The 56,555-nt window shown below is 51.2% G+C and carries 54 protein-coding genes, 7 tRNA genes and 1 riboswitch (2 of these 62 cut by a window edge); of the genes, 37 read left to right on the plus strand and 24 right to left on the minus strand.

The features are described 5' to 3' along the window. Positions 1-531, minus strand: partial view of a methylamine utilization protein gene (locus tag ACO0LM_RS10950; RefSeq protein WP_423036992.1) — the 5' portion only. It extends 162 nt beyond the left edge of the window; the window shows 531 of its 693 coding nt (coding positions 1-531); its start codon is at positions 529-531; its stop codon lies off the left edge, out of view. Between the two features lie 171 nt (positions 532-702). Here ACO0LM_RS10950 and apbC point away from each other — a divergent pair, with 171 nt between their 5' ends. Then, on the plus strand, positions 703-1,791 hold the full coding sequence (apbC, locus tag ACO0LM_RS10955; RefSeq protein WP_423036994.1) for an iron-sulfur cluster carrier protein ApbC: 1,089 nt from the start codon (positions 703-705) through the stop codon (positions 1,789-1,791). A gap of 13 nt (positions 1,792-1,804) precedes the next feature. Continuing rightward, positions 1,805-2,902 (plus strand): bifunctional diaminohydroxyphosphoribosylaminopyrimidine deaminase/5-amino-6-(5-phosphoribosylamino)uracil reductase RibD, encoded by a 1,098-nt coding sequence (gene ribD / locus ACO0LM_RS10960; protein ID WP_423036996.1) that lies wholly within the window; start codon positions 1,805-1,807, stop codon positions 2,900-2,902. 96 nt (positions 2,903-2,998) lie between these two features. Here ribD and ACO0LM_RS10965 read toward each other — a convergent pair. The 3 genes from ACO0LM_RS10965 to ACO0LM_RS10975 all read right to left on the minus strand — a co-directional run bounded on the left by ACO0LM_RS10965 (position 2,999) and on the right by ACO0LM_RS10975 (position 4,211). After that, positions 2,999-3,075, minus strand: a tRNA-Pro gene (locus ACO0LM_RS10965). Between the two features lie 102 nt (positions 3,076-3,177). Then, positions 3,178-3,254 (minus strand) — tRNA-Pro (locus ACO0LM_RS10970). A 72-nt stretch (positions 3,255-3,326) separates the two neighbouring features. Then, positions 3,327-4,211, minus strand: a complete 885-nt coding sequence (locus tag ACO0LM_RS10975) for a pseudouridine synthase (protein WP_423036998.1) — start codon at positions 4,209-4,211, stop codon at positions 3,327-3,329. A 216-nt stretch (positions 4,212-4,427) separates the two neighbouring features. Between ACO0LM_RS10975 and gltX the strand changes: the two genes are divergently transcribed. The 5 genes from gltX (at position 4,428) to ACO0LM_RS11000 (ending at position 6,766) form a co-directional block, all read left to right on the plus strand. Further along, on the plus strand, positions 4,428-5,822 hold the full coding sequence (gltX, locus tag ACO0LM_RS10980) for a glutamate--tRNA ligase (protein WP_423037000.1): 1,395 nt from the start codon (positions 4,428-4,430) through the stop codon (positions 5,820-5,822). A gap of 64 nt (positions 5,823-5,886) precedes the next feature. Continuing rightward, positions 5,887-5,962: transfer RNA gene (locus ACO0LM_RS10985), tRNA-Ala, on the plus strand. Between the two features lie 31 nt (positions 5,963-5,993). After that, positions 5,994-6,069, plus strand: a tRNA-Glu gene (locus tag ACO0LM_RS10990). A gap of 57 nt (positions 6,070-6,126) precedes the next feature. After that, positions 6,127-6,202 (plus strand) — tRNA-Glu (locus ACO0LM_RS10995). A gap of 144 nt (positions 6,203-6,346) precedes the next feature. After that, positions 6,347-6,766 carry a DUF1801 domain-containing protein gene (locus ACO0LM_RS11000; RefSeq protein ID WP_423037002.1) on the plus strand — a complete coding sequence of 140 codons (420 nt, stop codon included), beginning with the start codon at positions 6,347-6,349 and terminating at the stop codon, positions 6,764-6,766. 70 nt (positions 6,767-6,836) lie between these two features. Here ACO0LM_RS11000 and ACO0LM_RS11005 read toward each other — a convergent pair whose 3' ends face one another. Continuing rightward, a complete protein-coding gene (locus tag ACO0LM_RS11005) occupies positions 6,837-7,889 on the minus strand; it encodes a sulfate ABC transporter substrate-binding protein (RefSeq protein WP_423037004.1) in 1,053 nt (350 codons plus the stop codon). 260 nt (positions 7,890-8,149) lie between these two features. On the opposite strand from ACO0LM_RS11005, the gene ACO0LM_RS11010 reads away from it, so the two are divergent. Beyond that, a complete protein-coding gene (locus ACO0LM_RS11010; RefSeq protein WP_423037006.1) occupies positions 8,150-9,709 on the plus strand; it encodes a thioredoxin family protein in 1,560 nt (519 codons plus the stop codon). Positions 9,710-9,816: 107 nt separating this feature from the next. On the opposite strand, the gene ACO0LM_RS11015 is transcribed toward ACO0LM_RS11010, so the two are convergent. Next, the gene (locus tag ACO0LM_RS11015; RefSeq protein ID WP_423037008.1) at positions 9,817-11,394 is read right to left on the minus strand and encodes an ABC transporter substrate-binding protein; all 1,578 of its coding nucleotides are present in this window, start codon (positions 11,392-11,394) and stop codon (positions 9,817-9,819) included. Between the two features lie 352 nt (positions 11,395-11,746). Between ACO0LM_RS11015 and ACO0LM_RS11020 the strand changes: the two genes are divergently transcribed. Further along, positions 11,747-13,327 carry a DUF1800 domain-containing protein gene (locus tag ACO0LM_RS11020; protein ID WP_423037010.1) on the plus strand — a complete coding sequence of 527 codons (1,581 nt, stop codon included), beginning with the start codon at positions 11,747-11,749 and terminating at the stop codon, positions 13,325-13,327. 65 nt (positions 13,328-13,392) lie between these two features. After that, entirely contained in the window at positions 13,393-14,646 is a 1,254-nt protein-coding gene (locus ACO0LM_RS11025) for a DUF1501 domain-containing protein (protein WP_423037012.1), read from the plus strand. A 157-nt stretch (positions 14,647-14,803) separates the two neighbouring features. On the opposite strand, the gene ACO0LM_RS11030 is transcribed toward ACO0LM_RS11025, so the two are convergent. Further along, positions 14,804-15,244: a hypothetical protein gene (locus ACO0LM_RS11030; RefSeq protein ID WP_423037014.1), complete on the minus strand. Its 441-nt coding sequence runs from the start codon at positions 15,242-15,244 to the stop codon at positions 14,804-14,806. A 122-nt stretch (positions 15,245-15,366) separates the two neighbouring features. Between ACO0LM_RS11030 and ACO0LM_RS11035 the strand changes: the two genes are divergently transcribed. The 3 genes from ACO0LM_RS11035 to ACO0LM_RS11045 are packed head-to-tail and all read left to right on the plus strand — an operon-like array spanning position 15,367 to position 17,930. Continuing rightward, positions 15,367-16,428, plus strand: a complete 1,062-nt coding sequence (locus tag ACO0LM_RS11035; protein WP_423037016.1) for a methionine ABC transporter ATP-binding protein — start codon at positions 15,367-15,369, stop codon at positions 16,426-16,428. Further along, positions 16,428-17,087, plus strand: a complete 660-nt coding sequence (locus ACO0LM_RS11040) for a methionine ABC transporter permease (protein ID WP_423037018.1) — start codon at positions 16,428-16,430, stop codon at positions 17,085-17,087. The genes ACO0LM_RS11035 and ACO0LM_RS11040 overlap by 1 nt, the downstream gene beginning before the upstream one ends. A gap of 30 nt (positions 17,088-17,117) precedes the next feature. Next, positions 17,118-17,930: a MetQ/NlpA family ABC transporter substrate-binding protein gene (locus ACO0LM_RS11045; protein ID WP_422986136.1), complete on the plus strand. Its 813-nt coding sequence runs from the start codon at positions 17,118-17,120 to the stop codon at positions 17,928-17,930. Positions 17,931-18,026: 96 nt separating this feature from the next. On the opposite strand, the gene ACO0LM_RS11050 is transcribed toward ACO0LM_RS11045, so the two are convergent. The 3 genes from ACO0LM_RS11050 to gloB form a co-directional block, all read right to left on the minus strand. Next, entirely contained in the window at positions 18,027-18,602 is a 576-nt protein-coding gene (locus ACO0LM_RS11050) for an elongation factor P (RefSeq protein WP_422986138.1), read from the minus strand. Positions 18,603-18,716: 114 nt separating this feature from the next. Next, positions 18,717-19,937, minus strand: a complete 1,221-nt coding sequence (gene earP, locus ACO0LM_RS11055; RefSeq protein ID WP_423037020.1) for an elongation factor P maturation arginine rhamnosyltransferase EarP — start codon at positions 19,935-19,937, stop codon at positions 18,717-18,719. 17 nt (positions 19,938-19,954) lie between these two features. Then, a complete protein-coding gene (gloB, locus tag ACO0LM_RS11060) occupies positions 19,955-20,737 on the minus strand; it encodes a hydroxyacylglutathione hydrolase (RefSeq protein ID WP_423037022.1) in 783 nt (260 codons plus the stop codon). An 8-nt stretch (positions 20,738-20,745) separates the two neighbouring features. On the opposite strand from gloB, the gene ACO0LM_RS11065 reads away from it, so the two are divergent. The 4 genes from ACO0LM_RS11065 (at position 20,746) to ACO0LM_RS11080 (ending at position 23,898) form a co-directional block, all read left to right on the plus strand. After that, the gene (locus ACO0LM_RS11065) at positions 20,746-21,519 is read left to right on the plus strand and encodes a class I SAM-dependent methyltransferase (RefSeq protein WP_423037024.1); all 774 of its coding nucleotides are present in this window, start codon (positions 20,746-20,748) and stop codon (positions 21,517-21,519) included. Beyond that, positions 21,512-21,946, plus strand: a complete 435-nt coding sequence (rnhA, locus tag ACO0LM_RS11070; protein ID WP_423037026.1) for a ribonuclease HI — start codon at positions 21,512-21,514, stop codon at positions 21,944-21,946. The genes ACO0LM_RS11065 and rnhA overlap by 8 nt, the downstream gene beginning before the upstream one ends. 77 nt (positions 21,947-22,023) lie before the next feature. Continuing rightward, on the plus strand, positions 22,024-22,854 hold the full coding sequence (locus ACO0LM_RS11075; protein ID WP_423037193.1) for an AraC family ligand binding domain-containing protein: 831 nt from the start codon (positions 22,024-22,026) through the stop codon (positions 22,852-22,854). A gap of 102 nt (positions 22,855-22,956) precedes the next feature. Further along, positions 22,957-23,898, plus strand: coding sequence for a DMT family transporter (locus ACO0LM_RS11080; RefSeq protein WP_423037028.1), 942 nt, complete (start codon positions 22,957-22,959; stop codon positions 23,896-23,898). A 223-nt stretch (positions 23,899-24,121) separates the two neighbouring features. Here the strand turns inward: ACO0LM_RS11080 and ACO0LM_RS11085 are convergent, their stop codons facing one another. Further along, the gene (locus ACO0LM_RS11085) at positions 24,122-24,922 is read right to left on the minus strand and encodes a MipA/OmpV family protein (protein WP_423037030.1); all 801 of its coding nucleotides are present in this window, start codon (positions 24,920-24,922) and stop codon (positions 24,122-24,124) included. A 577-nt stretch (positions 24,923-25,499) separates the two neighbouring features. On the opposite strand from ACO0LM_RS11085, the gene ACO0LM_RS11090 reads away from it, so the two are divergent. From ACO0LM_RS11090 to ACO0LM_RS11155, 14 genes are all read left to right on the plus strand, one after another. Next, entirely contained in the window at positions 25,500-26,534 is a 1,035-nt protein-coding gene (locus ACO0LM_RS11090) for a ferritin-like domain-containing protein (protein WP_423037032.1), read from the plus strand. A 17-nt stretch (positions 26,535-26,551) separates the two neighbouring features. Continuing rightward, positions 26,552-28,234 carry a PQQ-binding-like beta-propeller repeat protein gene (locus tag ACO0LM_RS11095; protein ID WP_423037034.1) on the plus strand — a complete coding sequence of 561 codons (1,683 nt, stop codon included), beginning with the start codon at positions 26,552-26,554 and terminating at the stop codon, positions 28,232-28,234. A 4-nt stretch (positions 28,235-28,238) separates the two neighbouring features. Next, positions 28,239-28,781 carry a manganese efflux pump MntP family protein gene (locus ACO0LM_RS11100; RefSeq protein ID WP_423037036.1) on the plus strand — a complete coding sequence of 181 codons (543 nt, stop codon included), beginning with the start codon at positions 28,239-28,241 and terminating at the stop codon, positions 28,779-28,781. A gap of 5 nt (positions 28,782-28,786) precedes the next feature. Next, a complete protein-coding gene (locus ACO0LM_RS11105; protein WP_423037038.1) occupies positions 28,787-30,049 on the plus strand; it encodes a PQQ-dependent sugar dehydrogenase in 1,263 nt (420 codons plus the stop codon). Further along, positions 30,046-30,270 carry a hypothetical protein gene (locus ACO0LM_RS11110; protein WP_423037040.1) on the plus strand — a complete coding sequence of 75 codons (225 nt, stop codon included), beginning with the start codon at positions 30,046-30,048 and terminating at the stop codon, positions 30,268-30,270. Before ACO0LM_RS11105 ends, ACO0LM_RS11110 begins: the two co-directional genes overlap by 4 nt. Positions 30,271-30,303: 33 nt before the next feature. After that, positions 30,304-30,801: a lipocalin-like domain-containing protein gene (locus tag ACO0LM_RS11115; protein ID WP_423037042.1), complete on the plus strand. Its 498-nt coding sequence runs from the start codon at positions 30,304-30,306 to the stop codon at positions 30,799-30,801. Positions 30,802-31,237: 436 nt separating this feature from the next. Beyond that, positions 31,238-32,104, plus strand: coding sequence for a TonB C-terminal domain-containing protein (locus tag ACO0LM_RS11120; RefSeq protein ID WP_423037044.1), 867 nt, complete (start codon positions 31,238-31,240; stop codon positions 32,102-32,104). Positions 32,105-32,110: 6 nt separating this feature from the next. Then, positions 32,111-33,397: a Tol-Pal system beta propeller repeat protein TolB gene (gene tolB / locus ACO0LM_RS11125; protein WP_423037046.1), complete on the plus strand. Its 1,287-nt coding sequence runs from the start codon at positions 32,111-32,113 to the stop codon at positions 33,395-33,397. Between the two features lie 43 nt (positions 33,398-33,440). Then, positions 33,441-33,971, plus strand: a complete 531-nt coding sequence (gene pal / locus ACO0LM_RS11130; protein WP_423037048.1) for a peptidoglycan-associated lipoprotein Pal — start codon at positions 33,441-33,443, stop codon at positions 33,969-33,971. Positions 33,972-34,074: 103 nt separating this feature from the next. Continuing rightward, the gene (gene ybgF, locus ACO0LM_RS11135; RefSeq protein ID WP_423037050.1) at positions 34,075-34,836 is read left to right on the plus strand and encodes a tol-pal system protein YbgF; all 762 of its coding nucleotides are present in this window, start codon (positions 34,075-34,077) and stop codon (positions 34,834-34,836) included. A 68-nt stretch (positions 34,837-34,904) separates the two neighbouring features. After that, positions 34,905-34,980, plus strand: a tRNA-Lys gene (locus ACO0LM_RS11140). Positions 34,981-35,035: 55 nt separating this feature from the next. Further along, positions 35,036-35,111: transfer RNA gene (locus ACO0LM_RS11145), tRNA-Lys, on the plus strand. Between the two features lie 255 nt (positions 35,112-35,366). Further along, positions 35,367-36,239 carry a class I SAM-dependent methyltransferase gene (locus ACO0LM_RS11150; RefSeq protein ID WP_423037052.1) on the plus strand — a complete coding sequence of 291 codons (873 nt, stop codon included), beginning with the start codon at positions 35,367-35,369 and terminating at the stop codon, positions 36,237-36,239. A gap of 104 nt (positions 36,240-36,343) precedes the next feature. After that, positions 36,344-37,801, plus strand: a complete 1,458-nt coding sequence (locus ACO0LM_RS11155) for a Ppx/GppA family phosphatase (protein ID WP_423037054.1) — start codon at positions 36,344-36,346, stop codon at positions 37,799-37,801. Between the two features lie 97 nt (positions 37,802-37,898). Here ACO0LM_RS11155 and ACO0LM_RS11160 read toward each other — a convergent pair whose 3' ends face one another. Continuing rightward, positions 37,899-38,408: a hypothetical protein gene (locus ACO0LM_RS11160; RefSeq protein WP_423037056.1), complete on the minus strand. Its 510-nt coding sequence runs from the start codon at positions 38,406-38,408 to the stop codon at positions 37,899-37,901. 165 nt (positions 38,409-38,573) lie between these two features. Beyond that, positions 38,574-40,694, minus strand: a complete 2,121-nt coding sequence (locus tag ACO0LM_RS11165) for a TonB-dependent siderophore receptor (RefSeq protein WP_423037058.1) — start codon at positions 40,692-40,694, stop codon at positions 38,574-38,576. A 67-nt stretch (positions 40,695-40,761) separates the two neighbouring features. After that, positions 40,762-40,861, minus strand: a riboswitch (TPP riboswitch). 327 nt (positions 40,862-41,188) lie between these two features. On the opposite strand from ACO0LM_RS11165, the gene ACO0LM_RS11170 reads away from it, so the two are divergent. Next, on the plus strand, positions 41,189-41,713 hold the full coding sequence (locus ACO0LM_RS11170) for a hypothetical protein (RefSeq protein WP_423037060.1): 525 nt from the start codon (positions 41,189-41,191) through the stop codon (positions 41,711-41,713). Between the two features lie 33 nt (positions 41,714-41,746). Here the strand turns inward: ACO0LM_RS11170 and rarD are convergent, their stop codons facing one another. The 11 genes from rarD to ACO0LM_RS11225 all read right to left on the minus strand — a co-directional run bounded on the left by rarD (position 41,747) and on the right by ACO0LM_RS11225 (position 49,499). After that, positions 41,747-42,655 (minus strand): EamA family transporter RarD, encoded by a 909-nt coding sequence (gene rarD / locus ACO0LM_RS11175; protein WP_423037062.1) that lies wholly within the window; start codon positions 42,653-42,655, stop codon positions 41,747-41,749. Between the two features lie 197 nt (positions 42,656-42,852). Beyond that, complete coding sequence (locus ACO0LM_RS11180) at positions 42,853-43,782, minus strand: cobalamin-binding protein (RefSeq protein ID WP_423037064.1); 930 nt, start codon at positions 43,780-43,782, stop codon at positions 42,853-42,855. Then, complete coding sequence (panC, locus tag ACO0LM_RS11185) at positions 43,782-44,621, minus strand: pantoate--beta-alanine ligase (protein ID WP_423037066.1); 840 nt, start codon at positions 44,619-44,621, stop codon at positions 43,782-43,784. Before panC ends, ACO0LM_RS11180 begins: the two co-directional genes overlap by 1 nt. Positions 44,622-44,709: 88 nt before the next feature. Next, positions 44,710-45,567 carry a segregation and condensation protein A gene (locus ACO0LM_RS11190; RefSeq protein WP_423037068.1) on the minus strand — a complete coding sequence of 286 codons (858 nt, stop codon included), beginning with the start codon at positions 45,565-45,567 and terminating at the stop codon, positions 44,710-44,712. Positions 45,568-45,611: 44 nt separating this feature from the next. Next, positions 45,612-45,821, minus strand: coding sequence for a DUF3460 family protein (locus ACO0LM_RS11195; RefSeq protein WP_422986206.1), 210 nt, complete (start codon positions 45,819-45,821; stop codon positions 45,612-45,614). Between the two features lie 141 nt (positions 45,822-45,962). Continuing rightward, positions 45,963-46,544: a TIGR00730 family Rossman fold protein gene (locus ACO0LM_RS11200; RefSeq protein ID WP_423037195.1), complete on the minus strand. Its 582-nt coding sequence runs from the start codon at positions 46,542-46,544 to the stop codon at positions 45,963-45,965. Positions 46,545-46,552: 8 nt separating this feature from the next. Then, positions 46,553-47,224 carry a TetR/AcrR family transcriptional regulator gene (locus ACO0LM_RS11205; RefSeq protein WP_423037070.1) on the minus strand — a complete coding sequence of 224 codons (672 nt, stop codon included), beginning with the start codon at positions 47,222-47,224 and terminating at the stop codon, positions 46,553-46,555. 62 nt (positions 47,225-47,286) lie between these two features. Further along, positions 47,287-47,805 (minus strand): RDD family protein, encoded by a 519-nt coding sequence (locus ACO0LM_RS11210; RefSeq protein ID WP_423037072.1) that lies wholly within the window; start codon positions 47,803-47,805, stop codon positions 47,287-47,289. A 4-nt stretch (positions 47,806-47,809) separates the two neighbouring features. Then, positions 47,810-48,427: a DUF3106 domain-containing protein gene (locus ACO0LM_RS11215; RefSeq protein WP_423037074.1), complete on the minus strand. Its 618-nt coding sequence runs from the start codon at positions 48,425-48,427 to the stop codon at positions 47,810-47,812. An 86-nt stretch (positions 48,428-48,513) separates the two neighbouring features. Next, on the minus strand, positions 48,514-48,930 hold the full coding sequence (locus ACO0LM_RS11220; RefSeq protein ID WP_423037076.1) for a DUF3619 family protein: 417 nt from the start codon (positions 48,928-48,930) through the stop codon (positions 48,514-48,516). Continuing rightward, the gene (locus ACO0LM_RS11225; RefSeq protein WP_422986216.1) at positions 48,927-49,499 is read right to left on the minus strand and encodes an RNA polymerase sigma factor; all 573 of its coding nucleotides are present in this window, start codon (positions 49,497-49,499) and stop codon (positions 48,927-48,929) included. Before ACO0LM_RS11225 ends, ACO0LM_RS11220 begins: the two co-directional genes overlap by 4 nt. A gap of 564 nt (positions 49,500-50,063) precedes the next feature. Between ACO0LM_RS11225 and ACO0LM_RS11230 the strand changes: the two genes are divergently transcribed. The 5 genes from ACO0LM_RS11230 to ACO0LM_RS11250 all read left to right on the plus strand — a co-directional run. Further along, positions 50,064-51,779: an acetolactate synthase 3 catalytic subunit gene (locus tag ACO0LM_RS11230; protein WP_423037078.1), complete on the plus strand. Its 1,716-nt coding sequence runs from the start codon at positions 50,064-50,066 to the stop codon at positions 51,777-51,779. Further along, complete coding sequence (ilvN, locus tag ACO0LM_RS11235; protein ID WP_162059361.1) at positions 51,779-52,270, plus strand: acetolactate synthase small subunit; 492 nt, start codon at positions 51,779-51,781, stop codon at positions 52,268-52,270. Before ACO0LM_RS11230 ends, ilvN begins: the two co-directional genes overlap by 1 nt. 64 nt (positions 52,271-52,334) lie before the next feature. Beyond that, positions 52,335-53,351, plus strand: a complete 1,017-nt coding sequence (gene ilvC / locus ACO0LM_RS11240; RefSeq protein ID WP_423037080.1) for a ketol-acid reductoisomerase — start codon at positions 52,335-52,337, stop codon at positions 53,349-53,351. A 437-nt stretch (positions 53,352-53,788) separates the two neighbouring features. Next, positions 53,789-54,652 (plus strand): CDP-diacylglycerol--serine O-phosphatidyltransferase, encoded by an 864-nt coding sequence (gene pssA / locus ACO0LM_RS11245; RefSeq protein WP_423037082.1) that lies wholly within the window; start codon positions 53,789-53,791, stop codon positions 54,650-54,652. 402 nt (positions 54,653-55,054) lie between these two features. Next, a protein-coding gene (locus ACO0LM_RS11250) for a 2-isopropylmalate synthase (protein ID WP_423037084.1) crosses the window boundary here: on the plus strand, positions 55,055-56,555 show its 5' portion. Its footprint extends 38 nt past the window's final position; only the first 1,501 of its 1,539 coding nucleotides appear in the window; its start codon is at positions 55,055-55,057; the stop codon falls past the right edge of the window.

A 56,555-nucleotide genomic window follows, 5' to 3' on the forward strand; every position in this document is an offset into this window, starting at 1 on the left:
GACTTCATATTTGCCCGCCGGCAAATTGTTGATGACAGCACTACCTGACGCATCCGTCTTGGCGAAATACGGTGTATCGACGACATAGATAAAACCTCGCATCCAGTCGTGGAAATGACAAACCAGCGCCACTTCTCCGGCTTTGTCGAAAAGAATCGGGGCGGGTTCTTCTTTTTTGCTATTTACGCGCAACTCGAAGGTTTTTGCCGGTGAAAATGATTTCAGGTGATGCTCGTGAGTATCCTTGTTGGGGAAACGTATCAGGCTACCGTTGCGTACTACTGTCAGGTAAGGGCTGAATGCATAGTTTTCTTGCGCCACGATGCTGGTGTCGCCAGCCTTTTTGGCAGGCATGGGGGTGTCCAGTGGTGTCGCAAACAGGACCGCATTGGCGACCGATTGTGCATTCTTGTCGGTCAGGTGTCCTACCAGCAGGCCAGCATGGGCAGTCAGGGAATAACTGAGCAATCCCAGGGCAGATAACAACAGGCAGAACTTGTTGCGGGAAGGGTGTACGGTCTGTGCTTGCATCAATGTCTCCTGATTTTCTTGTGAAAAAACAAAACAATAGCGAAACCATTATGCTTGAACTTGGCTCTGCGGGGAAGCTTGCGCCGGTTCAATATGCCCACTTACAACAAGGCTATAGTCGGCTAGCAAGGCAATTTGCGCTAGACTTGCGGGATATCTATGGAGAATTGCATGAGTATTACAGTTGAAGATCTGAAAGCCGCATTGGCAAAAGTGATAGACCCGAACACGAATAAAGACCTGATTGCGAGCAAATCTGCAAAAAATATCAAGATTGAAGGCTCCGATGTCAGCCTCGATGTCGAACTGGGCTACCCAGCCAAAAGCCAGTTTGAATTGATACGTGCTGCCGTTGTTGCAGCCGTTACCGCATTGCCTGGCGTGGGCAAGGTCACAGTCAATGTGACTTCAAAAATCGTCGCCCATTCCGTGCAGCGCGGTATCAAGCTGATGCCCAATGTGAAGAATATTATTGCCATTGCCTCTGGCAAGGGGGGGGTAGGTAAATCAACAACCGCTGTCAACCTGGCACTGGCCCTGGCTGCTGAAGGTGCTGCTGTGGGTATTCTGGATGCGGATATTTATGGCCCTTCGCAGCCGATGATGATGGGCATTTCTGGCCGCCCTGAAACGATCGATGGCAAAACCATGGAGCCGCTGGAAAATCATGGCTTGCAGGTATCGTCCATCGGTTTCATGATAGACCCGGACGAACCCATGGTCTGGCGTGGCCCCATCGTCACCCAGGCCCTGCAACAATTGCTGGAACAAACCAATTGGCGTGACCTGGATTATCTGATCGTCGATATGCCGCCAGGCACAGGTGATGTGCAATTAACCCTGTCGCAAAAAGTGCCGGTGACCGGCGCTGTCATTGTCACCACGCCGCAAGACATCGCCTTGCTGGATGCGCGCAAGGGTTTGAAGATGTTTGAAAAAGTTGGCATCCCTATTTTGGGTATCGTCGAAAACATGAGCATCCATATCTGCTCGAATTGTGGTCATGCCGAACATATCTTTGGTGAAGGTGGTGGTCAGAAAATGTGCGCTGACTTTGGCGTCGATTTTCTTGGTGGACTGCCTTTGACCATGGTCATACGTCAGCAGGCCGATTCCGGCAGGCCGACGGTGGTGGCTGATCCTGACGGACAAATTGCTGGCATCTATAAAGACATCGCCCGCAAGCTGGCCATCAAGGTTGCTGAAAAAGCCAAAGACATGACCAGCAAGTTCCCCAGCATCACCATCCAGAATACCTGAGGTAGCAGTGGGTATGGATCAGCAGACTGATTATGCTTACATGCAGCAGGCGCTGGCGCTGGCTGGCCGTGCCACCATAGAAACTTCACCCAACCCCAAGGTGGGTTGTGTGATCGTGCGCGATGGCCAGGTGTTGGGGCAGGGCTGGACCCAGCCCGTCGGGCAGGCGCATGCAGAAGTGCAGGCCTTGCGTGATGCCGCCGCAAACGGCCACGATGTGCGTGGCGCCACCGCCTACGTAACGCTGGAGCCATGCAGCCATTTTGGCCGCACGCCACCTTGTGCAAACGGCTTGCGCGATGCTGGTATCGCACGCGTGGTGGCGGCCATGCAGGATGCCAATCCGCAAGTGGCGGGGCGCGGTTTAAGTGTCTTGCGTGAAGCCGGGGTAGCAGTGGAATGCGACCTGTTTTCTGACATCGCCCTGCAGGCGCGCGAATTGAACATAGGCTTTTTTCAGCGCATGGAAAGCGGGCGACCCTGGGTCAGGGTGAAAGTTGCCGGCAGCCTGGATGGCATCACCGCCCTGGCGAATGGCCAAAGCCAATGGATCACCGGGCCAGCAGCAAGGCAGGACGGCCATCACTGGCGGGCGCGGGCAGATGCAATCCTGACTGGCATAGGCACCGTACTGGCGGATGATCCCCTACTGAATGTGCGTGGCATGGAGATGCCACGCCAGCCACAGAAAATCATCGTCGATTCGCACTTACGCATCTCGCCGCAAGCCAGGGTATTGCAAGGTGGTGCGCTGGTGGTATGCGCTGTGGTCCATGCAGAAAAGCAGGCCCAACTGGAACAGGTGGGGGTAGAGGTAATCTGCCTGCCAGATTCGAACCAGCAAGTCGATTTGCCTGCCCTGATGCAAGAACTGGGAAGCAGGCAAATCAATGAACTGCATGTTGAGGCGGGCGCAAAATTGAATGGTGCCTTGATGCAGCAAAGCTGTGTCAATGAATTATTGCTGTATCTGGCCCCCAAGCTTTTGGGTCATGGAGCAGGCTTGTTTGCCTTGCCGGAATTGACGCATGTTGACCAGGCAAAAATGCTGCGATTTCATGCAGTAAGCCAGGTAGGGGATGATCTGCGGGTGCTGGCCAGGTTCAAGTAAATCTGAATAAGCAAACCTGAATAAGCAAAACTGAAACCTGAATAAGCAAACGGAAAAGAAAAAAGGATCGTTGAATAATCAACGATCCTTTTTAACTGGTCGGAGTACAAGGATTCGAACCTTGGACCCCCTGCTCCCAAAGCAGGTGCGCTACCGGGCTGCGCTACACTCCGAAAAACTGGTCTGTCATTTTTTATTTCAGGCGATTCACTTAATACAGCCAAAATCTGAATCTACTGAAATAAAAGGGATCGTCTGTGACGATCCCTAGAATCTGGTCGGAGTACAAGGATTCGAACCTTGGACCCCCTGCTCCCAAAGCAGGTGCGCTACCGGGCTGCGCTACACTCCGAAGACCGCAATATTACCGCTTTGGAGACTTGCTGTCAACTCGTTTGCCAGTGCGGCCCTCTATGGTAGGCATTCATAATGATTTTTTACTTTCAAAATAGCGTTGCTCGCCAGTAAGCGGGTCATCAAAACAGATGGACTTGGCCAGTAATTGCAAAGGCGCAGAAAAATCATCAGCCTTGCAGGGCAGGGCGACGGGATAGAAGACATCGTTCAGTATGGGCGCGCCCAGGCTGCTCATATGCAGGCGCAATTGATGTTTTCTACCGGTCACAGGTTGCAATTGGTAAAGGCTATGTTCGCCGCGCCTTTCCCTGATGGCGATCAGGGTTTCAGAATTGGGCATGCCTTCTGCTTCATGCATGACGAAAAACTTTTCGGCTTCTTCCATCCGGCTGCAATGACGCATCGGGAACGACAATTCAGGTAAATGGGCAGCAATGGCATGGTAAGTCTTGGCCATGCTTTTGCTTTGGAACAAAGATTGATACTGGCCACGTGTTGCCGGGTTATGTGAAAACAGCATCACGCCTGCGGTTTCCCGGTCCAGCCTGTGTATGGGGCTCAGATCCTTCAGTCCGGTGCTTTTCTTCAACCTGACCAGCAGGGTTTCCTGCAAAAAACGCCCGGATGGAATCACAGGCAAGAAATGCGGCTTGTCCACCACCAGCAAATGCGCATCCTGAAACAGGATGTCTTCATAAAAAGGGATGTGGGTTTCATGTTCCAGCTCGCGGTAATAAAAAATACACATGCCGCGTTTGACGCTACTGTCTGCATGCAAGACAGTGCCGTGCTGATCGACGATTTCGTGTTTTGCCAGACGCGCTTCCCAGGTGCTGGCAGCAATATCAGGAAAGTAATCTTGTAAAAAACGGAAGACATTGTCCCAATGGCCTTCAGGTATCCAGATATAGCTGGGGGCGATGCCATCGCGTACGGGAAGTGGGGCTTGCATGGGGGATGAGGTACTCTTAAGCTGACAACTGACTGATTTTCAGCGTCATACTACCACGCAGCAAGCCTGTCATTGCCACCGCGAGACTCGTCACGCCAGGGTAAATGTTGAAAGCTATCCGTCCACGATGTTAAAACGGTAAAATGCTGGTTTTAACCATTAAAGCGTCTTGCTTGCCTGTCTTCAATTGGCGGTGGGATGCATGCTTGTGATCTCATGACTGTACGCACCCGTTTTGCTCCCAGCCCTACCGGCTATCTTCATGTTGGCGGTGCCCGCACTGCCTTGTTCAGTTGGGCTTTTGCCCGTCACTTTGGCGGCACTTTTGTGCTGCGTATTGAAGATACCGATCTTGAACGTTCCACCCCGGAAGCCGTGCAGGCGATTCTGGATGGCATGAACTGGCTGGGCCTGCAGCATGATGAAGGCCCGTTCTACCAGATGAAGCGCATGGATCGCTATGGCGAAGTGCTGGCCGACATGCTGGTGAAGGGTACTGCTTATCACTGCTATTCCTCGCCAGAAGAAGTAGAAGCCATGCGTGAACGTCAGCGTGCCGCCGGCGACAAGCCGCGCTATGACGGTACCTGGCGTCCAGAAGCTGGCAAAACCCTGCCAGCGATACCAACTGACCGCAAACCCGTTATCCGCTTTAAAAACCCGCTGGATGGTGAAGTCAGTTGGACGGATGTCGTCAAAGGACAAATCACCATCGCCAATCGTGAACTGGATGATCTGGTCATTGCCCGTCCAGATGGCACGCCTACGTATAACTTCTGCGTCGCTGTGGATGACTGGGATATGCAAATCACCCACGTTATCCGTGGTGACGACCATGTCAATAACACACCGCGCCAGATCAATATCTTGCATGCGCTAGGTGCGACCCTGCCACATTACGGCCATGTACCGATGATTTTGGGGACCGATGGGCAAAAGCTGTCGAAGCGCCGTGATGCGGTCAGCGTCATGGATTATCTTGATAAAGGTTATCTGCCAGAAGCCATGCTGAACTACCTGGCCCGTCTGGGCTGGAGCCATGGCGACGATGAAATCTTTTCCATGGAACAGATGTGCAGCTGGTTTGATTTACATCATTTGTCCGGTTCTGCCGCCCAGTTCAACCCTGAAAAACTTGCCTGGGTAAATAACCATTACATCAAGGCTGCCGACAATCAGCGCCTGGCCAATTTGATCAAGCCACAAATGCTGAAAGACGGGGCGCAATTTGATGGCGCACCGGCACTGGACGCTGTCATCGCGCTATTGAAAGAGCGTGCCAATACCACACTGGAGCTGGGCCAGGCTGCCATGCTGTTTTATCGCCAGCCAGCCGCTGATCCGGCGCTGCTGACCCAGCATGTGACGGACGCGGTATTGCCAGCCTTGCGTCAGTATGCCGAACTGTGCAAAACCGTGGAATGGAATAAGGCCGCCCTGTCAGCCGCCATGAAGCAAACCCTGGCTGACTTTTCGCTGAAGATGCCACAACTGGCCATGCCGTTGCGTCTGTTGCTGACGGGCCAATTGCAAACCCCATCCATCGATGCCGTGATAGAGCTGTTTGGCCGTGAAGTTGTTTTGCAGCGTTTAAGCCTTATTGCAGTTTAGTAAGGGGTAGGGCTTTACATCTTATGCAGCTTCCCCTATAATCTCGTTTCTGTTCTGCAGCGTCGGGGGTATAGCTCAGCTGGGAGAGCGCTTGCATGGCATGCAAGAGGTCAGCGGTTCGATCCCGCTTACCTCCACCAAAAGATGCTCAGCAGCAGAACATAACTTGTTGTCCCCATCGTCTAGAGGCCTAGGACATCACCCTTTCACGGTGAGTACAGGGGTTCGAATCCCCTTGGGGACGCCAATCAACTTCACTGAGTTCATTGTGGACAACAGGTTAAGGTCAGTACGGACAGAATATGTCCCCATCGTCTAGAGGCCTAGGACATCACCCTTTCACGGTGAGTACAGGGGTTCGAATCCCCTTGGGGACGCCAGTAAGCTCTTTTGAAGAGAATAAAAAGCCTTGAGAAATCAAGGCTTTTTTGTTTTTGCGGTGTGCTTTTCTCTTCAGCTTATTTCGATAATATATGTCGACAATAAGCATTCAGCACGGTGTGCCAGCGAGGAGGAGGGTAGAAATGAATAAAATTAAAAACCCCCAGGTCGCAAAAGTATTCAACAACTACCCACCGCACATACGGCAAAAGCTGATGTGCCTGCGTCAATTGGTTTTGGATGCCGCATCGGAATGTAAAGTGGCTGACACGCTGGAAGAAACCCTGAAATGGGGTGAGCCGAGTTATCTCGCGAAGACTGGCAGCACTGTCAGAATGGATTGGAAGAGTTCGGCACCGGACCAATACGCCATGTATTTTCATTGCCAGACGAGGCTGGTTGATACATTCAAAGAGCTTTACAGCGATAAGCTAAAGTTCGAAGGTAATAGAGCCATTATTTTTCATCAGGACGATGAAATTCCGGTTGATGAAGTGAAACACTGTATTCTTTTGTCTCTGACTTATCACGACAGAAAACATCTCCCCATGCTGGGTGTATGAGCAAAACATAGATAGATATTTTGCCTGGATTGATTTCTGTCGTGTCGTCTGTTGTGGGTTTAATGCAAACCTATTTTTTCACATAAATTCTGTCAAACTCACCGCCATCATCAAAGTGTTTTTTCTGCGCCTGTTTCCAGCCACCGAATACCTCATCCACGGTAAACAGGCTCACCGGCTTGAAAGAAGCAGCATATTTTTTCGCTGCGATTTCAGAGCGTGGGCGCAGGTAATGTTTTGCGATCAGGTCCTGGCCCGCTTCGGTGTACAGGAATTGCAGATAGCCAGTGGCGATTTTGCGGGTGCCCAGTTTGTCAGCCACCTTGTCGACTACAGCGACCGGCGATTCTGCCAGGATGGAAATCTTGGGGTACACCACTTCAAAGTTATCACCAAATTCCTGCCGTGCCAGTTGCACTTCATTTTCAAACGTCACCAATACATCACCGATTTCACGCTGGGTAAAAGTAGTGGTGGCACCACGCCCACCGCCATCAAGCACCGGCACATTCTTGAATACATTTTCCACCAGTTGTCGGGCTTGTGCTTCGGTGCCGCCATTTTTAATTACGGATCCCCATGCTGCCAGATAGCTGTAGCGGCCATTGCCGGATGTCTTGGGGTTGGGGATGATGACTTTCAGGCCGGGTTTGCCAAGATCATCCCAGTTGGCGATGTGCTTGGGGTTGCCCTTGCGTGTCAGGAACACCATGGTGGAGTAAAAAGGCGCAGCATTATTTGGGAATAGTTTGGCCCAGTCTTGCGAAAGCAAGCCCTTGTCTGCCAGGATATCAATATCATTTGCCTGATTCATGGTAACGACTGAAGCTTCCAGTCCGTCGATGACAGAGCGTGCCTGTTTGCTGGAACCGCCGTGTGACTGATTGACGCTGACGGTTTCGCCGGTTTTCTTTTTCCAGTCGGCGACAAAGACCGGATTGACATCCTTGAACAATTCCCTGGTGACGTCATACGAGGCGTTCAGGATGCTATTGGCTGCCTGTGCCGAGGTATAGGCGGCAAACAGGCCGATGCCGGCAATCAGCAGCACAACGCTGATGCTTTTGCGGCGCAGGCGCTGGCGTTTTTCGATGAGTTGCTGGATACGTTTAATTCTTGTCATGGATTACTCCGGTATTTTTTCAGAAATTTGCCTGTAATTGGGTGGACGTATCTTGCGCAAAAATGCCGTCCTTGGGAACGATGATATTCCTGTTTGCTTGCTTGAAAAAAGCATATCAGACTGCTTGGCCAGCCTTGGGCAAACATAAAACGCATAAGCATTCACATAATCAGTCTGGCAGAGCGGCATGTTGATGGTGCAAAGCGGCGCTTAATTTTGTTACACTGCTTGCTTGATATATTTATTTTTGGCCTAATCCTATGAAGATGATCCCCTCCCTGATGGTGGCTTTGCTGGCTACAAGCCTGGCAAACCTGCCGGTATTGGCTGCAGACTCCAAGGCAGCCACATCCGCGCATGCTGCACAAAATGGCATTGATTGGCGTAAAGACAATAATGTCGACGCGGCTTTTGCCCAGGCCAAGGCCAGTAACAAACCCTTGTTCCTGTACTGGGGCGCAATCTGGTGCCCGCCTTGCAACCAGGTCAAGGCAACCATCTTCAATCGCCAGGAATTCATCGACAAATCCCGTCATTTCATCCCCGTGTATCTGGATGGTGATACGCCGGGTGCGCAAAAATTTGCGGCGCAATTCAAGGTGCGTGGTTACCCAACCATGATTTTGTTCAAACCGGATGGAACAGAAATCACCCGCCTGCCGGGTGAAGTCGATTCTGAACGGTATCTGCAGGTATTGACGCTGGCCTTGAACACCAGCCTGTCAGTGCAAGACACCCTGAAGCTGGCGCTGGCTGGTGGCAAGAGCTTGAAAAATGAAGACTGGAGCTTGCTGGCGGATTATTCATGGGACGACCCTGAACAAAAACTGGTGGCCGGCAAAGACCTGGCCGCGACTTTGCTGAAATTGTCTGAACTGAGCCCGGCCGGTCTGCATGCGACACGTTTGCATCTGCGTGGCATTTATGCAGCAGCTACCACCAAGCCCGATCAGGCTGTGCCTGCGATAGACAAGGCGAAGGCCAGCGAGAAAATCCTGAAAGCCATTTCAGATGTAAACACAGCGCGTGACAATATGGATTTGTTGTCGAATGGGGCAGCGGAAATAACTGAATTTCTGACTGCGGCCAAATCAGATTCCCGTAACAAGCTGGTACATGCCTGGAATGCTGCACTGGTCAAACTGGCCGATGATGCGACGATTTCCAAGACCGACAGGTTGGGTGCCGTGGGTGCCCAGGTAGCCCTGGCCAGTCTGGACAGTGCCAAGCCAGAAGCAGCTTTGCAAAAAGATGTGCAAAAACGCGTAGGCGCAATAGAGCAGGCGACTACCGATGCGTATGAGCGCCAGTCTGTCGTCAATGCTGCTGCCCACGCACTGGGTGATGCCGGTTTGCTGGATGACGCTGATACCTTGCTGAAGGCTGAACTCAAGCGTTCACACTCACCTTATTATTTCATGTCCACCCTGGGTTCGAATGCCAAAAAACGCGGCGACAAGGTGGCCGCAACAAATTGGTATGAACAGGCGTATAACGCTGCCAAAGGTCCGGCTACCCGTCTCCAATGGGGTTCCAACTACGTCAGTAATCTGGTTGATCTGGTACCGAATGATGATGCCCGGATAGCAAAGGCAGTGCAAAGCGTTTTTGGCGAAGCGGCGAAAGTGGACAATGCCTTTTATGAGCGCAATCGCGCCTACCTGGAAAAGATGGGTAAAAAACTCATAGACTGGAACAAAGAGGGCAAGCATCAACTCGCTTACCAAAAAGCCCGCACGCAACTCGATGGCATTTGCAGCAAGCTGCCAGCGACAGATCCGCAAAAGGCGGTATGTCAGGGAGTGCTTGTCAAATCCTGATCAGACAGGGATTAAGTGCTGATCCAGTTCAGATAAGCGGAGTTAAAAAAATCCCGCGTCAGCAATGGCGCGGGATTTCTTATTGAAGGTCTGATTTTCAAGTGCTATCAGTCCGGCTTGAACTGGTGAGCAAAGGTAAATTCATCCGTCCTGGCCTTGTAGTGCAAGCCTTTGCGCAATGCCCAACTGGCATATTGATGATGCAGGGGAATGACGGCATAGTCTTGCAAGGCTGTGGCCATTGCCTTCCTGGCAAAGGCTTCGCGCTTGTCGGCTTCGACCGATGCCAGCGATGATTCTATTGCTTCATCCAGCGCACGATTACTGTATTTGCCCCAGTTCCAGCTACCCCAGCCGTTTTCGGCATTGACGGTACCCAATACGGTGCGCAGCGCAAAATCACCCGCCAGCGAACCCCAGCCCAGCAGGGCCATGCTGTAATCACCCTTTGCCGCTTTCGGGAAATACACTGCCAGCGCTTGTGTCTCTACCTTGGCCTGTATCCCCACCTTGCTCAGGAATTGCGCTACCGTCTGCACGATCTGCTCATCATTGATATAGCGATTATTCGGCCCATGCAGGGTGATGGCAAAGCCATTTGGATAGCCAGCTTCAGCCAGCAATTTTTTTGCGCCTTCCGGGTCGTAGGCTTCCACCTTCAAACTGTCGTTATAGCCAAACACACCAGGCGCGACCAGGTTGGAAGCCGGTACAGCTAAGCCCTCAAGTATGCGGTCAGTCAATGCGCTGCGATTGATGGCCTTGGCTATGGCCTTGCGCACGCGTATATCTTTCAGTGGGTTGCTTGCCAGGGGTTTGCCAGCCTTGTCGGTGATGTAAGGCGAAACCCTGGCCTGGTGATCAAGTTGCCAGAACACGGTGCGCCAGGAAATCTTTTGTTCCAGCTTGAATTTCGGATTGCTTTTCAGCTTGCTCAAATCTGCTGGAGGTATGCTTTCTATGGCATCGACGTCGCCAGACAACAGGGCTGCCATGCGTGGTGCCCCTGCGCTGATGATGCGGAAAGTGACTTTATCCCAGGCCGATTTTTCACCCCAGTAAGCGTCGTTTTTTGTCAGTGTGATGGCATCGCCGCGCTTGAAACTGGCGAATTTGTAGGGGCCGGTACCGATGGCTGCTTTGCCGCTATTGAAATCCTCAGTGCTGGCTTGCAGTGCGGCTTTTTTTGAAACGATGAAGACAGAGCTCATTTCCAGCGGCAGCGGACCATAGGGCCTTGCTGTCTTCAGGCGCAGGGTATAGGGATCAACAATTTGCTTGCCGACTATCTGCTTGGTGAAGCTGGTATAGGGACCGGGACTATTCTTTATCTGCGCTGGTCTGTCGAGAGAAAACACGACATCTTCCGCCGTCATCTCGCTGCCGTCATGAAACTTCACGCCGTAGCGCAATTTGAATTCCCAGGTGGTAGGGTTGATCGCTTTCCAGGACAAGGCCAGACCAGGCGCGATACGACCGTCGGAATCGACACTGAGCAAGGCATCAAACAAATGCGATGCCATGGCATTATTGGGCCCGCTGTTGAAATAATGCGGGTCCAGCGAATTGACATCCGCCGCCAAACCGATTTTGAGATTGGCAGCATGACTGAAGCTTGGTAAAGCAACACCTATGGAAACGGCAAGCAGGGCAGGGAAAAACATTTTTTTTGAGATGGAAAACATGGACAACCTTCAAGCTTTAATACTGCAAGCTTACCATTGCCTGCACATTTCATCCGAGCCGGGAATGCATTTGTATATATGAAACCTGTTCTGGCTGTTTTAACAAGGCCAGCTTACAAATAGAAGCATCTTCTACAAGAGCGACACGCTACAAATTAGCGCGTGAGGCGTGGAGTGACTTGTCTGTAACAATCCACAGTTTTGCCTGATTTGATTTACATATCGTTACTTGTGAAAGTGCTTCCCATGCCTCTATATTGAGGACATCAGCCGAACAGATAAGCAAAGACATTTTTCTTCTGAGCAAATGCTTCCACGGTCTCCACGGTATCAATAACGGGTATAAAAATATATGAAAAACCTGGCAAAAATTTCTGGCGTTCTGCTAGTGGCAATTACTGCAAATATCTGTTCTCTGCAAGCTTCTGCAGCCACTCTGTCGCCGGATGCAGAAGTGGTGCATGTATTGAACCGCCTTGCTTTTGGCCCTCGCCCGGGTGATATAGAGCGGGTAAAGAAAATGGGAATAGACAGTTATATCGAGCAACAATTGAATCCGCAATCCCTGCCTTTGCCAGACGGCTTGCAGGCAAAATTGAAATCCCTTGATGTCATTGGACAGAGTGCGGGTTCAGTCTTGTTTGATTATCAAAAAGCCCTGAAAGACACCAAGGACGAGTCTGACGCTGCGCAAAAGAAACGCCGTGAACTGGTTGGCCACATCGTTGAGCAAACCGCACAAGCCAGATTGTATCGCGCCATAGAAAGTTCACACCAGCTCGAAGAGGTGATGCTGGATTTCTGGTTCAATCATTTCAATGTCTTCAATGGCAAGGGCCTGGACCGTGCACTGGTTGCCAGTTACGAGCGTGATGCCATTCGGCCCTATGTGTTTGGTAATTTCCGTGATTTGTTGGGGGCAACGGCCAAGCATCCTGCGATGTTGTTTTATCTTGATAACTGGCTGTCCACCTCGGCCGATTTTCATGCAAATGGCCGTCAGGCCAAGGCGGCAGGGCAGAAGGGCAAGTCGAATGGTTTGAATGAAAACTATGCCCGTGAAATCATGGAACTGCATACCCTGGGGGTTGACGGCGGTTATACCCAGAAAGACGTGACTGAACTGGCGCGCATGCTGACAGGCTGGACATTTGATCCGCGTGCCATGGTCAGGAATAATCAGAACTTTTATTTCGATGCTGACAGGCACGATAATGGCAGCAAGCAATGGCTGGGAAAAACCATTGCACCACGTGGTCAGGCGGAAGCAGAATTTGCGCTGGACGTCCTGGCCATGCATCCGGCCACCGCCCACCATCTGAGTTTCAAGCTGGCCCAGTATTTTGTGGCAGACAAACCTGCGCCGGGACTGGTGGATATGCTGGCCAAACGTTATCTGGATACCCGTGGTGATATCCGTGCGGTGCTGCAAACGCTGTTTGCGAGTGCCGAGTTTCGCGATCCGCACAATATGGGAATGAAATATAAAACCCCGTACCAATATGTCATATCTGCTATCCGTGCCAGTGATGTACCAGTGCAAAATGTCCGGCCTGCACTGGGTGTGCTGGCGCAACTGGGTATGCCCTTGTATGGTAGCCAGACGCCAGATGGTTATAAAAACACCCAGGATGCCTGGATGAACCCGGATGCCATTACACGTCGCATCAACTTTGCTACAGCCCTGGCGACAGGACGCCTGCCGTTTGATAAAGAAATCGAGGACGGCGACAAGATGGGTAAAAAGCAATTGGCAAAACAGGCAGACGAAAAGCCAGACAGGCCCGCAGTAATGCCCGCCGTGAGCGCAGCTGCCTTGATCCAGACTATGGGAGCAGGCTTGTCTGGCCGCACCATAGAAATAGTGAATGGCAATCAGGAGGCTTTACGCGCAGCCCTGATCCTGGGTAGCCCGGATTTTATGCAGCATTGAAAAGCGGGTAGCAAGCAGACGGCTGTTATTGAACGATGTGCACTATCCTGAATGAAGAGAACAAAATGAAACGTAGAAATTTTCTATATTCCATGGCAGCCGGTGCAGGCTTGCTGATTCCTGTTGGCAATGGTGTATGGGCAGCCAGCGCCCATAGTGGCGCAACAGAAGCTGCTACAAAAAACAAGCTGATCGTTATCATGTTGCGTGGTGCGGTGGATGGCTTGAATGTGGTGGCCCCTTACGGCGACGCAAATTATGCGCGGCTACGACCAACGATAGCACTTGCCCGGCCAGGGCAAAGCGATGGTGCGATTGATCTGGACGGTTATTTTGGCCTGCATCCTGCACTGGCTGATATGCAGGAACTATGGCAACAAAAGAAACTGGCCTTCGTGCATGCCAGTGGTTCACCAGATTTCACCCGTTCACATTTTGATGCCCAGGATTATCTGGAATCCGGTACGCCAGGCCGTAAAGGCACGTCAGATGGCTGGATGAACCGCTTGCTGGCATCGTTACCTGGTAACACGACGCCCACCCGCGCTATCAGCGTGGGTGCGGTAATGCCGCGTATTCTGTCAGGCAGTATCGCTGCCAGCAATATCGCCAGCGGTGCGGCTGGCACCAAGGCCAATGTGCTCGACCGCCCCAAGGTTGGTGCTGCCTTTGAGCAGATGTACAAGGAAAACGATAAATACGCGAAAGCGTTTAGCGATGCCCAGGAAGCCCATCAGGAAATGATGGGTGCATCCATGGCAAATGAGCAGCAGGCTGCCGATGGTGGCGCACCTTTGCCAAATGGTTTTCCTGACGACAGTACCCGTATCGCCACACTGATGCGCAATGATCCCAAAATCCAGATGGTCTTTATGGCGCTCGGCGGTTGGGATACCCATGCCAACCAGGGCGCAGGTAAAGGTCAGTTGGCGAATCGTTTGTCGCCATTGGGGCTGGGCCTGGCCAATCTTGCCAAACGTCTGGGACCGATGTTTGAAGACACCACGATAGTTGTCATGTCTGAATTTGGCCGCACTGCCAAACAGAATGGCAATGGCGGTACCGATCATGGGCATGGCAATGTCATGTGGGTCATGGGTGGCAAAGTCGCTGGCGGTAAAGTTTATGGCGACTGGCGCGGTCTGGGTAGTGACCAGTTATATGAAGGCCGTGATGTGCCGGTAACGACTGATTTCCGCTCTGTCCTGATACAGGTATGCGAGCGCCACATGGGCTTGTCGGATAATCAATTGATCAAGGTATTTCCTGAACAGGCTTATACCAGGAACAGCTTCAATTTATTCCAGAATATGGCCTGATGGCGAGGCCTGACAGCGAGGCCTGAAAGCGATAGATTTGCAGGCCTTGTTCTTGTTCTCGCTGACGCCAATAAAAACCACTCTGAGATTTGTTCAGAGTGGCTTTTTTGTATGCCTTGGTATGTCCGGGTATGTCGAGGTATATCTGGATCAGGGTTCAGGCCGTCGTATTGATTGTCGTACCAGTTACCTGTCCGCTGGTATTAACGACGGGCTTAGGCTGTTCTGGCGGCTTTGATTCGGCTTGCTTCGCATTATTTTGTTTGGCGACTGCCTGCGCCTGTTGTTCAGCTTGTGCGTCCGTAATTCTTTTTTGATCTGCAATCGCATCGGCGGTGCCGGAATCGCGATCAGCCGCAGCACCTATGGTTTCGCTATTTTGTTTTGCGCGTGCATCGGCAGCTTGTTGAATAAGCTGCTGGTTTTGCGCTGAACTGGAAGAAGTGACTGAAGTGACCATAATATTAACTCGCTTTGCTCGTAGGGAGCGTCTGATGAATCTCTTTCCAACATAGTAGTCATGCCTGGAATATACAAGCGATTTAAACACAAAATCACTTTTCTTGCCCGGGGTAAACTTGATGCATGGCAAGTTCATGATTTTTCCTTCTGTCTTTATGCGTCAGGCTTGTATATACAAGTTTGTTTATATGATTGGAAAAGCGCATTTCCTTTCGATACAGTGTCCTCTATCGACTATATCTTTCGGTTGGGAATTCAGTGTTACGTATCGAGCAATTAGGCAAATATTACAAGGCAAATGGCCACGCAGTCAGGGCTCTTCATAATATCAATCTTGACATTCAAAAAGGACAAATTTTCGGCATCATAGGACGTTCAGGCGCAGGTAAAAGCAGCTTGTTGCGTACCCTCAATCTTCTGGAGCGACCAAGCAGCGGCAAAGTATGGATAGAGGGTGAGGATATCACCGCATTTGATCGTCAGCGCCTGCATGGTTTGCGTCAGCGTATAGGCATGGTGTTCCAGCATTTCAATTTACTGCATGCAAAAACTGTCACGGAAAATAGTGCTTTCCCGCTCAAGCTCACGGGGGAATATACCAGTGACACCATACAGACAAGAGTAGAAGAATTACTGGATCTGGTGGGCTTGAAAGATCAGGGTAGCAAATATCCTGCGCAATTATCTGGCGGTCAAAAGCAGCGGGTGGGCATCGCCCGTGCACTGGCCAATTATCCGCAGCTTTTATTGTGCGATGAAGCGACCTCGGCACTGGACCCGGAAACCACGCAAGCCATCTTGCGCCTGCTGCTGGATATCAATCAAAAGCTGGGCCTGACCATCGTCCTGATCACGCATGAAATGCAGGTGATACGCACGATCTGCGATGCGGTGGCTGTGATTGATGCCGGTGAGATTGTCGAAACTGGTAACGTCGTCGATGTATTCCTGCATCCACAGCATGCGGTGACGCAAAGTCTGGTGGCAGAAAACCAGGCGCTGGATTTGTCTGTGCTGGAGCGTAGTGACCAAAATGGTGATCAAAATGGTGATCAAGATCGGGATCGTCATTTACTACGCCTGAGTTATGTCGGATCAAGCACGCATGAACCCATCATTACCCGTATCGCCGTACAAACCGGGATTGATATCGCCATCTTGCAGGGTGTGATAGGACGTATCAAGAATACGCCATATGGGCAACTGCTGGTTGAATTGCGCAGCACCCAAGAACAATCAGACAGGGTTGAACAGTTGCTGGTGAATGCGGGCGTCAGGGTGGCAAGGATCAGTATCAGCGCTGCGGCAGAGGTGCCTTGATGGATTTCTCTCAAATCGACTGGGCCGATATGGCATTGGCGACGCTGGATACGCTGACCATGACCGGTGTCTCTTTGTTGTTTACGGTGTTGCTGGGTTTGCCTCTGGGTGTACTGTTATTTTTGACAGGTAAAAAACAATTACTGGAGCAGGGATTTTTCTACGCGGTGTTATCTGTCGTGGTGAATGTCCTGCGTTCCATTCCTTTCATTATCTTGCTGATCGTTTTGATTCCTTTCACTCTGTTATTGATGGGGACATCACTGGGTGTGCCGGGCACGATACCACCCTTGGTCATTGGCACGACACCATTCTTTGCACGCCTGGTGGAAAACGTTTTGCGTGAAGTGGATAAGGGAATCATAGAAGCCTGTCAGGCCATGGGAGCCAGGACCTGGCAAATCATCTGGCATGCCTTGTTGCCCGAAGCCTTGCCGGGTTTGCTGGCTGCTGTCACGGTGACGACGATTGCCCTGGTGTCGTATGCGGCCATGTCAGGGGTTATTGGTGGCGGTGGCCTGGGTGACCTGGCACTGCGTTATGGCTATCAACGTTTTCAAACCGAAGTCATGGTGGTCACGGTATTTATTTTGATTGTGCTGGTGCAGTTGCTGCAATTTGTTGGCGACAAACTGGTGTTGAAGTTCACCCGGAAGTAAGTAGTTTTTTATTTTTTTAATGGAGTCTATATGTCTTTAAACTTGAAACGTCGTCTTAGCTTCGCTCTGGCAGGTGGCCTGACAACTGCTGTCTTGCTGGCACCTGCATCCGTATTCGCGCTGGAAACTTTGAACATTGCTGCCAGTCCGGTGCCGCATGCCGAGATACTGGAATTCATTAAACCGCAACTCGCTAAAGAAGGCGTGGATTTGAAAGTAAAAGTCTTCACCGACTATATACAGCCAGCAGTGCAGGTCAATGAAAAACATCTGGATGGTAATTTCTTTTTGCATCAGCCTTATCTGAATGAATTCAAGAAAAGCCACAAGAACGATATCGAAGTCCCTATCGCCAAAGTGCATGTCGAACCATTCGCCGCGTATTCCAGCAAATACAAGAAACTCGCCGATTTACCTGACGGTGCCACGGTCGCCATCCCGAACGATCCATCAAATTCTGGCCGTGCCTTGTTATTGTTGGCCAAGCAGGGGTTGTTGAAGTTGAAAGATCCAAAAAACATCTCGGCCACCCAAAAGGATATTATTGAAAATCCTAAAAAGCTGAAATTCAAGGAACTGGAAGCAGCCACACTGCCACGCGTGCTGGGGCAGGTGGACCTGGCTTTGATCAATACCAATTATGCGATAGAAGCCAAACTGAATCCTGTGAAAGACTCGCTGTTCATAGAAGATGCCAATTCACCTTATGCCAATTTATTGGTGGCACGTGAAGACAATAAAAATAGCCCGGCATTCAAAAAACTGGTTGCCGCGTTGAACTCGCCCGAAGTCAAAAAATTTATAGAAGAAAAATATAAGGGCGCAGTCGTTCCTGCATTCTGATACAGGGTTTGAGCTTGCCAGCGCGGTGCAGGCTAAATGTAGAGTGAAAAAAAACGCTGCTTGAGAAAGCAGCGTTTTTTTATGCGTCTTTACGTATTAGTTACGTACGACTTTTTTGTATTCGTTAGTGCGGGTATCGATTTCGATCATGTCGTCCTGGCTGACGAACAGAGGTACTTGAACGATGTGGCAATTTTCTTCAATTGCATTTTCGATCTTGGCTTCTTTCAGTACGTTACCGGAAGTATTGCCTTTGACTGCTGGCTCAGAGTAAATGATCTGGCGAACGATGGTGGTCGGCAATTCAACAGAGATTGCTTTACCGTCATAGAATACGGCTTCGCATTCCATGCCATCTTTCAGGTAATTCAGGGATTCACCCATGTTTTCGGCTTCGATTTCATACTGGTTGTATTCTTGATCCATGAATACGAACAGTGGGTCAGCGAAGTAAGAATAAGTAACTGGTTTTTTGTCCAATACAACTACATCAAACTTGTCGTCGCCACGGAAGACGTTTTCTTGTGGGCTGTTAGTCAACAGGCTTTTCATTTTCCACTTGTAAGTGAAACCTGTGCGGCTGGAGCCGTTGACGTCAGAACGCAACACGATCATAGGTTTGCTATCAACCATAATAATGTTGCCAACACGAATTTCTTTTGCAAATTTCATAGCGAGTATACGTAAAAAGTAGGTTGCATAAAAATCATCTGTCGCCTACTGGTAAAAAGCACCGCAAGCCCACGTTTGATTGAGATTTAAAACAGGTTAAAAATTAACCCAACATTATACTGCATCTTTTTGCCTTGCCTGCAGAACTGAGTATACAAACTTCAGCAAATTTGACGCCAAATCACCATTTTCGCGCATTTTTTGCTGCCATTCAGTAGATAAATCTGTAATGTGGGGCATATCCGCCTGCAAGGCGGGCCATAGTTGTGACCAGTCCACCGTTTCCACGCTGGCCTCATTCCATGCCCGCGCAAAAGCTGCCAGGCTGGCAGTGCTTGAGGTACAGGTTTTCAGGAAGGCATTCAATTTGACATGATGCAAGTTCTTGTCTTGCGGATAGATGTGCCAGATAAAGGCCTTGTTTGCCCACTGCGCCCGGACAAAAGAATCTTCACCGCGTACAAAATTGAGGTCGCAAGCCCATAATAGCCTGTCGTAATCTGCCTGCGGAATAAAAGGCAATACCCGGACGGTCAGCGCGCCATGCGTGGCACTGCTGCCAACTGTGGCTGGCTGCCCCAGAAATGCCGCAACGGACGCAGCGGCAACACCTTCCGGCACCAGGCAGGTGATGGCCTGGCCATTGTTTTGCCATTCTTTAAATAATGCCGCCACCGGTGCCTGCGGGTAACAAAACAGGGAGACTTTGGTGGCTGCCATTTCGGCTGGCGTGAGCCCCAGGCCTGACAGAAATTTTTCCATCGCAGCTGAGTCTGCCTGAAAGGCAGGTCTTTCCTGATCCAGCCTTGATTCGCGCAACAGGCCACCGGTTTTGTTATTGAAGCCCGGAAAGAAAAAGTGCTTGGTCAAGGACAGCGAAGGATGGGGTGATGGCAAGGTATGGCAACCTTCTACCCATGCTTCCGCAGTCAGGCCTTCCAGGTTCAGCCATACTGGTCTGGGCGTGCATTCTGCCATGGCGCGGATATATCCTGGTGGTATATCGCAGGCAAAAAATTCAATGACAATGTCTGCCACGTCGGCGGCGCTGAACACGCCATCCTGATTGCGCCAATGGCGGACATGGACATGGGCAATCTCTTGCTGTTCCTGATCAATGACAACGTCCGGGCATATCCGGCGAAAGCTGGGTAAATCATCGACCCACAATGTGACGGCAATACCGTGTTCGCTTTCCAGCTGTTGTGCCAGACGCCAGCAAATGCCGATGTCCCCAAAGTTGTCCACGACTTTGCAAAAAAGGGCTAGTGTGGTGGCGGTTTTGGGGGGCTGGCTGATGGTGTGATTGTGGGCCTGTTGTTCTTCTAATTGCATTTTCTTTTGTTATTCGTTCAGAAATGATTCTTCCATTCGCGCAAGGCGGCAAAGTGACTGATGTCATCCCCGCCTGTGCTGATTTTTCCGCTTTCCAGCAAGCGGGCGACGATGCTGCTTTCCCGGCATCGCAAAAAGGGATTGGTTTGCTTTTCCAGCGCAATATTGCTGGGTACGGTAGGAATACCCTGGTCGCGCTTGTTTTTTTCTTTCTGTATGCGTTCCAGCAAGGCTTGATTGCCTGGCTCCACCTCTTTGGCGAAGCGCAAATTCGACATCGTGTATTCATGCGCGCAATACACGGCGGTGTCATCCGGCAGGGCCGCAAGCTGATCCAGCGACTTCAGCATTTGTGCCGGTGAGCCTTCAAACAGGCGGCCGCAGCCGCCAGCAAACAGGGTGTCGCCACAGAACAGCCAATGCTGCAAGGGTGCATAATAAGCGATATGGCCCAGAGTATGGCCAGGTACATCGAGCACGCGCAATTCCAGATCCAGTTGCGGCACGGTCAGTATTTCATCTTGCAGCAGCTTTTGGGTGACCAGGGCGATTTTATCCTTGCTGGGACCAAATACCGGTACCGGGTAGTGTTCCAGCAGGCTTGCTACACCGCCAATATGATCAGCATGGTGATGAGTGAGTAAAATAGCGGACAATGTCAGGCCGTGCTCTTGCAAAGCCTGCAATATCGGTTTGGCATCACCCGGATCAACGACCGCAGCATGCTGGCCATTGTGGATGATCCACAGATAATTGTCGTCAAAGGCAGGGACAGTCAATATACTCAGGGAATTCTTCATAAACGCGCATGGAAGCTTTGGAAAAAAACATTATAGACCTGGGTGCCTGGTTGGAGTTGCCAGCCGGCTTGTATATCCGTGAGTGGGAGCAAAATCTGCTCGACACGCTGACGGTGGATATCTTTGGCTATAATGCGCTGCAAATCGGTTTGCCGCAAATCGATGCGCTGGCAGCCAGCCGCATGCCGCACCGCTGGCTGACCGATTCGCGTTTCCCTGATCCGGATGCACTCAAGCAAAACCGGCCCACGGTCGTGGTGCATGATTTTGCCGAATTGCCTTTTGAATCGCAAAGCATTGATCTGGTGGTGCTGCCGCACGTGCTGGAATTTTCCGCTGAACCGCATCAGATCCTGCGTGAAGTGGAAAGAGTGCTGATACCTGAGGGCCGGGTCATCATCAGTGGCTTCAATCGCACCAGCCTGTGGGGTGCAAGACAGGCCAGCGGGCGTCTGAGCAAGAATTATTTCTTGCCCACAGAAGGTGAATTCATCAGTCATCCACGGCTTAAGGATTGGTTGAAATTATTGGATATGGAAATCGGCAGCAGCGACTTTGGTTGCTATGCGCCCCCCTTCAAATCGGAAAAATGGTTGCAGCGCAGCCGCTTCATGGAAAAAGCAGGGCAGCGCTGGTGGCCTTACCTGGGGGCCGTGTACATGTTGCAGGCGGTGAAACGCATTAAGGGCATGCACCTGATCGGCCCCGCCTGGAAACAGAAACGCATAGCCGCCGGGCACGCGCTGCCGGTCGCCAACAAATCAAAAAATGGACATGGATAAAATAGATATTTATACGGATGGCGCTTGCAAGGGGAACCCTGGTGTAGGTGGCTGGGGTGCCTTGCTGATTGCCGGTGACAAGAAAAAAGAATTATTCGGTGGCGAGAAAGAAACCACGAATAACCGCATGGAATTGATGGCCGTGATACAAGCCCTGGGTGCCTTAAAGCGGCCTTGTCAGATCACCCTGCATACCGACAGCCAATATGTGCTGAAAGGCATTACTGAATGGATTACCGGTTGGAAAGCCAAAGGCTGGAAAACGGCTTCCAAAGCACCCGTCAAGAATGTTGACCTGTGGCAGCAACTGGATGAAGCCCGCAACATCCACGAAATAGACTGGCGCTGGGTGCGTGGCCATACTGGCCACCCCGGCAATGAGCGCGCCGACCAGCTTGCCAATCGTGGTGTTGAAACTGTCTTGTAGCCGCCATCATGCAGCCGCCAGTAATCAACGCCGATAAGCAGCATGAGCGACCTGATCATCAGGCTGGCAATGTGGGCATGGTGTTTCCTGGTGTGCCGCAAGTGTTTGAGCATGTATCTGACCGGGCCGAATTCAAGCGTGTTGCGCACCGTCCGGGCTTGGAGTTATACCGCGCCCACATCGTTGCCCATGCGTTTGAACCACATACGCATGAAGCCTTTGGCCTGGGGGCGATAGAATCCGGTGTTGAACGATTCCGTTATGCTGGCAGCGATCATCTGGCCCCCAAGGACACCGTGGTGATGATGAACCCGGATGAATTGCATACCGGCAGGGCAGAGACGGCAACCGGCTGGCGTTATCGCATGCTGTACATAGACCCGCAAGCGATAGCGGAAATAACCGGTGAACATGGCTGGTGGTTTCGCGACGCCGTGGCCCATGACGCATTGAGTGCCCGCAAGCTTAGTCATCTGCTTGAACAGTTGTGGCAGGCAGAGGATGAACTGAGTTTTGACAGCCTGATGTTTGAACTGTTGACCGGTTTTCGTCAACATGCCTGCGTAGACAAACCCCATGCCGCAGAAGCCAGAAAACGCTTTGCCGATGTGCTGGATTTTATGCGCGCCAACCTGGCAGAGGTGCTTAGCCTGGACAAGCTGGCGCTGGTGGCGGGCTTGAGTCCTTTCCATTTTTTGCGTAGTTTCAAAACGCAATATCACGCAACCCCCCAGCAAATGCTGATGGCCTTGCGCCTGTTTGAAGCCAAATGCCTGCTTGGCAAAGGGCTGCCGCCAGCCCAGGTGGCGGCAGCGACCGGTTTGACAGACCAATCCCACCTGAACAAGGCATTTGTGCGTCGCTACGGTGTCACACCGGCACGTTATCAGCAGCAGGTACGTAGCTGATATCTGCTACCTGATTCCTCAGAACTACTTTTTAACCGCAATCTGGTACAAGACAGGATGCGGGCAGGCTTATAAGCTGGCTTTATTTATGAAGGGCCAGAAATGTGGGCAGGTATTCTTTATGCGTTGGCAGCGGGCTTGATGTGGGGGCTGGTATTTATTGGCCCTCTGTTATTGCCTGAATATCCGGCGGCCTTGCAATCGGTGGGGCGCTATCTGGCTTTTGGCCTGATTACCCTGCCTTTGGCCTGGCTGGACCGGCGGCAATTGCGTTTGCTGACCAGGGCAGACTGGCTGGAAGCACTGAAGCTGGCAGCCGTTGGCAACCTCTTGTATTACCTGTGCCTTGCCAGCGCCATTCAGCGTGCAGGCGCGCCTTTGCCTACCATGTTGATAGGTACTTTGCCGGTAGTGATAGCTATCACCGCCAACTACCGCAATGCCGAGCGTGATGGTCGCATTGCATGGCGTCGCATGCTGCCATCTTTATTGATGATAGGGATAGGCGTTGCCTGCGTTAACCAGACAGAAGTCGCCGCCATGAAAACGGCAAACCGTGCCGATATGTTGACGTATCTGAGCGGTGCCGGCCTGGCCATTATCGCCGTGGCTTGCTGGACCTGGTATCCCTTGCGCAATGCGGACTGGCTGCGCCATCATCCAGATCGTCATCCACGTGTGTGGGCCAGCGCGCAGGGCGTGGCAATCTTGCCACTGGCTGTGCTGGGTTATTTGCTATTGTGGGGAGGAATGGGTGCAACGCAGGTGGATTTTCCCATGCCGTTTGGCCCCAGACCGCAGTATTTCATAGCTCTGATGCTGATCATAGGATTGTTTGCATCCTGGATAGGCACCTTGTGCTGGAACAAGGCCAGCCAGTTATTGCCCACCAATCTGGCCGGACAACTGATCGTCTTTGAGACCCTGGCAGCCCTGACGTATACCTTTATCTTGAAGCGACAATTTCCTGAACCGGTAACCTTGCTGGGCATCGCCTTGTTAATTGCCGGCGTCATGACAGCTTTGCGTAACAAGCCGGAATAGGGGGTAAGTGCTGTAGCGGCATAAAAAAACGGAACTGCGAGGGAGGGCACAGTTCCGCTATCAAACACACCAAAGGCTGTTGCAAAATCAAGCTGGCGTTGTTGCGTCGTCCCAGTGTTAACTTGGTACTAAAGTACTGTCTGCGACGACGAGGCCTAGCCGGGGGCGCCTAGCCATCTTGGTTTTGCAACAACCTCTGGAGTGAACCAGAATGTTTAGGAAATCAGAACGCGTAATTCACTGTTGTGATTACCAGTGGATTGGTTTTCTTTTTGGTCAGAGGGCTGTCACCCGCATCGCCTATTACCTGCGAGACGCCGGCAGCTGTGCGGACTGACCAGTTTTTGTCAATCACGTGCGTCCATGCGACGGTGCTGACGGCCTGTGAGAAGCCAGCTTTGGCGGTGAATGCCTTGTAGCCAGAATTGGTACTTTGCGTAGGTGTCACGCCAAAATAAGTCTGGTTGTATTTAGCGTCGCCATAGTTGAGCGATGCGCCAATTTCCACTTTGTCGGTATTGGTCTGCAGCAGCGGTGCCGACAAACCGAAGCGATACATATTACCGTTTTCACGATTCGACAAGGCCAGGTTGGCATCAACGGTGGCATTGATCAGGCCAGCAATATTGGTACCTGCATGCAGGTTGGCAGTGGCGGAACCTTTGATGTCGCCCATGCCTTTCAGGTCATCCGAGCTGAACAGGGATGTTGAAGTACGAGAATCTTCACGGCCTGCACGATAACCGACTGCTGCGCTGAAGTTGAAATCATCGACTTTCTTGGCAAAGCCTACGCCACGCGTGGTGCTCGCAAAAAAGCCATTCTTGTTTTTGTATTCGCCGAAAATTGCCGGGCCGAAACGGTTCTTTTTCGCGCCTACATATTCTGGTCCATAAAATACGCCAGCACCAACGACGGCTTCAGATTCCGCTTCAGGCGCAGTCTTGTCTTCTGCATGGGCAGAAAATGACATGGCCATAAAAGTTGAGAGAGCAATGGCACTGAGTTTGAAAATGGTGTTCATGGTGTTCCTTTAATCGATAAACGCAAAAATGCTTGTATTCCTGGCGGCATGTTTGCCGCTGAAAGCTCTCCGGCGGAGAGTTCGAAGCGAATTCTCGCAAAGAATGAATACCAACGCCATTTGAAAATGACAGGCTTCGCCTGTCTGCACGTAAGGTACTGAATTTCAATACTTCGTGTTGAAATTTCTGTGATATGTAATAAAATAGGGGACTTTTTTTAGGCTGTGCTCATGTAGTATGTCCGCTGCCAGATAAAAAATACGATTACATAAATGAAACGAAATTGTTAAATTTTCACTTATTTATATGTTAATGCCTTGCATATTTTGCAATCGTGAACGATGATAATAAAGCCATGAAATTCTGCTTGTATTTAGTTGTATTTACAATATCAAGTTGGCTTTGCCACATCATCGCAGTACCAATCGGGAGATGTCGATGTATCACCCACATGCCAGACACCAACCGCCGCCAGCGCCAGCTATCGGCAGTCAGCCCATGACAAGCTCACCAGGCTTGCGATTCATATCCCGGAAGTGAAATAACCGCAAGTTCTGATCCCTGTAAGGAGAATTCATGATTCGCCTCAAACATGCACTGATTGAAAGTCATGACAATAGCTTTGAAGGCAGGCTGAAAGCACTCAAGCATTCATTGCAAACTGCCATCGAGCTGGAGCATTCGACCATTCCGCCGTATCTGTATGCCTTGTATTCGATCAAGACTGATCAGAACCTGGAAATCGCCTATCTCATCAAATCCATAGTGAAGCAGGAAATGCTGCATATGGCGCTGGACTGCAACGTCTTGAATGCGATAGGTGGCCATCCAAAAATCGACCATCCGCGCTTTATCCCGCACTACCCTGGTCATTTGCCGGGTAGCGTGGAAGATAGCTTGATCGTGCCGCTGGCGGCGTTGTCCAAGCAATTGGTGCATGACGTTTTTATGGTGATCGAAGAGCCGGCAAAAACGGTAGATGGCGTTGATCCACCACCCGATGGCATGACGATAGGCCAGTTCTATCAACACATACAGGATGAAATCACGGCACTCGGCAAGCTCGGCAATATTTTTACCGGCAACCCCGAAAAACAGCTGGTCACCGGTTTCCCGGAATTACAGTACAAGGGTGTCACCGATGAAGCCAGTGCCCTGGCAGCCATAGACATGATCGTTGAGCAGGGTGAAGGCAGTGATACCAGCCCTATCGATCCCGAACATGAGCTGGCCCACTATTACAAATATGCCGAGATTTATTATGGCAGGAAACTTATTCCCAACCCTGATCCACAAGCCGGCAAACCGGCCTGGGTATTTGAAGGCCACCGCATAGAATTTGATGCTGGTGGCATCTACCCCGTCATCAGCAATCCGCAAAGACTGAACTATGCACACCGGCCGCGCATTGCCGACCTGAACCTGACTTTCAATAGCACCTATTCGGACATGCTGCGCAAATTGCATGCGGTATTCAATGGTCAGCCAGACCGGTTGGCACTGGCCCTGTTGTCCATGCAAGCTCTGCGTGAACAGGCGCAATTGCTGATGACGCAAGAGGTGGTGCCTGGCCAGACTGCCGGTCCGACCTTTGACTATATTCCCGCCTGATTTTTTGGAGAACATCAATGACGCAAACTAACTGGTGGATGTTTCATGGTGACACTGCCCATACCGGCGAGGTACAGGGTAGCGACATCAACCGTGACAGCCTGAAGCGTTTTACGCTGCTGCACGATGTGCCGATTCCTGGCCCGGTATTGTCGGTACCTGCCATCGTGGACGGTTATCTGTATGTCGGCCTGGCCAACAACCATGATTTGCCGGGTGCAAATGGCGGCAAGTTTATGAAGATTGAACTGGCCAGCGGCAAGACAGTGGCACACTATGAATGGCCGATAGACCCGACAGAAGGCGATACCCATGGCTTCATGGGCATGGGCTGTACCCCGGCGATATGGAAAAACAATGTCTATTTCAGCGCCTTCAACGGAAAATTCTACTGCCTGAATGCGACTGACCTCAGCCTCAACTGGGTGGTGGATTTGCGGCATGCTGATCCTGATTATAATCAGCCCACATCCAACCTCGGCGATGTCACTGTCGGTGTGCCGGCTGCGGGCTGGTCGTCTCCTGTGGTCGCTTCGCTGGACGGCAATAACGGGATGGTGTTTGTCGGTATGGGCGAGGGTGAAAACCCCGGCTGCTTCGGCTTTGTGTATGCGCTGGATGCGCTGAGCGGTCAGGTGCAATGGATATACTGCACCTGCCAGTATGAAGAAGGCGTCCCCAATTTGCCAAACGTGCTGCCGCCCGAATCGGTATCCGGCAGCTTGCCGGAAATGTATTCCATGGGGCCGAATAATCCTGCCATACGCGGGGCCTCGGTGTGGTCATCCATTGCCTATGATGAACGGCTGGATCGTCTGTATTGCGCTACCGGTAATCCGGTGCCGGATAGTGCCTTGCCCAGCAAGGGGTTTTCCAACGGCATTTTGTCGCTGGATGCGGCGACCGGTACTTTCCGTGGTTTTTTCCAGCCGCCACCTGAAAGCAGTTATCGTTCTTCCGACGTTGACGTTGACTTTGGTGGTTCACCCACACTGATGACCGTCAATGGCCAACGCGTGGTCACCGCCGGTTGCAAGAACGGCGGCTTCTTCAGGCTCGATGCCGCCACGCTGGAATTGCTGAACTGGCGTCAACTGCTGCCTTACTACAATGATGGCAGCCAGATCCCCACTGTCGATCCGCATGTGTCACCGAATGATCCGCGGCTTGACCCTTACGTATCGAATCAGGCGTCGGATGACGAGGACCAGGAAAACTATTCCGGCACCTATAGCACGGCCGCCGTGCACACGAAACTGGGACGTCTGTACATGGGCGTCGGCGGCAATAATTATCACAATGTTGAAGCTGGCATTGATTACCGCACCACGCCTTTCATGCGCGCGCTGGATTGGGAAACTCTGGAAGATGCCTGGGCCATGGATGACAGCGACCCCAGGCTGTATATCGAATCACAGCCACCCATGTACCGAACCCCCGGTGAATCCGGCCTGAGTTCGCCGGTGGTGGTAAATGACCTGGTGTTCTTTTCCACCTCCAAAGTAGCGGTGTATGCCTTTGATGCCTATACCGGAAAAGTGCTGTGGCAAGACCAGTTGGGTGACCAGACCGGCGGCATGAATGGCGGTTATGGCTATTGTCTGGGGCCAGCCGTTGCTGGCAACTACATGGTGGCAGGCGCACTGGTATTTGGCAAACAGGGCGGTGTGCTGCGTATCTACGGTTTGAAAGACAAGTGAGGCTATGATGCTTGAAGTCATTTTATTTGGTGTTGCCGCTGGCCTGGACAATTTGCAGGTATGTTCTTCCATCGGTCTGATGCCCATGCAGCGCCGACGCCTGCATCTGCTGGCCCTGGGGTTTTGTATCTGTGAACTGGGTGGTGCGGTACTTGGTCTGTTCTTGGGACAGGCTTTCCTTGCGCAGGTCGGGCCGCTGGCAAATGGCCTGGCACCGCTGGTGATGCTGGCTTGTGGACTGGCGATTTTGTGGCTGGCTTTTCGCAACCAGCTTAAGGTCTTGCCGGATCTTGTCAATCACAAGGCTGTCTTGTTCGCGTTGCCGATATCGCTGTGTTTCGACAATGTGATTGCAGGTGCAGGTATCAGTTTTTCCAGTACGCCGGTACTTGCTTCTGCCATGGTGATCGGGGTGATCAGTGCTGCCATGGCTTGTTCAGGATTGTATCTGGCCAACTGGTTGCGCCGCTTTATGCCAAGGCGCATAGAAATGATAGCTGGTGCTTACCTGTGTTTTCTTGCCGTGCGCATCATGGTCGCTGACTGATGACCATGCGCGCATTTGTTACCGAACTTAATTTTCCTACTAGTCTGGCGCTGGCACCGGATGGCCAGGTGTATGTGGCTGAATCGGGTTTGCCGTTTGATCATGCACCCAAAGGCGGGCGCGTATTGCGTGTCAATGAAGATGGCAGCGTTGCCGAGTTGCTAAAGGATTTGCGACAACCGGTGAATGGCCTGGTCTGGCATGACAACAGCCTCATCATCTCTGAAGGCGGTTTCCCCGGCCGCATCAGCCGCCTGGATCTGGCAACTGGCCAGCGCCATACCCTGCTTGATGATTTGCCCGGTTTTGGCAACTACCATACCAATATGGTGGCCATAGGACCCGATCATAAAATCTATTTCGGCCAGGGGGCCATGACCAATAGCGGTGTCATAGGTACAGATTCGAATGATCTTGCCTGGTTACGCGAAATCAAGCATGCGGCGGATATTCCCGGCTACGATATCCGCCTGAATGGACAGGTGGCAACCATCACCGATCCGGAAGGGAAGCAGGTGTCCACCAGCGCCTTTGCCCGCTATGGCCATGTGCATGCAGCAGATACCCGCATGGCTGCGCAATTGCCCTGTACTGCCAGCGTCATGCGTTGCAATCTGGATGGCAGTGACCTGGAACTGGTGGCATGGGGTATACGCAATGCCTATGGCTTGCTGTTCTTGCCGGATGGCCGTTTGATCGCGACCGAGCAGGGTACTGATGTGCGCGGTGTGCGTCCGGTGTGGAATTGCCCTGATTTCCTGTTCGAGATCAAACCGGGGGCCTGGTATGGCTGGCCAGATTACCAGGGAGGGAAACCCATCAGTTCTCCGGCTTATCGCAGCCCCGACGGCAAGGCGCAGGAATTTGTGCTGACCAATCATGCAGAACTGCCACCACCAGAATCGCCGCTGCTGGCATTTGATGTGAATGCCTGTGCCGTCAAGATGGCACTGATACCGGGCAAGCTGTCGCATGCCGGTGATTTGCTGGTGGCGCAGTTTGGGGATGAACGTCCGATGACCGGGCCACCCGGCCCAAGAGTAGGGCGTAATCTGGTACGGGTGAATACCCGTGACTGGAGCCTGCATACCATGCCGCAACTACCGTGGTACCGACCCATCGATGTGGCGTTTTCTGCCGATGCGGCCTTTGTCTATGTGGTGGACTTTGGCGACTTTGAATTTACTGCAAAAAAAGACATTATTGCGCGCGCCGGTAGCGGTGGCGTCTGGAAAATACCTGTTGATTTTATGGAGCTGAGATCATGAGCATGGTTTCTTTTGAAAAAGATATTGCCCCGCTGTTCAATCAATTTCGCGCCTCCATGATGTGGCGGCTTGACCTGACGGATTATGAACAGGTCAAGGCCAATGCCGCCATGGTCTTGACGCAGATTCAAGGTGGCATGCCACCACCACCGTACCCACCCCTGACCACCGCACAGGTGGCCATGTTTCAGGCATGGATCAACCAGGGTTTTCCGAAATAGCTTATTCCCCATACGGGAAGAAAGAGAGACATCATGAGTCTGAATGCACAATCCATTATCGGTACCTGGGAAATGGTAGAAGCCTGGGATATAGGCGATGATCCGAATGACCCGACCAAGAAAACCTACCCCTGGGGCCATCCATCTGCTGGCTACTGGGTATATGACAAAAGCGGACATTTCAGCCTGATGATTTCACAAAATCCGCCACTGGCGATTCCGGCGGACCCCTTCAGCGGCGCGCCACAGCCAGCATGGCTGACGCCAGCCAAGCCGTGGGACGTGCCGCATTCATTGCTGATCGACAGTTTTGCCACAGCCAGCCCTTACGCCTACTTTGGTACCTATACGGTGGAGATGGATAATAACCATCCGCATCTGGGTGGCACCATAGTCATGAATGTGTTTTCTGATGTCATGCGGGCTTACACCGCTACCGTGCAAAAGCGCACTTTCCTGTTCGATGGCCATGATTACCTGAATGTGGGCACGCCTGGCCAGTATCTGCGCCGTTTGAAACGGCTGACCTGAAGCTGTCCTGCCCCGCCTATCCGGGCGCGCATGGCTGCACCCGATCAGATTTTCTATTTCCCTTAGAACGTGTTTACGATCTGTAGCAAGCGTCAGCGGGGGAGAAGAGCAGTGCAAAAAGCGGAATGTGCTAGAGTACATTCCGCTTTTTGCACTGCGTTTTATGTTGCCCTGACCTGCTCACGCACGCTCGCTACAGATCGTAACAGGTTCTAGTGAGGTGTCTGCGTTGCTTGAGATGCCGCAAAATGAGCCTAAATGATGGTCAAATTCTACATGGAATAATTTTTTGTTACGAATGAACTTGTCAAGTCTTGAGGGGAATCTCACTTTGCAGTTTATAATTTCAGCTGTTACAACAATTTGATTGGCACTTTGTTACTGATATGGCAAACAATTCCCGGAACCAAGTCAGGCAAATGAAGTCTCATCGTCTATGAATCAGGTTTCCCAGCAAGCGTATCCAGGTTATCACCGGCATCAGTCAGGTCAATTACGGTCCATCGTATTGGCGGCACTCGTGCATATTCTTTTGATTGGCTTTCTGTGGATAGGCATACGCTGGCAAAACAAGGAAAGTACAGCGGTTGTGGCCGAAGTGTGGGATCTGACCACCCGTGAAGCGGCGCCAAAACCCGTTATTCAGCCGGACCCACCACCGGTTGTCGAAAAACCCATAGAGCCGGTTCCTGTGAAAGAAGAAGTCAGGCAGGAAGACCCGGAAATCGCAATCGCCCAGGAAAAAAAGCGCAAGTTGCTGGAAAAGAAAAAAGAAGAAGAACTGCAACGCGAACTGGCTGAGAAAAAACGCAAGGAAGAGCAACAGGAAAAACTAACCGAGCAAAAGCGCAAGACCGAGAAACTGGCGCTGGAAGATGCGGATAAAAAGAAACAGCAGGCCAAGGATAAACTTGCCAGCGATAAATTGTTTAAAGAACAAATGCAGCGCATGACGAATCAGGCGGCCAATACGGGCAGCGGCGGTTCAGGTGTTGTTGCCAAATCGACAGGGAATAATCGCGGCGACCCCAGTTATATTGCAAAAATTGCTGCCAAGGTTCGTTCCAACACCAATTTCAGTGCAATTGACAGCACAGCCGGTAATCCTACAGTCGAATATCGTATTGACCTATTGCCAGATGGTTCACTCCGTGGTGCAATACGCAAACTTAAATCATCGGGGATACCCAGCTTTGATGAAGCGGTGGCAAAAGGCATAGAAAAGTCTGCACCTTTCCCCCGCGACAAGTCAGGCGAAGTGCCCCCCAGCCTGGAGCTGGTTTATCGTATGAAGGAAGAATAAATACCAATGATGTCCATGTTGAAGAAAATTGCGGTGTCCGCTGTACTGGCCGCAGTAGGCAGTTTGAGCGTTCTGGCACCTGTACATGCACAAATACGGGTTGAGGTGTCTGGCGTCGGTTCCAACCAGATCCCCATTGCCATTACCGGTTTTACCGATGAAGCGCTGACACCCCAGCAGGTGACCAGTATCATCAGGGATGATCTTACCCGCAGTGGTTATTTCCGGCTGATTGATACCAATATCGTGCTGAATGAAAATTCCGTCATTAATTTTGGTGACTGGAAATCCAAAGGGGCCGATGCGCTGGTCGTGGGTAGCGTCCAAAGCCTGAGTGACGGGCGTTTTGATGTCCGCTATAAATTGTTTGATACCCTGAAATCGGCCGCCCTTGCTGGCTTTTCGGTATCCGCGCCACCGGGTAATATCCGCCTGACAGCCCACCGTATTGCAGACGATATTTATGAAAAACTGACGGGTGTGCGTGGTGTATTTTCAACCCGCATCGCCTATGTCACCAAGGCAGGCTCTGAATACCGTCTGGAAATCGCCGATGCCGATGGTGAAAGCATCAAGGTAGCCCTGCGCTCTGCCGAACCCATCATTTCACCCTCATGGTCACCTGATGGCACCAAGGTCGCCTATGTTTCTTTTGAATCACGCAAGCCCGTCATCTGGGTACAAAACCTGATTACTGGTGAGCGCTCCATCATTGCCAACTTCAAGGGCAGCAATTCTGCACCTTCCTGGTCGGCTGATGGCAGCAAGCTGGCTGTAGCGCTGTCGCGTGATGGCCAGACCCAAATTTTTACCGTCAGTGCGAATGGCAGTAATCTGCAAAAGCTGACCAGCAGTTCCGGCATTGATACCGAGCCGCAATTTTCTGCTGACGGGCAGTCGATTTACTTCCTGAGTGACCGTAGTGGCGGCCCGCAGATTTATCGCATCAGCACTGCAGGTGGCGAAGCAAAAAGGGTGACTTTTAGCGGCACTTACAATATCACACCAAGAATATCCCCGGATGGCAAGACTTTGGCTTATATTTCACGTCGTGATGGCAAATTCCAGTTATATGTCATGGATTTGGCCAGTGGTCAGGAGCAACGATTGTCCGACACCACCAAAGACGAGTCACCGAGTTTTTCACCCAATGGCCGTTATATCATGTATGCCACAGAGTCTGGCCGTCGAGGCTCGCTCGCTGTGGTATCGGTAGATGGCAAGGTGAAGCAAAAATTGACGGTTCAGGCCGGAGATATTCGGGAGCCCACCTGGGGTCCTTTCATGAAATAAGCCGTATTTATTTCGGTATTCATTTATTTAATCAGGAGAGAAAATGCGTTTCACATCCCAATCCAAGACTCTGGCCATGCTGATTTCCAGCATTGTTCTGATGACAGCCTGCGCTTCCAAAGTGCCGCTGGAAGAAAAAGCAAAAGTGGAAGATAAACCAGTTACCACTACCCAGAATAACCAGGCTGACCCGAATGCCGTCAAGACAGTGACAACGACAGTTGATCCGTTGACACAAGGTGCACTGGCAAAACGTAGCGTGTATTTTGACTATGACAGCTATACCGTCAAAGATGAATTCAAACCTGTTATCGAAGCGCATGCCAAGTTTTTGGTTTCCAATAAAAATCGTGGCATCCTGATTCAAGGTAATACCGATGAACGCGGCGGTCGTGAATACAATCTGGCACTCGGTCAAAAACGTGCTGAAGCAGTACGTAAAGCCCTGAGTCTGCTGGGTGTACCAGAAGCGCAAATCGAAGCCGTTTCTTTGGGCAAGGAAAAGCCAAAAGCAACTGGCAGCGACGAAGCTTCCTGGGCTGAAAACCGTCGTTCAGACATTCTCTACAAGTAATCTTCGTGCCTGAAGACCTGACAGCGTCCGGTCTTCATTTGCGTTCAACGCCGGATAGCTGCCTTAGCTGTTCCGGCGTGTTTCCATTTTTTTGCAGATCGCCATGAAACTCAATTCCATACGCACTTCTTTCATTGCAGCGGCTTTCGCCATTGCACTGGCACCTTCTGTCGCGTCAGCCGGCATTTTTGACGACGACGAAGCGCGCAAGGCCATACTGGATCTGCGCAACAAGGTCGATGCCGTCAGCAACAAGCTGGATTCCAAACTGGAAACCAAGGCAGACAAAAGCACAGCGCTTGAACTGGCGAATGAAAATGAACAGTTGCGGGCAGAAATTGCCAAACTGCGCGGACAAATTGAAGTGCTGAGCAACGACCTCGCCAATACCCAGCGTCGCCAGCAGGATTTTTATGTCGACCTGGACAACCGCGTGCGCAAGCTTGAACCCAAGCGCATGACCGTGGACGGCAAGGAAGCCACAGTGGATGTCAACGAGCAGCGCGCCTTTGATGCTGCCATGACCCTGTTCAAGGCGGCAGACTATAAAAATGCAGCAAACGCATTTTCCAGTTTCCTGGTGAATTATCCGCAATCGGCGTATGCCGGTTCTGCCCAGTACTGGTTGGGTAATTCGTATTACACGCAACGTGATTTCCGCAATACCATTGCAGCCATGCAGCAACTGGTGAAGACCTATCCCGATCATCCAAAAGCACCGGAAGCCATGCTCAATATCGCATCTTGCCATATGGAGCTGAAAGAAAAAGCCGCCGCCAAGAAAGTGCTGGAAAGCCTGATTGCCCAGTATCCTGAGACCGAAGCCGCACAAGCTGCCAAGAATCGTTTGTCTGCCATGAAGTAGTCGTAACGGGCGATAATCTGCCAGCAGCGTTGACAGGGTACTGGGAACATACTATAATCTCGGTCTTCGGGTCGTTAGCTCAGCTGGTAGAGCAGCGGACTTTTAATCCGTTGGTCGCAGGTTCGAATCCCGCACGGCCTACCACGAATACCAAAGACTTAGGTCACATTACTAAGTCTTTATCTTTTTTAGCAGTTTTGGGTCGTTAGCTCAGCTGGTAGAGCAGCGGACTTTTAATCCGTTGGTCGCAGGTTCGAATCCCGCACGGCCTACCAAAACAAAGGACTCAGGTGTCATACCTGAGTCCTTTTTTGTTTTCCTGCGCAGATATCTGTAATACTGAAGCAATGGCTGCGGTGTGAAGAGTGCTGCCCATCCATTAAAAATGTTGTTACATCACCGTCAGCTCCATTCTCCATGTGCCATGATCGACAGATGGCGCAGGCTGTCGGGTTTTCTTGTGCGGGCTGTGGAATTATCATGCCCCCTATGTGGGATGTATAAGAAGTATAAGATGCGAGTAGATCATCATGAAAAAGACAGGTAGTAAAGTGGCAGAAATGCAAGAGAAACAAGAGAAGCATGAAATACGTCCTGGTCAGTCTCTGGAATTGCTGAAAGAGCTGCATATACTGACGCGTGACGGCAAGATGAATCAGGATAGCCGTCGCAAGCTCAAGCAGGTGTACCACCTGTATCAGTTCATTGAACCTTTGCTGCTGAAACTGCAGCAGGACCATGCAGACATCAGTCTGGTGGACCATGGTGCGGGCAAGTCTTACCTGGGTTTTATTTTGTATGACCTGTTTTTTAAATCGGCGCAGGCGCAAAGCAAGGCCAGGATTTATGGCATAGAAACCAGGGATGAACTGGTGCAGCGTTCGACCGAGTTGGCGCAACGGCTGGATTTTCCTGGCATGTCTTTTCTGAATCTGTCGGTTGCCGATTCGATTAGCTCGGATGCCTTGCCTGAAAAAATTGATATTGTCACTGCCTTGCATGCCTGTGATACTGCAACCGATGATGCCATCCAGTTTGCGCTGAAGAAGAAGGCACAGTTCATGGTGCTGGTGCCTTGTTGCCAGGCTGAAGTGGCGGCCGAACTGCGCAAGGCCAAGGGCGAGGCGGTGCGGAATAACCCGCTGTCGGAAATGTGGCGTCACCCTATCCATACGCGTGAATTTGGCAGCCAGATCACCAATGTGCTGCGTTGCCTGCAACTGGAAGCGCACGGTTACCAGGTCCGGGTCACGGAACTGGTAGGATGGGAACATTCCATGAAAAACGAATTAATCGTGGCTGAATATAAAAACCTGCCGGCAAAGCGACCAGCAGAGCGTCTGGCTGAAGTCTTGAAAACCACGGGCCTGGAAGCCATGGAAAGACGTTTCTTTGTGCACTAGTGGACATGTTGCAAGTTGGTCACCGTCAGGTCATAAAAAATGATTAATATCATTTATGTTTAATTCAGTTCAATCATCATTATCATCAATAAAGGATAGAAAACATGCTGGCCGCCGTTGACCTGGGTTCCAACAGTTTTCGCATGCACATCGCCCGACATGAAGGCGATGTCATTAAGGTCGTTAAAAGTGCGCGCGACCCCATACGTCTTGCCGCTGGTCTGGATAAGAATGGCAACCTGACGCCAGAGGCGATACAAAAAGCTATTTCCTGCCTGGCACGCTTTCGTGAAATCCTGGATACCTATCCGATAGAAAACCTGCGCGTCGTCGCTACCAATACTATACGCATCGCAAAAAATGCCGCGCAATTATTGCCGCTGGCAGAAGCAGCGATAGGCTGCCCCATTGAAGTGATTTCGGGCGAAGAAGAAGGCCGCCTGATCTACATGGGTGTCTCGAATGCTGTGGCGATTCCTGGTGAACGCCGGCTGGTGCTCGACATCGGTGGTGGTTCTACCGAGGTGATACTGGGGCATGGTCATGAGATCATCAAGGTTGAATCCTTCAGCATTGGTACGGTCAGACATAGTGCCAGTTTCTTCCCGGATGGACGCCTGACAGATGCGGCTTTTGAAGCGGCGATCTTGTCTGCCCGTTCGATGTTTGAAGATGCCGCGCCACCTTACCAGCCGCAGCATTGGCGCAAAGCCTATGGGTCTTCCGGTACCATGCGGGCAATTTCAGATGCCATCAGCAAAGGCGGCCTGGGTGACGGCACACTGACTTTGAAAAACCTCAATCTGCTCAAGCAATATTGCGTACAGACCGGGCAGATAGCGCAGCTGGAATTAAGCGGCATCAAACCTGAACGAGTCGCTATGGTGGTAGGTGGCCTGGCCATCCTGATAGGCTTGATGATGGAATTCAATATCGCTATCTTGCTGCCGGTAGAAGCCGGTTTGCGCATGGGGGTGATGTGGGATTTATACCTGCGTGCCACCAAGCGTGACCGTCGTGAGCTGTCGGTGCAAACAGTGGCCAAGTTATTCCACAGTGATGTGTCGCGTGCCAACCGGGTGGCGGATATGGCGAAGTCGCTCTACCAGCAATTGAAACCTTCGTCGGAAACCTATGCGCGCCTGTTGCAATGGAGTGCGATACTGCATGAAGTCGGCATGGTGATATCGCATACCGGCTATCACAAGCATGGCGCTTACATGATAGAAAATGCCGATATGGCAGGTTTTACCACGCGAGAACAAAGGGTGATGAGCAAGCTGATCCTGAGCCAGAAAGGCAATCTGCGCAAGATCGGTGATGGCCTGGCAGATGTGGATTTTGCCAAGGCAGTATTGGCCCTGCGACTGTCGGTCATGCTCATGCATTCACGTGCAGAGATTGATTTTGAAGATGTGCGTCTGAAAATGAAGGGCAGGGTTGAACTGGAAATGAAACGCGACTGGGTCAGTGTCCACCCAACAGTGGCTTACTGGTTGCAAAAAGAAATTGAAGCCTGGCGTGAGATCGGGATAGATTTCCTGGTCAGGGCGAATGTGTAAATTTTTCGTCAGCCATATTGGCAATTCCTTGTCCTGCGATTTTGTCCGGGCAAGGATGCCATTGTGTCAAAGCCATATCAAATGCTGTCACATGCTATCAAATGCAGTCAGCCACCATCAGTGACCTGAATACGCGTCCCAATAATTTGCCGGATTGATCATAGGCTTCAAATAATACCGTGCCGCCAAACTTGTTTGGTTTCCCACCCAGCAGGTCATAAAAGTGGATTTTGCTGACTGCTTCTAACGGGAATGAAATGATAGGCCGGTTTCCCAAATACGGGTTGTGTTGCAATTTGTAGATATGGATAAGCGAGACTTCCGCCTCATTGAGTTTGCCATGGGCTGCTGAATTCGGATCGGTGTCATAGTCAAGATCGCTGGATACAGCATACACTTTCATCCTGATGTCTTGATTGACTGCCTTACCATCAATTTTCCCTGCCAGTGTGCCATCGGCCAATTTGTCGATTTGTATTTCAAACTGACGTTGGCCATTGCCAAAGTCGGGAAAACTGGCGTGGCATTTTAAAACTTCTTCCGCACTCGCAAGATTGACCAGCAGGGCGCTTGCGATAGCGAAAATATACTTGAACGTGTTTATCATACCTACTCCACATTGGAAATGTCAGGCTCAGGATGACATAGTCTGCGTGCGATGCCACGCATTGCTTGCAAAGTATTGAATGTCAGTACCAAGGGTAATGCCAAGGGCAATAAAAAAGCGATGCCAGATCAATCTGGCATCGCTTTTTGCATCGGGTAAGCTGTATCAGAAATCGAATTGCGCTGACACTTTGTAAGTACGTGGCGCACCAGGGAATAAATAACCACCCAGTGACTGGGTCACATCGCGCCAGTAAAACTTGTTCAGCGCATTGTCGATATTAAAGCGCAGGGTCGTTGCCGTATTGCCGATTTGTGTCGCATAGCGCGCCCCCAGATTGACGACATGGTAACCCGGCACGGTCACACTATTATCCGGGCTGAATACCTTGCTGCTGGCATATTGCCAGCTTGCATTCACATTCAAACCCTTGACTTCAGCTACGGCATAGTCGGCATAAACAGTAGATTTGAAGCGCGGCACATTCATGACGCGTTTGTCGTCCAGGCTGATGATGCCGGTGTTTTGTTGTTTGGCATCAAGGGCAGTCAGGCTGGCTCCCAGATTCAGTTGTGACGTCAGCTTGCCTTGTGCCGAGAGTTCCAGGCCTGTATGCAGGGCTTCACCATTGCTGACATAGGTATTGCTGCTATTCGTATATTCCAGCGGCTTCTTGATGCGGAAGATGGCTGCAGACAGGCTCAGGTCGCGCTGTACATCTGCCTTCACACCGAATTCAACTTGCGTGGATTTGCCCGGGTTCAGCATTTTGTTTTCATTGCTGGTACCGAAAGGGGCGATACCGCCATGCTCCAGGCCTTGAGCAAAACTGCCGTAGATAGAAACCTGTTGCACAGGTTTGAATACCAGCGCTGCGGTAGACAGAAGCTTGTTCTGGTCATAGCCAGGATTATCCAACTGAGTGCGTGAAATATTCAAGCGACGCAGACCCAGATGCAGTTTCAGATTGTCTTGCAGGCTGATGATGTCTTGTACAAAGGCAGACCATTCCTTGTCAGTACGACGCAATAAAACCGGGCCGGTTTTATTGGTGGATGGTGCTACTGCCACAGGACGGAACAAATTGCTGCTGCCCACATAGTCATACACGTAGTCACCAAAATAATCTTTACGTTGTGAATTGCTGAGGCCGACAGCCAGCTCATGCTGCATACCACCAAGACTGAATTTACCATTCAGTTGTGCTTGTGTACCCCACTGTGATTTGGATTCATTCACGCTCTGGTAGTCATACACGTCATAGTCACCATTTGCGCAATAGCCGGGGTAGAGATTCGCTGCACCACAGCCATACGGGAAGGCCGTGTAATCATCACGTTTGAATTCATGCTTGTTGGCAGACAGGCTGGCTTGCCAGTCCTGGTTGATCTGGTATTCAAAACGCAAGCCCAGATTGCTGTTGCGGGTATCCACCGGTTTGGCCCAGGGCTGCACATTCAGCATCAGGTCCGCTGGCACGCCGCGTGGCAAATCTGTGCCATTGAATAATTGAAAACCGGGAACCGACAACTGCGATTTATGCTGATAGTCAGCATCGATCTGCAGCAGTGCCTGAGGTGTGATATGCCAGTCAAATGCGGCGGATACAAACTGGCGTTCGCCATCCGCACCTTTGACATACGAACGCAAACGTTCACCGGCGGCATTGATGCGGAAACCAAACTGGCGGTCGCTGGTATTGTCGCTGATATCTGCTGCGCCATACAGCGTGCCACGTTCACTGATTTCCAGATTGACGGAACGCAACGGTGCACTGGTCGGGCGTTTGGTCACATAGTTGATGATGCCGCCCGGCGTCGCAAAGCCAGCCTGGAAACCGGCAATGCCTTTGAGTATTTCTATGCGTTCCTTGTTTTCCAGCGGGATGGAGGCATCGCCTGGAATGGCAAAACCATCCTTGCGGTAGCTGGATGAATTGTCGAGGGCAAAACCGCGTATCGAGAATTGTTCGGCATAACCAATGGCATTGTAGGCGTCATTCACGCTGGCATCGAATTTCATCGCATCGGTGGTCTGGCGCACGCGCAAATCCTGCATCTGGCTGCTGGTCATCACATTCACAGAGAATGGGGTATCGACCAAAGCCGTTTCGATAAAGCCGGATGCCTTGCTGCGTTCTGCTTTGCCTTCGGATGTCTTGTTGCCCGTTACCACGACTTCAGGCAGGGATTTTTCTGTAGTCTGGGCCTGTGCCTGGGGTAATAATGTAAATGCCTGTGCAATGGAAAATGCCAGCAGGGCAGGACGAAATGATGGTTCAGACATGGTGTGCTCTTTATTTGCGCTTTAATGCGTTGTGGATGACAGCGCGGGAGCAAACAAAGAAACGGAAGGACGGGACTTTGCGCTTCCCTTCGCTGGCATTATCCAGATCAGGTAGAAGGGACTCTCTCACCCGGAAACATTGGCTTCCAGGACCCCTAGCGAAGCCCGTACTTTAACATGAAAGCGGGAACAGGACTTGTAACGCGACTTGAACAGTGGTTTGGTGTCTAGTGTAGTGCTGCAACACTACACTAGCGGATTCTCAATGTTATCAAGGAAAATTTCTTTAGGACTTACGCAAAACCGCCCCAGTTGCGTTGCAGTTCCTCTCCTAGGAGCCGCGTACATTCGTACTGTCTTCGTCGCCGCACCTTGCTGGGACAATTTTGTGTAAGTCCTATCCTTAATAGTTGTTGAAACAACTGCATGTATAATTGGCAAATGATATTTGTTCGGGTCGCCATTTATTCACGCTTAACCACATCCATTTCAATATGCCTATGTCCAATTTCCAGCGTTTGTTTTTAAGTTTTTGCTTGCTCAATGCTGCTTCAGCCATCGCGCAAGAAGCCACGCCTGCGCCAGAATACACACTGAAACGCGAGGACCCCTCGACTGGCTCGCGTATCAGGCAAGATGCCGTGACGGGTATCAGGGTACCTGTCAATAAATCGTATGCTGAGTTGACGAGCGAGCAAAAAGCCAAGGTGCGTTCATTGTATGAACACCTGGATGAAACGGATGAACCACCGTATCCATTAAAAGGCACCAAAGAAATTCTCAGGGCGATTTCAAATGCCCAGGATGTACTTCATCTGCAAGGGGATTTGTCGGTCTTTGTTGAAGTCAATGCTGATGGAACCCCGAATGCCGTTGGCGTCATAAAATCACCGGATGAACGGATGACAAACCTGGTGGCGACGGCATTGATACATGAACGATATAAGCCAGGCTTGTGCAAGGGAACACCATGCAAAATGCAATTTCCCTTGCGTATCAAATTAGGCGTAACACAATGAGCACGAGTCTTCGTGCCGTGAGGCTCTTTGATCTCATTGGCGACCTTGGGCAGCTTGCTTACCTGTACTTTCAACTGACCTGAAATTGCGCCAAAGACCCTCGCAAGAATAGACGATGAGTGCAGCCCAGATGGCTACAAAGCCGAGCATTCTGCCAGAGTCAAAAGGCTCGTGATACAGCCATACGCCGAGCAGCAACTGCACCAGTGGCGACATGTATTGCAACAAGCCCAGTGTGGTCATGGGTATGCGCCTTGCGCCGGCGGCAAACAGCAGCAGTGGGATGGCGGTGATGGGGCCGCTGACCAGTATCAGCATTTTGATGTTGATGTCACCGCCGATGAAGGTATTCTGGCCCTGCATGCCCATCCAGACCAGATAGCCAAGGGCAAATGGAAAGAGCAGGGCAGTTTCCAGCGACAGACCTTCCAGCGCACCCAGGGGCGAGGTTTTGCGCAACAGACCATAGGTTCCAAAGGAAATGGCCAGGATCAGGCCTATCCATGGCAAGTGACCGGCTTGCCAGGTCAGCCACACCACTCCACAAGCTGCCAGCGCAACCGACAGCCATTGCACAGGGCGCAGGCGTTCACGCAGCCAGACCGAGCCGATGAGGATGTTCACCAGCGGTGTAATAAAGTAGCCAAGACTGGCATCAATAATATGACCGTGATTGACGGCCCAGATATACACAAACCAGTTGGCAGACAACAGCAGGGCACTGATGGCAAAGCCGGCGATTAGTTTGGGTTGACGTGCTGCTTCACTGATCCATGACCATTGCTTGCGCCAGGTCAGCACACCAAGCAGGAACAGCAGCGACCAGACCATGCGATTCAGCAGGATTTCTAAGGCGGGCACTTCATGCAGGGCTTTGAAATAGATAGGGAAAAGGCCCCACAGCAAATACGCGGAGCCTGCAAACAAGATACCTTTACGCATCGTTGCCAATCAAAATATAAGCCTGGCAGACCAGGCGAGATCGCTATTATCGCCTTAAAGCCGAATGCTTGCTTTGATAGGGCTTACGCAAAAGCGCCCCGGCTGCGTTGCAGCTCCTCTCCTAGGAGCCGTGTACTATTCGTACTGCCTTCGTCGCCGCACTTTGCCGGGGCGATTTTGCATAAGTCCTATGCGCCTTATTTTGATCTGGCTGTTGCCAGGTGTTTGCATAGTGCTTCGGTACCGTCGAGTATGCGTGGCCCGGCGCGATTCAGCCAGTCACCTTTGACGGCGTAGAAATGATTCTTTTTGACGGCGGTCAGGATGGGAAATTGTTGCCAGTCGGCTAGTGCTTCCACGTTGTCGCCTGTGGTCAGCATCATGTCGGGATTGGCTGACAGCACCGCTTCGGTGGTGATGGTGGAACTGAGTTCCTTCAATTTGCCGAATACATTTCTGCCGCCACACAGGCGTATTGCATCTGACACCATGTGATCATCATTAAGTGTCATCAGTGGCCGGCGCACCATCTGGTAAAACACGCTGACCGGCGTGGCAGAGGCAGGCAGCGCATAGGTCTTGCGTAGGTGATCCAGGCGCTGGCGGAATTTCTGTGCTGCGGCCTGACCAACTGCATCAGTGCCTGCCAGGCTTGCCAGCCGTTCTATCGAGGTCGCCACCATTTCAAAATCATGGGGTTCGCTTTCAAAAACGGTGATGTTATTGCTGCGTAATTTGTTGGCCAGTATCTTGGCATTACCGGTTCCCCAGATAATCACCAGATCAGGTTTCAGGGCCAGCAGGCGTTCCAGGTCGAGGGCGAAGATATTCCCTATCGACGGCAGTTTCTTTGCTGCTTCCGGGTAGTCACTGTAATCGGTGACGGCAACAATCTGCTTCCCTGCACCGGCTTCAAACAATAGCTCGGTAATATGCGGTGCCAGGCTGATGATGCGTTGCGCTGGTTTGGCCAGAGTCACCTGGCGCTGCGCATCGTCCAGTACGGTAATGGCAGCCTTTCCCGTCGCTGTAGCTGCAGTAGCCGCTGCACATACACCGGCAAGTATCAGCATGCCGGTAAGGCATAAGCGTTTCAGCAGCGGTTTCGCGGCTAGCAGAATGCGCATCAAATTTCCAGATTGTCGATCAGGCGCGTGCCACCCAGTTTGGCAGCCGCTACGACGACCAGTTGCGCTTTCTGGGCAATGTCACCTGCAGACGGCGGTTGCAAATCAGCGCGCTTGCGGATGGAGATGTAATCCGGTTTCCAGTTGCGTGCGGCCAGTCTGGCCATGGCTTCTCGTTCCAGTTCGAACATGTCGAGATGACCGGCGCGCACTTCAGCGGCAACTTCATTCAGGGTTTGGTACAGGGCAGGTGCTTCGGCGCGTTCTGCTGCAGACAGATACATATTGCGTGAAGACAGGGCCAGGCCGTCATCGGCACGGTAGGTTTCTGCAGCGATGATTTCGGTTGGCAGGGCAAATTGCTTGCTCATGTTACGGACGATCATCAACTGTTGATAGTCCTTTTTACCAAACACGGCAACACGAGGCTGTACGCATGAAAACAGTTTCAGCACGACCGTGGTGACGCCGGTAAAAAAGCCGGGACGGAATTCACCTTCAAGGATATTGCCCAGATCATCTGGCGGTCGCACGCGGTATTCTTGTGGTTCTGGATACAGGTCTTTTTCCGTCGGTGCAAACAGTACATACACGCCTTCTTTTTCCAGCTTTTCTACGTCAGCCTGGAAGGTGCGCGGGTATTTGTCGAAATCTTCATTCGGGCCAAATTGCAGGCGATTGACGAAAATCGATGCGACCACAGGGTCGCCATGTTTTTTTGCCAGGCGCATGAGGGACAAGTGTCCCTCATGCAGATTGCCCATGGTCGGTACAAATGCGGTACGCAATTGTCCGCTTAACTGGTCGCGCAACTCTTCAATGGAGGAAACGATTTTCATGGTGCAGCTCTATAGTAATAAATAAGTTTTTTATCAGTGCCAATGGATGACGCATCAATATGCATCAAAACGCATCAATATGCATCAATCAGGCTGGCGAATACGCCAGGCGCACATAAATCGGTGCAAAGGCTTCGGCCTGGGTGATTTCTATCAGTGTTTCCTTGGCCAGTTCAAGCAGGGCGACAAAATTGACGACCAGCACAGGCGCACCGCGACTGGGGTCGAACAGATCAGAGAATTCTACAAATTTGGCTGACTGCAATTTACGCAAAATGCCGGTCATGTGTTCGCGTACAGATAATTCTTCCCGGCTGATTTTGTGATGTGCTACCAGCGTTGCCCGCTTCAGCACATCGGCCCAGGCGGACTGCAGGTCGGCAATCTCTACCTGTGGCCAGTGCAGGACGGTATTTTGTTCGACGAAAACCTGGGCATGCAAGAAGTCGCGCCCCAATTGCGGGACGGCATTCAGGTCATAGGCAGCCAGTTTCATTTGCTCATATTCGAGCAGGCGGCGTACCAGCTCGGCGCGCGGATCATCGGCTTCATCGCTGTCGGCACTTTTGTTCGATGGCAGCAGCATGCGCGATTTGATTTCAATCAGCATGGCGGCCATCAGCAGGTATTCTGCGGCCAGTTCCAGATTGTGTTCGCGTATCTGATCCACATACTGCAGATATTGCAAGGTGACTTGCGCCATCGGAATATCGAGGATGTTGAAATTTTGCTTGCGTATCAGGTACAGCAGCAAATCCAGCGGACCTTCAAATGCTTCCAGGAAAATCTCCAGGGCATCCGGCGGGATATACAGATCGGTAGGCAGCTTGAACAGTGGCTCGCCATATAATTTGGCAAAGGCCAGCCCGTCGACAACATCAGGTGTGCTGTCAACTGCACCAACCAGTGGCAACTCGGTTGGCGGCAACGCATTGGTGGTTGTCACAAGCTTCTCTATTTACGGGCAGGTGTAGGCGAGTGTGGGCGCTATCAGCCCTTGTTTTGATAAACGTAAGCTTGCTGGTTGATGCGCGACTCAAGCTGGCGCTTTTGGGTATCGAGGTCGACCGGTTGTTTATCCCACAGCAAGGCACGACCATCGCGCTGGCTTTGTTCCAACGCAGGATTGGTTTTTTTCAGGTCTTTGATGAACTGACTTGCTTCGGATTCGTATAACGGGAATTGCTTGGAGAATTTCATAATTTGAAATAAACACGAAAAGGTCGGATAAAGGCGCATTTTACTCCGGTTTTGACCGGGAACGGCTTTCGCCTGCGAAGTAAAGCTATCGATGTGGCTACAGATGCAGCTCCCAACAAGGCTTCAGATCATGCCGGGAACTTACAGATCTTTGACATCCAGCCATTTTCTGACATGGACAGGGCGGTATGCGGTAAATTTCTGCAAGAGGCTGGCGGCATCATTGTCGATATATAACAAGTCCAGATGGGCTGCCCGCAGGAAGCCTTGCTCTACGGTATGCAGCAGGAAATCATGCAGTTTCTGGTAAAAGCCATTGATGTTGTATAAACCGACCGGTTTTTCATGAAAACCCAGTTGCGACCAGGTCAGGACTTCAAACAGTTCTTCCAGCGTGCCTATGCCGCCAGGCATGGCGATAAAGCCATCCGACAGGTCTGCCATCATGGCTTTGCGTTCATGCATATTGCTGACGATATGCAGTTCAGTCAGGCCGGTATGGCCGACTTCCTTGTCCATCAATGCCTTGGGGATGACGCCGGTGACTTGTCCACCCAGGCGCAATACTTCATCGGCAATGATGCCCATCAGGCCGACATTGCCGCCACCATAGACCAGGCGTAATTGCTGGCTGACCAGTTGTGCTGCCAGTTGCCGGGCACCAGCCGCATAGGCAGCCGTGATACCGGGTGAAGAGCCACAATAAACGCAGACCGTTTTCATACCGGATGTCATGCTGGATTCATCTTGCGCAGGTAGTCTTGTGAGAGTTTTTCAAAGACATTCTTGGTTTCGCCACGCAAATATGGGCTGATTAGCACGATCACCTGGTAACAGCCGCGTGCCAGCGAGTCTGACATGGTCTGTAATTCGGTATATTTGCGCGGATTGCGCACATATTCATACGACAGCCAGTAAGTGGCTACCACCACCATATTGGTGGCCAGGGCATTGATATCCATGTCACTGGCTTCAAACTCGCCATCGGCGCGCAGGCCGTTGCACAGTTCGGTCGCGACCTTGATTTTGTGGGTCAGGATTTGCTTGAAATTCAGTTCCAGCTTGCGATTCCTGGACAACAGGTCATTGAGGTCGCGGTAAAAAAAACGATAACGCCAGACCAGCTCAAACGTCAGGTGCAGGTAGGTCCAGATATCCTGGATATTCGCCTTGCGGCCCTCAGGGAAGGACAGCTTTTTATTGATTTCCATTTCGAACTGGGTAAAGATGGAATTGACAATATCATCTTTGTTGCGAAAATGGTAATACAGATTGCCGGGGGAAATATTCATTTCCTCCGCAATCACGGTCGTGGTGATGTTTGGTTCACCGAATTCATTGAAAAGGCGCAGGGATAATTCCAGTATGCGTTCCCTGGTGCGACGAGGAGCTTTGTGTTGCATGTCATTCTTCTCGATAAATTATTTCATAAGAATAACATTGAAAAGCCAACATCGACAGCAGATCAGGTGTCAGAACTCGCTTTGAGTTCATTTTCGGGAGGAATGTGGATCAATCGCGTCTTGGCAAGTTTGTCGTGCAGAAACTGTCCCTGTTTGTCCAGCCGGGTCGTCATGGCCCAGCCGATGACGCCAGCGGTGACGAGCAATACCGTGGGCCATTCTTTCAGGCCTAGCTGATAATTCAATGCCATGGCTGGCAAAAACCACATCCATGCCAGGCAATACCGCACGATGGCCTTCACCACGGGTAATTTGCCGCCATCCAGGTCTACCGCCTTGATGCGCCAGGTCTGCATTGCCAGGGTCTGGCCGCTGCGGCTCCAGCAAAATACAAAGTAGGCACCGATCACCAGAAACAGCCAGAACTGGCGCGCATGACGCAAGACCAGCGCATGCCGGCTTTGCGTCAGTACATCAAAAATCCAGTCAGACACAAAAACAATGCCAAACAACAGCATGCCTTCATAAACCATGCAAATCAGACGGCGACGTAATGGTGGAGCAGTAAGTTCAGAATTCACAGATTTATTTGGCAGAGCCCTGAGATGCAGTAGCGCTGGCAGGCGCTGCGTCTGTCACTGTCGCGACGGAAACCGGGGCAGGTGTAGCAGAAATGGCTGGCGCCGACGCACTGACTGGCTGTTGGGCCAGTGGTGGCGTGGCTTTGACTGTGACAGCAGGCTTGGGGCCTACTTTGAGAGGGGCCAGGATTTTTGGGTTTTTCAGTGCGTCAGCCGAAAGATTGGTGACGCTTTTCTTTTTCTCGTTTTCAGAGGCCAGGCGTTTTTTCTCTTCCTCGCTCAATTGCTGGTATTGCTGCCACTGGGCAGACTTGTGTTCCGGCTTGAGCTGGGTGGATTTGGCATAGTTTTCGCGTGCAGCCATACGTTGTTCTGGCGTCAGTTTGACCCAGTCACGCATGCGTTCTTGCAATCTGGCTTGCTCGTCGGGCTTCATCGTTGCGTAACGATTGGCGATTTCCAGCCATTTTTTCTTGCCCAGTTCGGACATCCTGTCCCATTCAGGGCTGAGTGGTGTCAGGGCCTGCTTTTGTGCAGGGTTGAGTTCTACCCATAAAGGTTTGGCATAGCTGGAGCTTGCCGCACCATTGGCTGGCTTGGCATTTGTTTGTGGTGCGAGCACAGTACTACCACCGGCAAAAGCCGGTGATAATGAGAAAAGTACAACAGTAAGACACAACAGATCTCGCATTAAGTGCAACGTCACGCCTATTCCTCCGTTTTGTTCAAATAGGCAGTGAACCCGGTATCAACATAAGCGGCTGGCGGCAATTCATCAACCAGAACGGCAGTGTCGATATCTGCCAACTCATTGATGTTTTGCTGTTGTTCATATTCATAAATGCCTATCAGGCCGGCCACCAGCACCAGCAGTGGCAGGGCGATACCCAGCTTGCCCATCCAGGAACCAGGTCCCTGGAAAGAAAAACCGGAATTGCCGGCCAGCACGCCTTTAAATGCCAATACGGCAACAGGTGCTTCCTGTTTCTTGCGTGCCATGGCCATTTTACGAGCCTGTGCTAACCTATCCAGAGTTGGCACAGGGAGGCTTTCCGCTGATTCATTCAGCGCTCGTCTTACCTTGTAAGCAAATTCAAGGTCTTTCGCTTCTTTTGAATAATTCATAGGTGAATTCCTTTAGCCTTGAGTGTGACGGCCAATGCGTGCGTTGCTCTGGAGCAGTGTGTTTTGACGCTACCTTCTGAGCAACCCATTGCAGCGGCGGTCTCCGCTACATCCATGTCTTCCCAATAACGCATGAGGAAGGCTTCCCGTTGACGCGCAGGAAGCTTTTTTATTTCTTCGTCAATTATATTCAGAACCTGCTCGCGTTCTATCTTGTCGGCGCTGGATTCTGAGGCCTCTGTTCCTTCTTCTGCCGCATAACTTTCCAATAAGTCAAAATTGTCATCATCCTGGTTATTGGCCGGGGTAATGCTGGAAAACAGGCTGACCCAGGTATTGCGCACTTTTTCCCTACGGAAAAAATCCAGGATGGTGTTTTGCAGTATGCGCTGAAACAGCATGGGCAATTCGGCGGCAGGCTTGTCACCATATTTTTCCGCGAGTTTGATCATTGCTTCTTGAACAATGTCTAAAGCAGATTCCTCATTGCGGACGGTATACACGGCGTGCTTGAAAGCGCGGCGCTCTACACCTTCCAAAAAGCTGGATAATTCTTTGTCTGTGGCCATCGTTGGCAGTTACGTTGCGGGCAGTTACGTTGTAGTTACGTGTTTAGTCAGGTATTTAAGCAGGCACCAGTTCCTGATCTGATTGGACTTTTTTAGGAAAATGCCAGCGCTCAAAATTGCGCACATGCTAGCAAAAATACGCGTTTATGTCCTGCATTTCGTTAAGAATAGTTTTTATGATAATCAAATTTATTATAATAACTCGCTTTTTACTGTGAATTTTCCTTGACCAAAATGCTGCGACGCAGTACCTTGTGAGTCCGCTCCAAAATCTCGGGGCACAAAATGCTTGTCTGGAACAGCCCACAATGCTGACACCGACGAGTTCGCTTTAAGAAGCTGTTTGTTCTGACCCATGCCACAAGCGTGAGAAGTCTGTCGTTGTAAAGCCTTAATACTGATTGAACGAGTGCACTAAGCCTTGCCTGGCACCATATCCAACGGATATGTAAAGGGGAATGTGACCGCACATAAAGGGATTTCAGCTTTCCGGTATTTACATGTCGATTTCGCCAGGAAAGAACATCCGATCAATCTCCTATGGACCTTGAAAGGACACAATTTATGAGTTCAGAATTTACAGGCGCAGAGATACTTGTCAAGTGTCTGGCCGAAGAGGGTGTTGAGCATGTGTTCGGATATCCGGGCGGTGCCGTACTCTATATCTATGATGCGATTTTCAATCAGGACAAGTTTCAACATATCCTGGTGCGTCACGAGCAAGCTGCAGTACATGCCGCTGATGCCTATTCCCGTTCATCCAATAAAGTCGGTGTGGCTCTGGTCACTTCCGGGCCTGGTGTTACCAATGCGGTGACCGGTCTGGCAACTGCTTATATGGATTCCATACCCATGGTGATCATTTCAGGTCAGGTTCCCAGTGCCGTTATCGGCCAGGATGCCTTCCAGGAATGCGACACCGTTGGTATTACCCGTCCCTGCGTAAAGCATAATTTTTTGGTGAAAGACGTCAGAGACCTGGCCGAGACCGTCAAGAAGGCATTCTATATTGCGACGACAGGTCGTCCGGGTCCTGTGCTGGTGGATATCCCTAAAGATATCAGCATGCACAAAACTACCTACAGCTACCCTAAAGAAGTCGAAATGCGCTCTTACAAGCCAGTCGACAAAGGGCATGCAGGACAAATTCGCAAGGCTGTGCAACTGTTGTTGCAGGCTGAACGTCCGATGATTTATACCGGTGGCGGCGTGATCCTCGCGCATGCAGCGCCGGAACTGAATAAACTGGTTGATACACTCGGTTTTCCATGCACCAATACCCTGATGGGTCTGGGTGGCTACCGTGCCAGCGATGAAAAATTCGTCGGCATGCCGGGCATGCATGGTACGTACGAAGCCAATATGGCCATGCAGCACTGCGACGTGCTGATCGCCATTGGCGCACGTTTTGATGACCGCGTGATTGGCAACCCGAAACATTTTTCTTCGCATCCACGCAAGATCATTCATATTGATATTGATCCATCGTCGATTTCCAAACGCGTCAAGGTTGATATTCCTATCGTCGGCAATGTCAAGGATGTGTTGCAGGAGATGCTGTCACAACTGAGTGCAGTCGAGACGCGTCCTGATCCCAAGGCGCTGGCCGCCTGGTGGAAACAAGTCAATGAATGGCGTGGTCGTGATTGCCTGAAATACCCGACTTCGAGTGAAGTCATCAAGCCACAATCCGTTGTTGAAAAAGTCTGGGAAGTCACCAAGGGCGATGCCTTTGTAACCTCTGACGTTGGTCAGCATCAGATGTGGGCAGCACAGTACTATCGCTTCGAAAAACCACGTCGCTGGATCAATTCTGGCGGCCTGGGCACCATGGGTGTGGGCTTGCCGTATGCCATGGGCGTGCAGATGGCCAATCCGGATGCGACTGTCGCCTGTATCACGGGCGAAGCCTCGATACAGATGTGCATACAAGAGCTGGCAACCTGCAAGCAATATCACCTGACACCAAAAATCATCTTGTTGAACAACCGCTTCCTTGGCATGGTCAGGCAGTGGCAGCAGATTGATTATGGCTCACGCTATTCCGAGTCTTACATGGATTCTTTGCCTGACTTTACCAAGCTGGTAGAGGCCTATGGCCACGTTGGCATGAAGATAGAAAATCCGGCAGACGTGGATGGCGCAGTGCGTGAAGCCTTTGCCATGAAAGACAGACTGGTATTCATGAATTTCATTACTGATCAAACCGAGAATGTCTGGCCTATGGTCAAGGCAGGCAAGGGCTTGACGGAAATGTTACTGGGTTCGGAGGATCTGTGATGAGACATATTATTTCCATCCTTCTCGAAAATGAAGCCGGTGCCTTGTCGCGCGTGGTCGGTCTGTTTTCTGCCCGTGGTTACAACATTGAAACCCTGACCGTTGCGCCGACTGAAGATGCCACCTTGTCGCGGATGACGATCGTGACCTCCGGTTCCGATGACATCATCGAACAGATCACCAAGCACTTGAACCGCCTGATCGAGGTAGTCAAGGTGGTTGACCTGACCGAGGGCGCGCATATAGAACGTGAACTGATGCTGATCAAGGTAAGAGCGGTCGGCAAGGAGCGCGAAGAAATGAAGCGCACCGCAGATATTTTCCGTGGCCGCATCATTGATGTCACCGAAAAGACCTACACCATAGAATTGACCGGTAATAAAGGTAAATTGGATGCTTTCATTGATTCAATCGACCGCACGGCAATTCTGGAAACGGTACGTACCGGTGGTTCAGGCATAGGGCGCGGCGAACGCATCCTCAAGGTTTAGCAATTCAGGCATTAGCTGTTATTTGCCAATTCTCTACAAAAATACTTAATTATTAGGATACAAAATGAAAGTTTTCTACGACAAAGATTGTGATCTCTCCCTGATCAAAGGCAAAAACGTTACCATCATCGGTTACGGTTCCCAAGGCCATGCCCATGCGCAAAATCTGAATGATTCCGGCTGTAAAGTGACTGTCGCCCTGCGTAAAGGCGGCGCGTCCTGGGACAAGGCAAAAAATGCCGGTCTGAACGTAGCTGAAGTGAACGACGCAGTCAAAGCTGCCGACGTCATCATGATTTTGCTGCCTGATGAAAACATCGCCCAGGTGTATGCTGAAAACGTTGCCCCTCACGCCAAACAAGGCGCAGTGCTGGCATTTGCCCACGGCTTCAATGTTCACTACGGTCAAGTCGTGCCACGCGCTGATCTGGATGTCATCATGATCGCTCCTAAAGCACCTGGCCACACTGTACGTGGTACTTATAGCCAGGGTGGTGGCGTGCCTCACCTGATCGCTGTATATCAGGACAAATCCGGCTCTGCCCGTGACATCGCCTTGTCTTACGCCATGGCTAACGGCGGTGGCCGTGCCGGCATCATCGAAACCAACTTCCGTGAAGAAACAGAAACCGATTTGTTCGGTGAACAAGCTGTTTTGTGCGGTGGTGCAGTTGAACTGATCAAGGCTGGTTTTGAAACACTGGTCGAAGCTGGCTACGCGCCAGAAATGGCTTACTTCGAATGTCTGCATGAACTGAAACTGATCGTTGACCTGATCTATGAAGGCGGTATCGCCAACATGAATTACTCGATCTCCAACAATGCAGAATACGGTGAATATGTGACTGGCCCGAAAGTCGTCACAGAAGACACCAAAAATGCCATGCGCCAATGCCTGAAAGATATTCAGACTGGCGAATACGCGAAGAGCTTCATCCTGGAAAACAAAGCAGGCGCACCAACTTTGATCTCCCGCCGTCGCTTGACTTCCGAACACCAGATCGAAGAAGTGGGCGCGAAATTGCGTGCCATGATGCCATGGATCGCTAAAAACAAACTGGTTGATCAATCGAAGAACTAATCTTTAAGATTGCCGGGCATCATCCAGCGTGCGCTCGTAGGCGCACGCAGCTAGAAGGCTAAAAGTCGTCCACTTGGACGACTTTTTTTACGCCTTCAAGTGCACTTGGATTGCTAAAAACAAACTGGTTGATCAATCGAAGAACTAATCTTTAGGATTGCCGGGCATCATCCAGCGTGCGCTGGCAGGCGCACGCAGCTCGAAGACTAAAAATCGCCCGCAGGGGCGATTTTTACTTTGTGGGCCTTATGATAGCGTGTCAGATCTGTGCATTAAATTTTTATTAAATGTAAATGAAGATGTATATTGGAGGCCGGACCGTGAAGTAGGCATGTCTCTGAGTTTGTTTTCACCGGCAATAATCGGGGTTATACTTCGCACACTTTTGCATCCCTTGCTCAGGCAAGTGACATATTTCACAGATTACGATAGCAAGAATGGCACCTATACTAAAACGAAAGCCCAAAGGCAGTTTCAAGTTGTTCCCCAAGAGTATGCGCAAGAACTCGGCCGCGAACGGGCATGAGGGGGATGATGTACGCGTGCCGGCCAAACCCAGGCGCGGGATTTATCTGTTGCCGAATGCTTTTACGACGGCAGCCCTGTTCTGCGGGTTCTACGCCATTGTGATGGCGATGAATCAACGTTTTGACCAGTCTGCACTGGCGATCTTTGTGGCCATGGTGCTGGATAGCCTGGATGGTCGCGTGGCGCGCATGACCAATACTCAAAGTGAATTTGGGGCCCAGTACGATAGTTTGTCAGACATGATTTCTTTCGGTGCAGCGCCAGCGCTGGTTGCCTATGAATGGTCGTTAAAGGGCATGGGCAAGTTGGGGTGGCTGGCCGCCTTTGTGTATTGTGCCGGTGCTGCTTTGCGCCTGGCACGCTTCAATACCAATATTGGGATTGTCGATAAACGCTACTTCCAGGGCTTGCCTAGCCCTGCGGCTGCGGCCCTGGTGGCGGGCTTTGTATTGTTGATGGAAGACTTGCATTTCCCTGGCCGTGAGCTGAGCTGGAGTACCTGGAGCATTACCCTGTTTGCCGGTTTGACCATGGTGACCAATGTGCCTTTCTATAGCTTCAAAGATGTCAATTTACGTCGTTCGGTGCCGTTTATCGCCCCATTTCTGATTGTATTGGCCTATGTGGCTGTGGTCAGTGACCCACCCAAGGTGTTATTTGGTTTGTTCGTCCTGTATGGTTTGTCTGGTTATGTCGTGTTGCTATGGCGCTGGCGCAAGGGCAGGCCGGTCAGCCTGGTGCAGACCAGCGTCGAGCCGCATGAAGAGAAATAATATTTGAGAATATGCACGCCGGATAATATTCGGCATTTCGCAAGAAAAGTCGCCATACAGAAAATGTATCGCGGCTTTTTTGCTTTTCTGCCTGAGAAAAATGGGATTTTGCTGCTATAAATTCTTGCACTTTTCTGTAATCGCGCTTATAGTCTTTGGCATGAACTTCGCATCCACATCAATAGCAAAAAACACTATGGCAGGCCTGTCTGGTCTGCTATCGCTATTGCTGGCATCTCTACTAGCGGTTACGCGCTAAATTCCCCATACCCACAATTCGAGTAGTCTCACCACCCATGTGCGTCTTGCAAGGGTAGGCTAGAGAATATTCACAATTTACAGTTTCATCTCATATCAATTTTATAAATTCTGTTTTTTTAAATTTATCTCAGGAGCAATATCATGGCTGACAAACTCATCATATTCGACACAACCTTGCGTGATGGCGAACAATCACCTGGTGCATCCATGACCAAGGATGAAAAAATCCGCATTGCCAAGCAACTGGAAAGAATGAAGGTCGATGTGATTGAGGCCGGTTTTGCCGCAGCGTCGCCAGGTGATTTTGAATCCATCAAGGCGATTGCCTCCATCATCAAGGATTCCACGATTTGCTCTCTGTCGCGCGCCAATGACCGAGATATCGCGCGTGCCGCCGAAGCCTTGCAGGCCGCGCAGCGCAAGCGTATCCATACGTTCATTGCGACTTCTCCTTTGCACATGGAAAAGAAATTGCGCATGACGCCAGACCAGGTGCTGGAGCAGGCGATGCAGGCTGTGCGCTATGCCCGCAACTTTACGGATGATGTCGAATTCAGTCCGGAAGATGGTAGTCGCTCAGACATGGATTTCCTTTGCCGCGTGCTGGAGGCAGTCATCAAGGAAGGCGCAACGACCATCAATTTTGCGGATACCGTTGGTTATGCCGTGCCTGAACTGTACGGCAATATGCTGAAATCCCTGCGTGAACGCATCCCGAATTCCGACAAGGTGGTGTGGTCGGTACATTGTCACAACGATCTGGGCATGGCGGTGGCCAATTCCCTGGCCGGCGTCATGATAGGTGGTGCACGTCAGATCGAATGCACCATCAATGGCCTGGGTGAGCGCGCAGGTAATACTGCGCTCGAAGAAATTGTCATGGCAGTGCGCACCCGCAAGGATTATTTTGATCTGCAACTGGGTATTGATATCAGCCAGATCGTGCCTGCATCCAAGCTGGTGTCGCAAATCACCGGCTTTGCCGTGCAGCCGAACAAGGCCGTGGTGGGGGCGAATGCCTTTGCTCATGCATCCGGCATCCATCAGGATGGCATTTTGAAAGCGCGTGATACCTATGAAATCATGCGTGCCGAAGACGTGGGCTGGAGCGCGAATAAGCTGGTCCTGGGTAAATTGTCTGGCCGTAACGCTTTCAAACAGCGTTTGGAAGAGTTGGGCATCGCATTGGAATCAGAGGCTGAAGTCAATGCAGCCTTTGCCCGCTTCAAGGAACTGGCCGACCGTAAGTCTGACATATTCGACGAAGATATCCTTGCCCTGGTGTCCGATGAAGAGCACGCGCAAAACAACGATGCCTTCCATTATGTTTCTCTTTCGCAACGTTCTGAAACTGGTGAGTTGCCATTTGCTAAAGTCGTATTTACTTCAAACGGCAAGGAAGTCAGTTGCGAAGCGAATGGTAATGGCCCGGTTGATGCCATGGTCAATGCGATCGATTCCAAGGTGCAGAGTGGGGCAGAGCTGTTGTTGTTCTCGGTGAACGCGATCACGACGGGTACGCAATCACAAGGTGAGGTCACCATGCGTTTGTCCAAGGCTGGCCGCATCGTCAATGGCGTCGGCGCTGATCCTGATATCGTTGTTGCTTCAGCGAAAGCCTATTTGTCGGCATTGAATAAAT

Source organism: Undibacterium sp. Di26W, from assembly GCF_049340265.1.
GTDB lineage: Bacteria > Pseudomonadota > Gammaproteobacteria > Burkholderiales > Burkholderiaceae_D > Undibacterium.

Coding starts and splice junctions, on each gene's coding strand:
- apbC (WP_423036994.1), top strand. CDS start 703: ATGAGTATTACAGTTGAAGATCTGAAAGCCGCATTGGCAAAAGTGATA.
- ribD (WP_423036996.1), top strand. CDS start 1,805: ATGGATCAGCAGACTGATTATGCTTACATGCAGCAGGCGCTGGCGCTG.
- ACO0LM_RS10975 (WP_423036998.1), bottom strand. CDS start 4,211: ATGCAAGCCCCACTTCCCGTACGCGATGGCATCGCCCCCAGCTATATC.
- gltX (WP_423037000.1), top strand. CDS start 4,428: ATGACTGTACGCACCCGTTTTGCTCCCAGCCCTACCGGCTATCTTCAT.
- ACO0LM_RS11000 (WP_423037002.1), top strand. CDS start 6,347: ATGAATAAAATTAAAAACCCCCAGGTCGCAAAAGTATTCAACAACTAC.
- ACO0LM_RS11005 (WP_423037004.1), bottom strand. CDS start 7,889: ATGACAAGAATTAAACGTATCCAGCAACTCATCGAAAAACGCCAGCGC.
- ACO0LM_RS11010 (WP_423037006.1), top strand. CDS start 8,150: ATGAAGATGATCCCCTCCCTGATGGTGGCTTTGCTGGCTACAAGCCTG.
- ACO0LM_RS11015 (WP_423037008.1), bottom strand. CDS start 11,394: ATGTTTTCCATCTCAAAAAAAATGTTTTTCCCTGCCCTGCTTGCCGTT.
- ACO0LM_RS11020 (WP_423037010.1), top strand. CDS start 11,747: ATGAAAAACCTGGCAAAAATTTCTGGCGTTCTGCTAGTGGCAATTACT.
- ACO0LM_RS11025 (WP_423037012.1), top strand. CDS start 13,393: ATGAAACGTAGAAATTTTCTATATTCCATGGCAGCCGGTGCAGGCTTG.
- ACO0LM_RS11030 (WP_423037014.1), bottom strand. CDS start 15,244: ATGAACTTGCCATGCATCAAGTTTACCCCGGGCAAGAAAAGTGATTTT.
- ACO0LM_RS11040 (WP_423037018.1), top strand. CDS start 16,428: ATGGATTTCTCTCAAATCGACTGGGCCGATATGGCATTGGCGACGCTG.
- ACO0LM_RS11045 (WP_422986136.1), top strand. CDS start 17,118: ATGTCTTTAAACTTGAAACGTCGTCTTAGCTTCGCTCTGGCAGGTGGC.
- ACO0LM_RS11050 (WP_422986138.1), bottom strand. CDS start 18,602: ATGAAATTTGCAAAAGAAATTCGTGTTGGCAACATTATTATGGTTGAT.
- earP (WP_423037020.1), bottom strand. CDS start 19,937: ATGCAATTAGAAGAACAACAGGCCCACAATCACACCATCAGCCAGCCC.
- gloB (WP_423037022.1), bottom strand. CDS start 20,737: ATGAAGAATTCCCTGAGTATATTGACTGTCCCTGCCTTTGACGACAAT.
- ACO0LM_RS11065 (WP_423037024.1), top strand. CDS start 20,746: ATGGAAGCTTTGGAAAAAAACATTATAGACCTGGGTGCCTGGTTGGAG.
- rnhA (WP_423037026.1), top strand. CDS start 21,512: ATGGATAAAATAGATATTTATACGGATGGCGCTTGCAAGGGGAACCCT.
- ACO0LM_RS11075 (WP_423037193.1), top strand. CDS start 22,024: ATGGTGTTTCCTGGTGTGCCGCAAGTGTTTGAGCATGTATCTGACCGG.
- ACO0LM_RS11080 (WP_423037028.1), top strand. CDS start 22,957: ATGTGGGCAGGTATTCTTTATGCGTTGGCAGCGGGCTTGATGTGGGGG.
- ACO0LM_RS11085 (WP_423037030.1), bottom strand. CDS start 24,922: ATGAACACCATTTTCAAACTCAGTGCCATTGCTCTCTCAACTTTTATG.
- ACO0LM_RS11090 (WP_423037032.1), top strand. CDS start 25,500: ATGATTCGCCTCAAACATGCACTGATTGAAAGTCATGACAATAGCTTT.
- ACO0LM_RS11095 (WP_423037034.1), top strand. CDS start 26,552: ATGACGCAAACTAACTGGTGGATGTTTCATGGTGACACTGCCCATACC.
- ACO0LM_RS11100 (WP_423037036.1), top strand. CDS start 28,239: ATGATGCTTGAAGTCATTTTATTTGGTGTTGCCGCTGGCCTGGACAAT.
- ACO0LM_RS11105 (WP_423037038.1), top strand. CDS start 28,787: ATGCGCGCATTTGTTACCGAACTTAATTTTCCTACTAGTCTGGCGCTG.
- ACO0LM_RS11110 (WP_423037040.1), top strand. CDS start 30,046: ATGAGCATGGTTTCTTTTGAAAAAGATATTGCCCCGCTGTTCAATCAA.
- ACO0LM_RS11115 (WP_423037042.1), top strand. CDS start 30,304: ATGAGTCTGAATGCACAATCCATTATCGGTACCTGGGAAATGGTAGAA.
- ACO0LM_RS11120 (WP_423037044.1), top strand. CDS start 31,238: ATGAATCAGGTTTCCCAGCAAGCGTATCCAGGTTATCACCGGCATCAG.
- tolB (WP_423037046.1), top strand. CDS start 32,111: ATGATGTCCATGTTGAAGAAAATTGCGGTGTCCGCTGTACTGGCCGCA.
- pal (WP_423037048.1), top strand. CDS start 33,441: ATGCGTTTCACATCCCAATCCAAGACTCTGGCCATGCTGATTTCCAGC.
- ybgF (WP_423037050.1), top strand. CDS start 34,075: ATGAAACTCAATTCCATACGCACTTCTTTCATTGCAGCGGCTTTCGCC.
- ACO0LM_RS11150 (WP_423037052.1), top strand. CDS start 35,367: ATGAAAAAGACAGGTAGTAAAGTGGCAGAAATGCAAGAGAAACAAGAG.
- ACO0LM_RS11155 (WP_423037054.1), top strand. CDS start 36,344: ATGCTGGCCGCCGTTGACCTGGGTTCCAACAGTTTTCGCATGCACATC.
- ACO0LM_RS11160 (WP_423037056.1), bottom strand. CDS start 38,408: ATGATAAACACGTTCAAGTATATTTTCGCTATCGCAAGCGCCCTGCTG.
- ACO0LM_RS11165 (WP_423037058.1), bottom strand. CDS start 40,694: ATGTCTGAACCATCATTTCGTCCTGCCCTGCTGGCATTTTCCATTGCA.
- ACO0LM_RS11170 (WP_423037060.1), top strand. CDS start 41,189: ATGCCTATGTCCAATTTCCAGCGTTTGTTTTTAAGTTTTTGCTTGCTC.
- rarD (WP_423037062.1), bottom strand. CDS start 42,655: ATGCGTAAAGGTATCTTGTTTGCAGGCTCCGCGTATTTGCTGTGGGGC.
- ACO0LM_RS11180 (WP_423037064.1), bottom strand. CDS start 43,782: ATGCGCATTCTGCTAGCCGCGAAACCGCTGCTGAAACGCTTATGCCTT.
- panC (WP_423037066.1), bottom strand. CDS start 44,621: ATGAAAATCGTTTCCTCCATTGAAGAGTTGCGCGACCAGTTAAGCGGA.
- ACO0LM_RS11195 (WP_422986206.1), bottom strand. CDS start 45,821: ATGAAATTCTCCAAGCAATTCCCGTTATACGAATCCGAAGCAAGTCAG.
- ACO0LM_RS11200 (WP_423037195.1), bottom strand. CDS start 46,544: ATGAAAACGGTCTGCGTTTATTGTGGCTCTTCACCCGGTATCACGGCT.
- ACO0LM_RS11205 (WP_423037070.1), bottom strand. CDS start 47,224: ATGCAACACAAAGCTCCTCGTCGCACCAGGGAACGCATACTGGAATTA.
- ACO0LM_RS11220 (WP_423037076.1), bottom strand. CDS start 48,930: ATGAATTATTCAAAAGAAGCGAAAGACCTTGAATTTGCTTACAAGGTA.
- ACO0LM_RS11225 (WP_422986216.1), bottom strand. CDS start 49,499: ATGGCCACAGACAAAGAATTATCCAGCTTTTTGGAAGGTGTAGAGCGC.
- ACO0LM_RS11230 (WP_423037078.1), top strand. CDS start 50,064: ATGAGTTCAGAATTTACAGGCGCAGAGATACTTGTCAAGTGTCTGGCC.
- ilvN (WP_162059361.1), top strand. CDS start 51,779: ATGAGACATATTATTTCCATCCTTCTCGAAAATGAAGCCGGTGCCTTG.
- ilvC (WP_423037080.1), top strand. CDS start 52,335: ATGAAAGTTTTCTACGACAAAGATTGTGATCTCTCCCTGATCAAAGGC.
- pssA (WP_423037082.1), top strand. CDS start 53,789: ATGGCACCTATACTAAAACGAAAGCCCAAAGGCAGTTTCAAGTTGTTC.